Here is a 57,671-nt window from a genome sequence, read left to right on the forward strand (position 1 = left end):
CATCAATAACACCCGCAATCAGTCCCAAGTGGTCCAAGTTCTCGATCTGCAAGGGGGCGATCCTAACTCGTCTCCCTCAGCTTATCCCCACTCCCTTTAATTCCCAGAGCAACCTGCGGAATGTCGGTTTTAACGATGTCGAGGTACTTGGTGATATAGCAAACATCAGCAAGCTAATCTGTTTGCGGTTTTGATGCGAGCCAAAACAATAAACAAGGAGCCTAGAAAATTTAAATTTCTAGACTCCCTATTTTATCTACTTGTTAACTTTGAAATCTTGCTGATAGCAAGTTACATGAGCAAGTTACATGTCTGTATTGCGCTCTAGCTCGCGAGCACTACGCTTTGCCACATTGGGATACAGCTTGCCAAACTCTTCAACTGCCTTAGCGGATTCTTCCCCAATATTTTTGACGCGATCGCCAAAATCACCCTCAACTTCTCTGGCTTCTTTCTGCCACTCACGCGTTGTTTTAGGCCGAACAGAATCGGTTTGATGTGCATCTTGCTGCACTTCTTTTGCCAAAGCTTTTGCACTGGCGCTTGGCAAATTACTGTTGGTAGTTAGGATAAGAAACCCAACTGCAATCATGCTAAACAATTGCTTAACTTGGCGTCCATAGACGAAGGTGCTGATACGAGCGATCGCGCCAGAGATAATATTTTTCATGGTGTTTCTCCTAGATAAACTAAATGAACAAACTGAACCTAACTTAACGAAAAAGCTGAAATAAACCCTCTTACGTGGGGCATAAATCCTTTAGCAATGTATTAACGAACAGAGGCAGATTCTCGACGGCTGCTCGTACCAATAACAGCAACCTTATGTCGATAAACCAGCTCCGCACCATACCATCCTGTAATTCCTAACGCGGCTGCGACAAGAGTCGAGATGGATAGTCCATAGGGAACAACAATTCCATCAATATTTCCCAATCGAATTAACCAATTTACGGTTGTTAAAACCAGAGCAATCGCATTGCCTACCGCATGAACCCAGCCAGCCGTATGTTTGCGAACCCTGTCAATCTTAAGGAAGTCCATCAACCCAGTTAGTGCTGCAACCAAGCCCGTAACCAAGCCACCAACAATGAGCCAGAACGAGGCTCGTGCCCAGAATACATCGCTCGTGATCCAGTACACAACATCTGTCAAAAACACTCCAACCAAAAATGCAATTGGAAATGTGACAATGAGGGGATGTAGGGGGTGGGCTGCGATCGCAACGGTACTAGGAATACCACTATCTCGATATTCACGCTCATCACTTTCAATGAACGGTGGAATGTTCGGTGTATCAGTCATAAAGATGTTCTCCTAAGGTGAACGTTGTATTTTGAAAAAACTGGGTTCTTGCTCGTCGAACCTCTAAACCTGACGTGAATTATTAGGCAGAATAGGCTGTAAAGTTAGCTATTGCTCTGCATTGGGCAGCTGAGTAATTTCGGTCTGGGCATGAAGGGTTAACTTTCCCTTGGTGACCTCAAATTTTCGAAGCTGAAAGGACATTCCAGGAACTTGAAAGTTGCGAAGATCAAGCAACATTGCGATCGCATCGATAACCGCAGCGATGAACTCAGTCGTGAGCCCCTCACCCTCTGCAGACAGCACTTCCATGCCGATTTTATGCTCATCTTCAATGAGCTTTGGCACAACAGTTACTGTTAGCTTCTTCTCTTCGTTGGTCTCTTGAATCAAGCATTTTGCATCGATGAATACAGTACCGTCTTCCAACAAATGAATCGAAGCTCGGTTGACAACAACTGTGTAGACCTGATCCGCAGTTTTCAGCTTGAGATCTTTGAGCTTTTCCTGCAAAAAATCGGACGCAATCGCCCGGTTTAAATCTCCTTCTGTAAGAACAACCTGAGCATCTGCATTTGTAGGATGGGTAAGCTGAATGTCTCCCAGTACAGCTCGAAGAGGATTGATAGCAACGGCGTCAGTTTTTAGATCCAAAGACTCCATGCGAAGCTGCTGCTTCATGACCATGCCTTTTCCAGCGATCGCGACAGACTCAACTTCACCTTGCACCAGCTTGCTTGGATTCGCACGAATATCAACGTCGAGTTCTTCAACCTTATCTAATTGGTTGGTGATACCCATTTCTGCTGCCTTACTTAATGCTTTTTCTCCCAAGTCAGCATTATCCGAAGTCATTAAAATTCTCCACTGTGGATGAAATACAGCGCAATTCAACCGCTACAGGTTAGCTATGCATTCCTTCCTTTCATCACACCAAAGAAGCACCAAATGTTAATCCATCTGGAGTAAGAGCATCATGCTGAATTATCCCTAAGGAATAGACGAGGTAGATTTAAGCAATAGACCTCCTGCATAAATCGTTGCACAGCGAAATTGTGCAACGTTCGTACTTCAAAAAAACACTTGTGCAACAGGCCAATTACAGAGTTTGGAGAATTGCTGGAATCGTTTCACCTTGTACTCTTGCCTTGTGCTCTTGCAAAGTATGCAAAAGAGTGACGGTTTATTTTTGTTCAAACGCAGCAATCAGCGGGCGATTCGCTTCAAATAGTTGCTGAAGAGTCTTGGTTGCTGTCGTTTTAGCACAGGCATGAGTTTCAATAAATAAAGCGATCGCTTCTGCCATTAGGTGCCGCAGTTCTGCACTTGAATGAGTTGCTGGAAAGTCCAAAAAAGGTCTTCCTGTTGTCATATCCATGGGGTCTGTCATAGAAAAGTGATTTGCGCCCTTTAAAAGGAATAAATAACTGTCATTTCTTCCACCAACGATCGCTTCGTGAAACGTTCGTTGAATCGGTGTTATTGGCTGCTCCCACTCAACTCCATAGCGATCGCTACTATTGGCAATCACCCCATCACAGGTGCCTCCCATTAGCAACAAAGGTAACGAGTCAGGCAACGGTAAGATTGTGTTTGCGGCATAGCCTAACTGCATAATCGCGGCAGTATGCGCTCCATAGGCAAACGCCGCTGCAACTTGCGGAAAGAACCCGGAATTGGCGCTTTCAATTGCGACCCTACCACCAGCAGAATGCCCCCCTAAAATCACATGATCCAAGTCAAGCAACCCTGCCAATATTCCCTCCGCTTGTAAGTGCTCAAGCTCAGCGAGCAGCGTCGGCAAAGCAGAAGCAGTTGGGCCATTTCCGTATGCATTGGGCATTAACATGCTTAAATCAACACCTGGGGTCAGCGCTATGATACCCGGCAAATTTTCTGCAATCCAAGAAAAAACGACAACGACAAGACCTCGCTCTACGAGGTTTATCGCTAACCATTGATACTGCTCTGGCCCACAATTCATTCCGTTGAAGAAGAGCACGACCGGAAAAGGAGCCTGTTGCACGTTGGCAGGAATTATTCCAAGATTCTGCTCTTGCTCACTCCCCGACATACAAGCTGGATAAAACACTTTGAGATGAACTGTATTGTAGGGGGGAGAAGCTCCCTCAACTGTTGCAGCTCGAAACATCGCTCGTACATTCATGCTAGGAATCTCCATTCATGACACTGCAATGGGCTGGTGTTTCCTCGCTGTTCCTGCTTCACGCAGAAGCATTCAGTAAACAACAAGAATCAACGTATTTTCTATCGGCAACTTCGCGCTGAGATGGATAGTCAAATCAAAGGAAACAAGCTCATCTTTACAACTTTTTGACAACTATGTCAAAAGAGTGATGGAGCGATGGGCAGGTCTTTACAAGATGTAATAGGCACAGAATGAATTGATTCCAAACCAACGAATTAATTCAGAACTTTACTATTCTTTCTGAGGAACGATATGACGACCCGATTACAGCAACAATCATTTCTTAACAAAGTATTAGAAAGAAGCGATCTACAGAGTATTAACGATGCTCAGCGGGCAACGCACATCGTATTTCGCATCATGCGAGACATGATGTTGAACAGAACTAGTGAACAAATTGAGCAGGATTTACAAGGGCAGACTTCTGAATCTGAGCAGGAAATTTTAGACCTGTGGCAAGACCCAAATGTAATGGTTGCTTTCTTTAGCCGAATTAGCCCTGCTCAAAATTTACATATTAAGCCCAAGACATTTATGCTGCGGCTTAAGCAAGAAGGCGCATTGCCAGAGGGTGTTTCGCCAGAGAATGTGACTGGAGCAGTTTTCTCGGCATTGAAAGAGATTTTACCTTCAGAGCGAAATCAAGAGATTGCTTCTCTACTTCCCGGTGAACTCCGCCAAATTTGGGAGCAAGCTTAGCATCCGCCCGGAAGAAGGATTTCTTCTTCCGGCGATCGCATCATCTATCCTTTTGGGCTTGAGAAAATCTCCTCGAATGGTAGAAGGATATGAGTACAGTCTTCTTACAATCTCCTAACAATAGTTTTAGAAGGTGTTCGAAACGAATCAAATGTCCTGTATTCGCCCCCCAATCTCCCAATTTTGGGAAACGTCCGACCCAGGTTTCAGTTATAGTTCCCCAATTTTTGGGGTGCAGGGAGCGGTCCGGGTCGCAACTGGCGCCGTTCAAACAGCCTCTAAATCTCGTAGTTATTTCCCCTAAAAATTAGGATGACCAGAGTGCTGAGTTTTTCGTTTCTTCAGGCAGACGACAATAGGGGCGATCGCCCACACAATAAGAGATCCCTGTCTGCAAATTGGGCTAAGAACATATGGGGATGAACCTGACATTTTGGCGTAGTCGCAAGTTTTGGCTCTTGGTCTTGGGAGGAGTTATTCTTGCGTTGGTTGGTAGCCAACTACCCTTACAAGATTGGTTTACTGGTACAAGGAATTGGTTAATAGCGCTGGGGCCAGGAGCGGTTCCAGCGTTTGTTGTGATGTATCTGCTGGCAACCGTTTTTGGATTGCCCAACGTTTTACTCATTTTTGTGGCTGGGGCTGTCTTTGGCTTGTGGATAGGAATTGCGGCTGTTTCCCTAGCAGATACATTGGGGGCGATGGCCTGTTTTGGCGTAGGGCGTACACTGGCACGCGATCGCATCAAGCGTTGGCTTCGCAAGCATCCTAGTTTTGCCCAACTCGATCGGGCTGTGGGCGAAAAAGGCTGGAAGATCTTGCTGCTTTCGCGTCTCTCTCCGCTGGTGCCATCCAATGTCCTCAACTATGGATTTAGCTGTACCAAAGTCAACTTTTGGCAGTATTGCTTCTGCTCGTGGTTGGGCATGTTGCCTGTGATTACGCTCTATGTCTACTTAGGTTCGTTTGGCTCGGCGATGTTTCAGGAAGGGCTAACCCCCGAAAAAATCATGCTGCAAGGTGGTGGAGCGGTGCTGGCGATCGCAGCAGCCTGGTACACTGCTAATCTGACTCGTCGCTATTTGCGCCCCGAGTGTCCAGATGAGCCGCCAACACAGAAGATGTTGTAAGCAGGGGACGAGCCAATAACTGGCTTAAGCGGGTTGGGGAAAGTGACCATCAAGTTGGCGATCGCCAAGGGTTCTCTCATGATGTGAGGAGCCAGGAAGCAGTCTGAGCAATATCGGGAACTTCCTAGGCAGACTCTGAGGCTTGTGCGATCGCCAACAAAGAAAAGGCTTGGCCAAAACTCCAATTGAGACTAGCTCTTACTCATCAAACTCTTCTTCCTCTTCAGCGTCCTCGTCGTATTCCTCCTCGTATTCATCTTCACCAGATTCCTCGTTATATTCCTCATCAGATTCTTCGTCCTCCTCGTATTCCTCATCTCCTTCGTCATCCGTCTCTTCTTCATCGTCGCTGTAGTCTTCATCATCCTCAGCTTCGTCGTCGTATTCGTCTTCGTCCTCAGATACGTCTTCGGTTGCTTCTGCAGTTGCATCGGAATCGATGAAGTAGCTATAGTCTTCATCTACTGCATAGTTTTCACACAGGGCATCCAGTTCTTCAAGAAATTCCTGCGGGTCGTCGATCGTTAAGTCAAAGTTGCTAATGTGAACAACGTACTCGTCTCCGCTTTCTTCCTCTTCGTAGTCAAAATAATAGTCTTCTTCGCTTTCAACATAGTTTTGGCAAAGGGCATCCAGTTCTTCCACAAATCCCTCTGCATCGCCAGTGCGCACATAAAAGTCGTACAGCAGCAGTGAGTTGTCATCGGCAAAGACAGAGTCGCCTTCTTCCCACACTCCAGAGCTAAAATCCAAATCGCTCACGGCTCTAATAATCCAAGAATCATGCCCGTTATAGTCTGGATGCATGACATAGTCATAGGGAATGTAGCAATATCCCTGATCGCCCCAGGCTGCGCCCCAAGAGTTGCGAACAATAAACATCCGGTCTTTGTCGGAATAGCCAACGCACAGCATCGCGTGCCATCCATGGGTTTCGCGCACGTTATCCGATCGCTTCGGGAGAGGGACGCGCCCCCGGTTCCGCGTTGCATCATCAAATGATTCAAACGTATTTAATGCAAACGCGATGGGATACCCTTCGGCTAAGGTATGTCGCCACAGGTTCAGATCGGTTTCAATGTATTCTGCTTCGGTAATTTTAAAGTTTGCAGCATGTTCGTAGGCATCGGTATGAGGTTCTTCAAAAATGAGAGACTCATCGTTGGCCCAAATGTCCTCACAGCACGCCCCGTATTCAATCAAACTATCGATCGCACAATACATTTGTGAGCCGCTGTCTTCGTGTGCATAGCCTGCCCGCGCACGCGCATTGTAATAAACAAACAAACGGCTAACATTACCCGAATCGCCTAAGTCTCGCTTGGCCAAGTATTCATACGCGCCAACAAAAGCATTGGCAACACAGCTATTGCCCACTTGCTCTTCTACGTCGGTCATGTGCTTCCGCAAATCAACCTTGGGGGGTAGCTGACTCGCATTGAAGCGATCGCTGTGGTGATATTTTGTGTTTTCTGGCTTTTGGCCAGGGCGGTAGCCCCCGATGCGGTATTTTCGATTCTGCGGTGTACTCAGCACCATTCGTTCAACTCCTTCAGCATGCGTTGTGGGTGATTCCACTAAAGCTAAAGTGCCCAGTTTGTATCATTTTCTACGATGCTCTACAAAAAATTTAAATGCAGATACAAGCATTGATAAAGGCAGTTCAGTACCCATATCCAATGCTTGTGGTTCACATATCTAGAACACAATCCACAGCTGAAATAGAGAAAGGTGGATCAAGTCAGTCCCAGTTTCGTAAATACAAGCTAGAGCTAATATGTGAACGAAAAAACGAACTCATGCAAGGATAGATTTGTGGAATCTAACGTTCGACATAGGTGCTGCTTTGTTGAACTCCATTACAGTAACAGTTAATTGTTTTGTGATTCAGCCCATGTCATCCCAATTAAACCCCGATCTGCACCAATCAAGCACGCAAAAGCCTACATTGTTCGATCACATCTTTCGAGATCAAAACGGCAGAATTGTGATCGCACAACCACCCAACTTACCAGTTTTGGTCAGTTCAACGGCAACGATTCTTCAGTTTGTGCTTCCTGTTGGCAAGCTTCAAACCGCCTGTACGCTCATTGCCTTTGGCGGTTGGTTTACCTGGTCATGGTTAGAGATCTTTGACGGAGTCAACTATTTTAGGCGGGGATTGGGACTGCTGGTGCTGTCGGGCATCCTTGCCTTAGGCATCAGCCTCGTCAACGGTTAAACTACCACTCGATATATGGCTCAATCGCGCCAATGTGAGACGAGTAGGATTGGGAACAGCTTGTCTAGAAAAACCAGTGCAGGTTGATGACGCAAGTGCGAAGCGCTTGTCAACCATCAGCTTTAGGCAAGCGCTTTAGTTTGAGCTTTCATTTTTGGCTGTTGTCTCTTTGGCTGTTGTCTCAGGCCAATTGATTCTCAAGCCAATTGATATAGCAGAGTCGAGATCAGCCTGCTGGCATCGTTGATTATTGAGCCCCCTGTGCAGCAACCTTTGTGTTGTCTAGCTTCGGGTTGTCTAACAATGTGGATGTGGATTGCACCGGAAGCGTAATCACAAACTCGGCACCCTGGTTGAGGCTCGAGTTTACTTCAAGGGTGCCCGCGTGTTTCTCCACAACAATGGAACGGGCGATCGCCAATCCCAATCCGGTTCCCTGACCTACAGCCTTAGTGGTAAACAAATGGTCAAAAATTCGCTGTTGTATTTCTTGAGGAATTCCAGGGCCGTTGTCTTGAATGTGGATTTTGACACTGCGTTGATCGGCCGATAGACGAGTTTGAATGGTGATGCGGTTTGGAGGTTGATTGCGGTCACCCAGTACCGGATTGAACTCATCCAATGCATCGATTGCATTCGCCAATAAATTCATAAACACTTGGTTGATTTGTCCTGCAAAACATTCCACCAAGGGAATATCCCCATAGTCGGTGACAACTTCAATGGCAGGCCGCACATCGTTCGCTTTCAGCCGATGTTTGAGAATTAAAATAGTACTATCCAACCCGGCATGCAGGCTAAAGGGTACAGGGCGATCGCTATCGGCGCGAGAAAAAGTTCGCAAGCTCGTGCTGATGTTGCGAATGCGATCGACCCCTGCCTCCATCGAATCAACAAGATTGGGCAAATCTTTGCGAATGAACGCCAAATCGATCGCCTCAATTTCCTGCTGAATGTCTGGCGTTGGGTTTGGATACTGTTTTTGATACAAATCGAGCAGTCCAAACACATCCTGAATGTAATCCAGCGCTGGTTTAATATTGCCTTTTAGGAAACTTAAAGGGTTGTTGATTTCGTGAGCAACCCCCGAAACCAAATTGCCCAAAGCCGACATCTTTTCGCTTTGCACAATTTGGGTTTGGGCCTGCTGGAGATCTTGAAATGCAGCTTCTAGCTGTTGAGCCTGATCGCGCAGTACCGCTTCCGACTGCTGAAGTTCCGACACACTCTCTGCCAAATCGCGGTTTGCCCGTTCCAACGCCATTTCCGATTGGGCACGCTCTGCCAAGGTGGCCCCAAGGACTAAATTGGTCAGCGCCACTGATCCCATAAACGTTTGCAGCAGAATGAGCGATTCACCCAGTGCAGGCCGCACAAACGATCCGTTGCCTTGCACCGTACCCAGCAGTGCGGCGGTTGTCACCACCACCACTCCGGTAATGCCGCCAATTTGTCCATAGCGAAAGGTAGCCCATGCCAAGCACGGAATCAACAAGTATTCGATGGGGTATCCCCGACCAAAGGCTAGATGCACAACCACGAGCAACGCCGCTAGCAGCACCGAAGATTCCAACACGCGCATGCCGTTGAATCGCTCGCGAAAGCCCTGTCTCCACAAAATAAACGCAGGCAGGAAGATGAGAACTGCGATCGCATTTCCAATCCACCAGGCAGACCATAGGGAAACAAAGTTGGCCCAACTCGCACTACCGCTCAAACAGATGATTGACACGCTGATAAAAGCGTTGAGCGCCGGAGAGAGAAAGACAATCAGAACAAACTTAAACACTCCAGACGCGCGATCAAAGAACTGGGTTTTGCTAATCCACTGGTGAATCAGAAAAACACCAAGGGTTGCTTCGAGCGCTGCTGATCCACCAATCAGGCTGGTTGTCACAACGGTCTTAACTAGGTTCTCGCTGCCATTCAGCAATCCAGGCAGGTTGGCCGCCAAATTGGCTAACCAAATTACAGGAAAGATCCGATACCCCAGCCACATGACCGCAATCCAAGCGACAGCCGATGGAGGCCAAACCGCCGTAATGTTTCCAGGAGGTATAGGTAACGCCAGCAACATTCCTACCTTGGCCGAACCCCAATACAGTGCGCCAACCACCAAACCGATCATCAACCAACGCAGAGCTGTAGATGGTTGAAGAGTCTGTACTGGAATAAGCCTAGAGCGAAGCGAGGGATTGTTCATAAAGTACCTGGGTGTCTGCTGAGACAGGGTTTGCAGTTGTGATGCAAGTTCAGCACTGTAGGTAGAAGTGAATAGTCCAGTATTCCCCTTGGCTTGGTTGAGCTATCACGCGCATGGATTACTTTCGCTGGCAAAGTAAAAACCTTGTGGTTTAAGCAAATTGGAACATTACTGCGATCGCCCAGAACCATCTCCAAGCTTACGCAAATCAAACGTACGGCATGGCGTTGCTGATTAGCAGGCCAAAGAGCCATATCTATTTCATGAACCGTCTCGGCACAGTCCAAACCTAAAGTTGATCGGAGAAGAGTAGCATCCAGCCTAAAGACAACGCTTAATACTTATTAGCTGAAATCCAGATGGACGGACTCAAGCTAATATTTTACTACAGTATAAAATTGTGTTTCATCTTGGTAATAACATTATTTCTCGTACCATAATAGCGTTGTGATAAAAAGCTGTAGCGCCTCAATCTGCGTCGCAAAACAATCGTCCAATTTCTCTTCAGCGTTCGTATCACCTAATAGACGAAATCTTGCTACGCAAAGGTTTTACAGCAAAATTTAGTTTCGCTTAATTTACAAAGCAAGGTGCGCACCTCTAGTACGTATTGTCAGAATATGGCAGTACATATTTTCTGTGTTCACAATCAATCCTTTTTGTATGTTTTGAATGTGCAAGGAGAACATGCAATGGTTAGCAAAGTTTACAAATGCCGCAATCATAAAGATCATAAATTCCACAAGAGTTATAAGTTCCGTAAGTCTCGTAAAAATTCAAGATTTCAAGATAAGTCTACCGAGTGCAATCCTGTAGAAATTAGTGCACCAACTCCTAAATTAACCAACGAGTTTCTAAGCACATTTCTTGAAGTTCCCAAGTCGCAAAATCCGCTGGCCGAGGAGAACGAAGGCGTAATTGATGACATACCCCAAACTGGCAAAGTTCATTTTTTGGGAGGCGTGTTTGACGACATTACGACTCCGGGCAGCCCAGGTCTTATCCAGCGTAGCGTTACGGTAGGCAGCCATCAGTCGCTGGTCATGCCCATCATTCAGCAATCGGTTGACAATGTTGGATGGAACTTTACGGGGTTTCCAGGATATGAAGCTCCTGCACCCCATGTGCTTACCACTGAAGAACAAAAGTTTATCAACGAAAAAGTTATCGATACAGTTACAGGGCTCAACTTCTCCCTGGATGGCAAGAGTTTGATTCGTGATTGTGATTGGGAAAAATACCGCGTCGCATCTTCTTCGCCCTATACCTGGGATGTCCCAGAAACGGATGACATTACTAACTATCGAGGAGGACCCTATCCAGACAGTTGGATTGAGCAGCCCTATACACAAGGGGTGCAAGACGGATATTGGGTGCAGCTTGACAATTTATCAATTGGTTCACACACAATTCACTTTACGGGAACGGTCAACTATCAAAAGATTGATGCAACAGTTGACTACAACAACAGTGGTTCTATTGGAGACCATCCAGTCGAAGCATTGTTGCAATATTTGTCTACGCTTGGATCTGCAACGCAGCAAATTAAGTACCAAGTGAATGTCGTGTCTGCTTGCCAATACAACAATATGTTTCTTTGATTTGATTCTCAGAATGACAACTCAAATGAAATGGTAGCTTGCCGATTCTTGAGTGCATGCTTGCATTCATGATGGCGATACGGTAGAAGCTGTTCTGAGGGGGCGATCGCCCCTCAGAACAAGAATCCCTGAGTTCATTCAAGTGGGAATCATTCCAGATTCACCCAAACAGCTGCTGGTGGCCAAGGCCGAAAAGATTTTCGAGCCTGGTCAACAGCAGCTTGTTTGTATTGGACAAACTTTACCCAACTGGTCTTGTCCGGTTACGCTATCATCCTGAATCATTAACTGTAACTGTTTTGCACTGCCATTCATGAATCGCCCCAATTCGGTTTTGATTCTGTTTGCTCATCCCGCTTTGGAAAAGTCGCGTGTGAATCGGCAGCTGATTCGTGCTGTCAGCGATTTGGCCTCTGTCACTATCCACGATCTGTACGAAGCCTATCCCAACTTTCACATCAACGTGGCCTACGAGCAGGATTTGCTGCGATCGCACGACATTATCGTGTTCCACCACCCGTTTTATTGGTACAGCAGCCCCGCCCTGCTCAAGGAATGGCAAGACTTAGTGCTAGAGCACGGCTTTGCCTATGGGCACAATGGCATCGCGCTCCAGGGCAAAAAGCTACTGTCGGCCATTACGACCGGCGGCAGCAAAGAAACCTACTGCCGCCAGGGTCACAACTACTTCACAATTGGTGAACTGCTAGCCCCCTTTCAGCAAACTGCCAACCTGTGTGGCATGCAATACCTGCCGCCGTTTGTCGTGAATGGCACCCATCAGTTTCGTGACCCGCACCACATCGCCACGCACGCCAAAGACTATCGCACCATCATTACTGCGCTACGCGACAACCAGCTCCCGTGGAACGATCTTCAGCCTTCACTACCCTTGAACCAGCAACTGCATGTGATTTCGTCCTCTTTTGCCCCTCAGGAAGCATCTCCCCATGTCTGACACGAGCTTTTTCTATCAGGCGTTTGTGTATTTGGTGGCGGCGGTGCTATCGGTACCCATTGCCAAGCGGCTGGGGTTGGGGTCGGTGTTGGGCTATCTCATTGCAGGGGTGATCATTGGGCCGTTTGGACTACGGTTTGTCGGCCAAGAAGGGCAGGACGTGATGAACTTCGCCGAGTTTGGCGTGGTGATGATGCTGTTTCTGGTGGGGTTGCAGCTTCAACCCGATCTGCTGTGGCGCATGCGCATGCCCATTCTGGGGTTGGGTGGGTTGCAGCTGACAGTGACGACAGCGCTAATGACAGGCTTGGGGCTGGTGGTGGGGCTTTCTTGGCAAATGGCCGTAGCGATCGCCCTCATTCTTCCCCTATCCTCCACGGCAATCGGCGTGCAAACGTTGACCGAACGTGGGCTAATGCGCACTCCTGGCGGACAGTCGGCCTTTTCGGTGCTGTTGTTTCAGGCAGTGGCGGTCATTCCCATTTTGGCGCTGTTGCCGTTGCTGGCCACACAACCCACCGCAGTAGACACCGATGCAGCGGGCTTGGCGGGATGGCAGCAAACCTTGCTGGTAATCGTTACGGTCGCGGGCATGGTGTTGGGTGGGCGGTTTCTTATGCGTCCAGTGTTTCGCTTTATTGCCGCCACTCGCCTACGCGAAAGCTTTACCGCAGCGGCGCTACTGTTGGTTGTGGGGATTACCCTGGCCATGGAAGCGGTGGGCTTATCTCCGGCGTTGGGCACCTTTTTGGGTGGGGTGGTGCTGGCCGAAAGCGAGTACCGCCATGAGCTGATGAGCACCATTGAACCATTTCAGAGCTTGCTGCTGGGACTGTTTTTTATTGCCGTGGGAGCCAGCATCGACTTTAACTTGATCGTGGCGCAGCCCCTGCTGATTTTGGGTTTGGTGGTGGGTGTGGCGCTACTCAAGTGTGGCGTGATGATGGGCCTGGGGCACCTGTTCAAGCTGGCGCTGAGCCAAAGTATTCTGTTTGCCTTTGCGCTGGTGCAGGGAGACGAATTTTCCTTTGTGCTGTTTTCGTTTGCGGCGCAGAGCAATGTACTGACCGAAGATTTGGCGGGGGTGCTGATTGCGGTGGTAGCGCTGTCGATGCTGTTGTCGCCGCTGTTTATGATTGCTTATGAAAAAGGAATTGAGCCGTTGTTTGCCACCTCCACTCCGCCGCGCGATGCCGATGTGATTGATGACAATGAAAATGCGGTGATTGTGGTGGGGTTTGGTCGCTTTGGGCAGGTGGTGGGGCGATTGCTCATTGCCAATGGCTACCGCATTACCGTGCTGGAGCATAATCCTGAACAAATTGATTTGCTGCGGCGGTTTGGCTGGAAGGTGTTTTATGGCGATGCGTCGCGGTTGGATTTGCTGGCGGCGGCGGGGGCAGCCCAGGCCAAGCTGCTGGTACTCACAATCGATGATACAGACAAGATGATGCAAATCGTGAAGCTGGTGCACAAGCATTATCCCCATCTCAAGGTGCTGGCCCGGGCGCGCGATCGCCGCCATGCCTACGAACTGATTCAGGTTGGGGTAGATGCCATGCAGCGCGAGACGTTTAGCTCTGCGTTGGATTTGGGAGTCGATGCGCTGAAGTTACTGGGGGTGCGCTCCTACAAAGCGCTGCGGGCGGCCCATACGTTTCGCCAACATGATGAGGAAGCTGTGCTGGAACAAGCGGCCATGGTGGATAACGAAAAGGCCCTACTCGCGCGATCGCGCCAGCTCTCCCAGGATTTGGAGAACATCTTGCAAACCGATGCAGAAGATTTTCGCGAAGAGAGCGATCGCGCCTGGGATATCGATCGCCTCCGCAGCGAAGCCCAGGATGCGACCCAAACCTAACCTTGCATCAGCACACCACTCGAAACTCGCTCAAAGTTTTTAACAATACTCGGTAGCATGACTGGATCAAAAGGGAATCCAAACTCCAGAAGATGGTTGCACCTAAGGTCATGCCCCAAGGGTGACACCTGTGATAATCGTCCAATCACGGCCATTTGTCCAAGACGGTTTGTTGAGAAAATTTTTAACCAAAACTGATCGGGTGACATTGATGACACTTCTGCTGAACCCTGTCGTTGGGGTTCTAACTCATGCAGTTGGGCAACAAAACTGCTCAGGCTTACGGCATCAATCCAGGTCCAACCTTGACCCAAAAATCCGAATGATTGCACTCGAATTTCAAACCGTGTGTCTCCTGGAGCCGGCAAATGTTCAGGAATTCGTTCTGTGGCAATCATCTCCAGAAAATTGCTGCCTTCCCGAAGTAGCATTGCATTACCTCACATTTGTACCCATCATTCTGCCCGCAATTTCCAAAATTATGAATATGTGGCGATCGCTTCCGGTTGCATCCTCACGAAGCGATTCGACATTTTTTAACAGTCTAGCCAAATCGCGTTAGTTTACCTTTGCTGTCCTACGCATCCAGCTTTGTCGAATGCTGCACACAACTGCTGTTGCTTCTTACTATTTGTTTCCATGGTTGCTCACAACCTCAGAATTGAATACACCAACGCCGAATCTGCAAGAGACCCAGCAAGTCGTCGAGCTGGCGACCACGGTCACCATTTTGCTGCTGGTGGCCACTGTTGTTGCCCTGATTTCGCGGCGGTTTCGGTTGCCCTATGTGACCGGGTTGGTGCTGGCGGGATTGGCCATTACCGAGTTCTTGCCTCGGCGGGTGGGACTCGATTCGGCCCTGCTGCTCAACCTGTTGCTGCCCATTCTGCTGTTTCAGGCGGCAATCAATACCGATATTCGCCGATTGCGTAGCACCATCAAGCCCATTGGCTTGCTGGCGGGGCCAGGAGTCATTATTGCATCGGGCATTACGGCCGTAGTGCTGAAACTGCTGCTGGGGCTGGGGTGGATTTCGGCGCTGCTGCTGGGCACCATTCTTGCGATTACCGATACCGTTTCGGTGATTGCTGTATTTAAAGAAGTGACCGTGCCTTCTCGCCTGTCTACGATTGTTGAGGGCGAAAGCTTATTCAACGATGGCGTAGCGCTAGTGCTGTTTAGCCTGCTGGCGCAAGTGCATCTCGCAGGCTCGATCACGGTACTGGGTGGGGCGCAGCAGTTTGTATTGGTCATTGCGGGCGGTAGCTTGCTGGGGTTGGCAATCGGCGCTCTGTGCACTGAGTTGTTTGTAAAACAAGCGGATGATCCCTTTAGCGGCATTTTGCTGACGGTCGCCGTGGCCTTTGGTAGCTACCAGGCGGGACAAGCGTTGCAGGTATCGGGTGTGGTGGCGGTGGTCGTGGCCGGATTGGTGGTGGGCAATCGTGGCCTCAACAATAACGTATCGGCCTCTAGCAAAATCACACTGCTCAACTTTTGGGAATATGCCGATTTTTGCGTCAACACCTTCGTTTTTTTGCTAATTGGGCTAGAGGTGAATCCCCAAATTCTGTGGCGCACGGCTCCGGCAATTTTGCTGGCGATCGTGGCGTATCAGGTGGGGCGCGTGCTGTCGGTATATCCGATGCTGGCGATCGCCAACCGATTCGATATGCCCATTCCCATGCGTTGGCAGCATGTGCTGTTTTTGGGCAATATCAAGGGTTCGCTGTCGATGGTGCTGGCCCTGAGCTTGCCCGCCACCCTACCCGAACGCGGAGACTTAGTAGCGATCGTGTACGGCGCAGTGCTGGTGTCGCTGGTGGGACAGGGGCTCAGTCTGCCCTGGCTCGTCAAGCGGCTCAACATCATGGTGGTCTCGGAATCACGCCAGCAAATTGAGGAACTGCAATCCAAACTCATCGCTGCCAAAGCGGCCCAGGCCGAACTTGCAACCCTACATAACTCTGGCGTACTGCCCAAAGCAGTGTATGAGGAAATGCGAGCCACCTATCAGGTACAAGTGGCCGGAGCCGAAACCCAACTGCGCGACCTGTACAACCGCCGCCCCACCGCACAAACTGCATTTGGTGGCCGAACTGCCAAACTCAACGCCATCCGCCGCCGATTATTATTGGTGGAAAAAGGTGCCCTGAACGATGCCGTTCGCAAGCAAATCATTTCGGCAGAAGTGGTGAGCGATCGCCTCCGTGCCATTGACCAGCAGTTAGTCAATTTTGAGGAAGACTGAGACCATTTGGAATTTGCGATTTTAGATTTTCGATTACGGTAAGAACGACCCCTGCTGGTACGCTACGCTATCCTAACAGCACCCTATGCTGCGTCTTTCCCGACTCCCAACTCCCGACTCCCCCTCTCTCTCCTAACCCCTAACTCCTAACCTCTTCCCCATGCCCCTAGAACTTATCTTCAACATTGCCAACATCTTCGTTCTCCCCTTCTGGGCACTGATGATTCTGCTGCCCAAGTGGAAGGTCACCCGCACGGTCATGGGTTCTATGTTGCCGTTTGTCGCGCTGGCGGGGGCTTACATTTACGGCTTTGCCAGCAGCCTCGATCCCGATACGGCAGAAGCATTTACCAATACCGATTTGGCGACGATCGCCAGCCTATTCTCCAATCCATCCATTGCCGCTACCGGGTGGATTCACTTTTTGGTGATGGATTTATTTGTGGGTCGCTGGATTTATCTAGAGGGGCAGCGAACCGGGGTGTGGACAGTTCATTCCTTGGCGCTGTGCTTGTTTGCTGGGCCAATGGGGCTGCTGTCTCACATCATCACAACCTGGGTTAGTCAGCGCTTTTTCCCTCAGCAAACAGATGAGCAAAACACCGAGGTTTCAGCCACCCCTGCTCAACCAACAGATGCATAAACCGATGGAGGACTTACGCAAGTCCTCCAAGTCTCGTGGGTTTGTGTTGTGGGTGAGGTGCTAAGCATCCCACCCACAACACGAATGCATAAGTCCTAAGATGGATCGATCCCAGAGGCTAAGACGATAATTTTGGCGAATCTTTCGTGAAACGGCTCATTTTCCATCACAATAACTAGAAAGCTGAATGCACACGGACTGACGCAGTTTTATCCGATCAGCCTGGGGTACCACTAGGGGGGATATTCGGCCATCATCCCGGAAAGCTGCACGACATGCGTGAGTTCTGTACTAAAGCATGAATGATGGACATCGTGGGTGTAGCCGCTATGGATGAACAACTCAAAGCGCTCGTCGAAGAGGCCTGTAGCCATCCACCCGGTAGTGCCAAACGGCAGCGATCGCTCACCCAAATTATTCGCCTTGCCACGCCCAAGCTGTGGCGCGAAAGCACTCCCCATTACCAGGATGCGCTGCAACAAACCTGGATCTTTTTCTGCCAAAACATTTGCGAAGCCAAAACGGGCCAGCAATACGATCCTGAGCGGGGCTCAGTCACCACCTGGCTAAATGCGTATTTGCGGCGGCGACTGCAAGACTTTTTTATCGATACCCAAAAGCAGCAAGCCACAACCGTAAGCAGCCAAACGCGCATTTCGCGATCAGGCGAAGCGGGCGAAGTGATTGATCCCATCGACAATTTGCCAGCCAATCCCGATGTGCCACCCATTTTGGAAGGGGTGTTGCGCTGGGCCACCGAAGATACCTCAGAGGAGCTGCGTCAGGTGTTTGTTGAGGGTCATCCCCAGGTCAATTGCCAAACGCTAATTCTGCGACGGCTACCGCCAGAATCGAGCTGGAAAGACCTTTCGGCTGAGTTTGGTTTACCCATTTCCACCCTCAGCAGTTTTTATCAGCGACAATGTTTGCCTCGGTTGCGTAAATTTGGCGAATCGGAGGGATATCTATGAAGGAGGTTTGGCCCTATGGTTTACAACACAGATTTCTCTCTTCCGCTGCCAATTACCCAGTCTGCTCATCACCTTGCCACCCAGTTTGCCCAACGACAATCTACCCCGCATAAAGCAACCCAAGTTCTACATAACACCCTGGCCGTGTGCGTGGTAAATGACTATTTGCACATGATGGGGATCGAGACCGATCTCACCGCGAGCGATAGCTGGAATCCGGTTTTGCAAACCATGGCCGATGTGGCCGATTTGCACATTCCGGGTGTGGGTCGGTTGGAGTGCCGTCCCATGGTGGCGCAGCGCTCTCGTCCCACCATGTGCCCAGTGCCCCCAGAAGTGTGGGGCGATCGCATCGGTTACGTTGTTGTGGAAATTGATGAGGCGACGCGTCAGGCCGAAATTTTGGGATTTGTTCCCACGGTCGAAGACGAGTTTTTGCCGCTCCATCACCTACAAGCGCCCGAAGACTTAATGGATCATTTGGCTAGCCTGCGAGTTCCCGCTGTGGTTCGTCAGGCTGGCGCTGCATTCAATTCTGTCAGCCAGTGGCTTCAGGGCAGCATTGATGCTGGCTGGCAAACGCTGGAGTCGTTGCTGAATCCCCCCCAGGCTGAATATGCCTTTCGTGGAGCGATCGCGCCCTTGCAAGACCAGGTGCCCGGAGTGCGCCAAGCCAAGCTCGTCGAGCTAGACGTGCCGCTAGTGCTGGTGGTAGCCGCCACATCCAATGCGCAAGGCGAGGTGGATATCTTGCTGCAAGTGCATCCCATGAATGGTGTCACGTTACCCGCCGGAGTTGGCTTACAGGTGTTGGATGAGTTGGGGGCGGTGTTTCAGTCGGTTCAGTCGCGCACAGCAGATGACTACATTCAGCTGCAAATTGGTGGCGCACCGGGTGAGGTGTTTCAGGTGCAGGTCTTGCTGGGCGATCGCCAAGTGACTGAATCTTTCGTGATCTAATCCCTTGCCGACCGATACGCTAAACCTGGGATAGACCTCATGATCAAACCTCCGGATGGAAGAAGCGGTTTGGTTTCTTCCTCATAGCCTTTCACCCCTGTGACCAATCGTGAGCAAGTTCGTCGTCCTAAAAATTGGGGAAGGCAGCTTCGACGCTGGGTTTCCGGTGATGCTGCAAATCGCCGAAGAATCGGAAGGTGCCCATGCAAGTTTGGCCCTGCAGCCTTTTGCCGAGATGATGGGCAAACTGCCGCCCGACCCAACGCTGCCTCAACTCTTTGACCATTGGCAATCTAGCTATCGACGGCTGGGAATGCGATCGCGCCTTTCTGCACCAACTGTGCAAGAAACCAACGTATCCCTAACGGGCGATTGCCGTACCGCCGCCCAACACCTGGGCGATCGCCTCAATCAATGGTTGCTCAGCGAAACGTTTCGGCCTTTGCGAGAACTCTGGCTCGAAAAGCTGCACCCCACCGAGACCATTCGAGTGCTGGTGCAAACAAATGATGTGCAGCTCCAGCGCTTGCCGTGGCACCTGTGGGATGTGATGGAGCGCTATCCCCAGGCTGAGTTGGCTCTCAGCACATCTGTTTACGAGCGCATTGTTCAGCCGCCGAGCCAAACCCAGCGCGTGCGGGTTTTGGCCATTTTGGGCAACAGCGAAGGAATCGATACCCAGGCCGATCGCCGCTTGTTGGAAGCGTTGCCCCAGGCCGAAGTGCAGTTTTTGGTCGAGCCACAGCGCCAATCGCTCACCGATCACCTGTGGGAGCAACCATGGGATATTCTCTTTTTTGCCGGCCACAGCACCACCACAGCCGATGGCGACACCGGCCATATTGCCATTAATCCGAGCGATCGCCTAAGTATGAGCGAGCTGCGCTATGGCCTGCGCAAAGCTCTACACCAGGGCCTCAAGCTGGCAATCTTCAACTCTTGCGACGGGTTGGGGCTGGCGCGAGAACTGGCCGATCTCAACATTCCTCAACTGATTGTGATGCGCGAACCTGTGCCCGATCGCGTGGCTCAGGTATTTCTCAACTATTTTTTGACTCGATTTTCGACAGGCGAATCGTTGTACCTATCGGTTCGTGAAGCGCGAGAACGGTTGCAAGCCCTGGAAGATGAGTACCTCTGCGCCACCTGGCTACCCGTCATTTACCAAAATCCTTCGGTCAAGCCGCCGACGTGGTACAGCTTGGCAGGCATTTCTATCCCTGTACCTCAGCCAACTGCCGATGCGGTTGTTTCCCCACCCAAGCGCGATCGCGCTTCCCTATGGAAGGTTGCACTCAGCAGTTTGTTGGCGGCAGGGCTCATGATTGGCGTGCGGGCTGTAGGCGGGTTCCAAGCGGCAGAGCTGGCCACTCTGAACTATTTGATGAAGTTGCGACCGAGCGATCGCCCCGATTATCGGTTTCTGTTAATCACGATTGACGAAGCCGAGCGCCAAACCTACGGAACCGTCCATCAAGGATTCACCCTATCCATTTCCGATGGGTACCTCAAGCAGTTGCTAGATACCTTGCAAGCAGCCCAACCCAGGGTAATCGGGCTGGATTTGTACCGCGACCTGCCCGTAGAACCCGGCCAAACGGCGCTGCTTCAGCATTATCAAAACACCGATCAGTTAATTGGAGTGTGCAAAGCTGCTGATGAGGGGGTGGATAGTATTGCTCCACCACCCACCATGCCAACCAACCGAGTTGGCTTTAGTGACTTTGTGGTGGATCAGGACGGAGTCCTGCGGCGGCAACTCGTATCTATGCGGGTGACTCGGCAGGATCCAAACGCGCCCTGCGTGGTGCCCTATGCTTTTGCGGCACAGGTGGCCTTTCGCTACCTGGCAAACGAGGGCATTCGGCCACAGCTCACCGAGTTAACGGTGAACGCCAAAGCCACCGATGCGATCGCCTTTAACGAGGTGGTATTGCCCCCTGTGCTGTCGTGGATGGGGCCATATCAGCAATTCGACGATCGCGGCTATCAGCTTTTGCTCAACTACCGCAACCATCGCGAGCCATTTAGCCAAGCCTCCCTGACCGATGTACTTACAGGAGCCGTCAATCCCGATGTCATTCGCGACAGAATCGTGCTGATCGGCGTGACAGCCAACAGTTCTAATGACTATTGGCAAACGCCAGTTTCGCACGCGCCCATGCCCGGAGTGGTGGTGCAAGCCCACATGACTAGTCAGCTCATTAGTGCCACGCTCGATCAGCGTCCGCTGCTGTGGATGTGGCCGTTTGGCATAGATGCCCTGTGGATTACGGGTTGGTCGCTGGTGGGCGGCGGCCTGGTATGGTGGCTGGCGGTAGACCATCGGGCCAATGTGCGCTGGCGTGTGGTGGCGATCGCCATAGGTGCCGGTGTTGCCGTATTCGCCTGTGGTGTGTTGTTCCACAAGGGAGGATGGGTTCCCGTACTGCCAACCCTGGCTGGGCTGACTCTTGCAGGCACACTCGTTGCCGTTCACCAAACATTACACACAAGCGTTAAGCCTTGACGGGCTTTGCATTCACCGATTTTATATACTCAATAAGTGGGCTCGATTCATCCATTCTTGCGGAAAGCGTTCACTTGCACTTGAAAACTATAACAGCGATAAATGCAACAACGCTTTGTACTTTTATCACCTCAAGTATGGATTTTTCAAATCTAGGACAATCGCCAGATGACTTAAGATAAGTGGTTTTTTAAGGACTCTTGCGCAGCAGGAGTTCTCAAAAAATACCATCCCCAGTTAGCACATCTAGCGCTTAAATTCAGCGACCAAATGATTGTGTAGCACTTTAGCCCGGTTATCTGACTCATTGATTTTGCTCTGTTGATTGTGATTCGTTCACGATGACTCACACATGGTGAATGGATTTGCCAACCCTTACGCCCCCATAAGGAAGTAGCCATGAAAATACAACGATCGGTTCAGGTCGCGATCGCAGTCATGATATCGGTCATGGCTGCAACCTCTGCCAGAGCAGAGGTCTTTTACCCGGCACCTCCCAACCGAGGAGCCCCCGAAGTGCGCGGCGGTGGTGCTAGCCGCTATCGCGAACCATGCCACGTCAGCGACCAGATCGGCATGACGTGGCCATATATCAACCGATTGATTCAATTAATTTTTCACACGTTTCACACCGTTTTAAGTGCCTCAACACCACTAAAGACATACCCTAAAACCCTGTGCCGCCCACACATCGGGCGGCACAGGGTTTTAGGATTTTAGATTTAGTGATGGCTGGTTACTTATCGTAAATTCCTGAGCATATTGCGGAAATGTTGTTCGAAACGCTGAAAGATCAATAGCAGCCTTGTGGATGATAAGATCTTGCCGTCATGATCTCGGTAGGTCTAGTAAGCCGCACTCATGTGAGATCAAAAGTAGCGCTACTCTATCCATGGTTAACCGCATTTGCGAACCTTAAACCCCCGAGGAAATAGCCATGAAATTTCAGAAGTCCTTCCCTGTTGCGATCGCCGTTTCATTGTCCCTGGTTGCCACCCCTGGCATGGCCCAAAGGTATAGCCCACCCAATGAACCTCCAATTGTTGCAGGAGGGTCTCCAACGGGCCGAAGCGGCGGCGGCGCCAGCCGTGGCACCTGCCCACTCGTTGATACGGACTTAACCGCACTGGTACCGTCGGGTCAGCATGCCACCCCAACCGCGAGTTCTGCCAATATTGTGTGGGCACGCTCAACCCAATCCCATCCCACCCTGTGGTTTTATTCGCCCTACACGCTGTCGAGCGACATGCCAGCAGAGCTGGTTTTAATCGATAAACATAACAACATCATCTATCAAACGATGATGGATCACAGCGCCGCTCCTGGCATTTTGGAAGTGCCAATTCCAGCATCGGTGCCACCATTACAGCTCAATCAGGGATACGAGTGGATCTTTTCAGTCTATTGCGGCCCCGAAAATCCTGTGGTGGCTTCGGGCTGGATTGAAGGCAGCGTCTTAAACCCAGAGCTGAGTGCCCAAATTGCGGAGGCTCTATCGCCCGTGGCCAAGGCAACTCTGTATGCAGAGAACGGGTATTGGCACGATGCATTGGCCGAACTCGCAGCAGCTCGTCGCGCAAATCCAACCAACGAGGCGATCGCCACTGCCTGGAGAAATCTGCTGCAATCGGTTGGGCTCGATAACCTATCCACAGCCCAAATTTTGCAGCTATCCAGCACCAGCACCACCGCTCACCAATCTCAGTAAGCTTGGATGTTGATCACGTCAGTTTCGGTTAAGGGCCTTTCTGAGGTTTTCGCGGCGCGAAAACCTCAGAAAGGCCCATTTTTGCGTGCGCGTTGCGCACGCAAAAATGGGCACTTCAGCTAATCCATAACCCACGTTTGAGGCAGTCAGGCCAACGCAACTTCAATGCCATGAAAAACCAGATCTTAAAACCCTGTGCCACCCGCAGTGTGGGCGGCACAGGGTTTTAGGTTTTTTAATATTTAAGATGGCTGCTTACTGATTCGCACTCACCATCACGCTCACTATTGATGAATGTGAGCCGCTTTCAGCATGTGATAGGTAATCAATAACTGAGTAATCGCCAACGGGTAACTTTGCAGCGTTTCTCCGGTGGTACCCACCACCTTGCCAATCGACGTATTACCCTCCAGGCTGCAAAACTTGCCTAAGTACGGCACCTCATTGCACAACATTCGCTCCAGTTCCAACACCTGATCGGCTGTGGCATGTCCATCAATTTCCAAGACATCCACGGGTTTGCCCATGTCGCGGTCGAGTTCCAACCGCACTGCCGAGCCCAAGTGTCCATCGGTTTTATCTCCCAGCAATGCACTGAACTCAGGATGGGGAATCGTAGGCCGAAGCACCAGGCTGACATTCAGCAGCAAATCATCGTGCTCGGAGCCGTTATTCGCTGGGTAGAATGTGACCACCACATCGGCCCATTGGCGCTGCGGTCGAATAAACTTTTCGGAATCGGATTCGCGCTGGCGGAGTTGCTCAATCACCTGTTCTTCGGTGTAGCCTCGCTTGCGCGTATCGCGTTTAATTTTCCAGGTGCTGCGCAGGTCTTCGGGGGGTGCAAGGTAAACCTTCACATCGTAGCTATCGCGCATGCCCCGAGTTGAGTACCCCAACAATCCTTCGACAATGACAAACTTACTGGGATGAATGTATTCCGGCGGGTCAAACGTACCAGAGTGGTGATTGTAAATGGGTTTGAGAATCGGTTGGCCAGTGCGTAACAACGACAAATGTTGCTGAATAATGTCGAGGTAGTTGCAATCGGGATGGAGGGCTGAAATTTTCTTTTCGGCACGCTGCTGGCGATCGTACCGATGATAGTCGTCGGTGCAAATAATGGTTACATCGTCCTCGCCCAACACCTGAGCAATACCACGGGTCAGGGTGGTTTTTCCAGCGGCGCTGTCGCCAACAATGCCGAGAATGATGGGGCGATGGGTCATGGAGCCTCCTAAGCCAATGAGCACGGTAACAAATGGATAACCTGCATCATTACAGGTCTATGGGTTGCAATGTAACATTTCAGCGAGCCGAGCTTGGTTTCTGCAATGTTTAGCAATGAAGCAAAAAAGGGGGCACCAAACCAACCACATACCAACCTGCATGTGATGACGATGCACCCTTCAATCAAGGTGATGAATATCTAGATGAACATCTGTGAACACAGCCTATGCCGACAACCCTATGGGAGCGATCGCCGACCAAATTTGAACCCAACTTAAGTTGCCTTTTTGCGACCGCGAGTACTGACAGGAGCAGCGCTTGCTTTGCGGGTACGAGAGGTCGTGCGGGGCTCTTTGGTAGCCGTTTTAGCAGGCGTTACAGCCGTGGTAGCCGCTTTGGGGCGAGGTCCTCGCTTTTTCGGAGTGGGGGTGGGTTCACTGGCAGCAGTTTCTGGAGCAGGCGCGATCGCCGATCCATTGGTACTGGCCTTGGTCTCAGCAGTTGATTGCCGAGTGCGTTTTGTCTTGGAGAGTTTGGTGCCAGCTGGAGCTGTGCGACGGGTGGCGGCCAAGTATCGCTTGAGTGACGACACGCTAATTCGAATGCCTTTGTCTGCAAGCATGTCTGCAACTTCGTCATGCGAGTAGCCCCGATCCAAAGCAACATGAATGGGCTCTCGCAGCATGTCAATGGCTTCTCGCAACGACCATTGATCCTTTGGTTTGTCGGGCAACTGTTCTAGCAAAGATGTGGCCTGGTGAATGGCAGACTTTCCCACCAGAACCGAACCGGGCAGCCGTTTTTTGGTTGATGTTGGAGGCATAGGACGTGTAGGATCACCTAAACAAAATGACTGAATCTTGATCAGGCTGACCTCAAGAGAAGTTGAGGCCACTGAGAATAATTAAGTGTATCGAACATGAACAAAAATGAATCAAGATTTGAAGAAAAATTGAAGAACTCGTGAATACAGATGAGATGAAATGCAGAGTGCCAATCGTGACGAACCAGACAACCGATTCTACTGACCCAACTTGGGCCTGATACGCAGATCAGGCATGGAAAACTCGTGATTCATCAACGCAGTGTGCGATCGCGCTTCAAGCGCATTCATTAAAATCGTGAGTGACGAATCGTGATTGGTGATGAGTAATAGAACCAAGATTACCGAAGCGTGCAGGTATAGCCCAGCTTGAGCACAACTGCTTTGGGCTTCTTTTTAGCGCGAGAACTAGTTTGTGACTGTTTCGTAGAAGACTTGACCTCTTTTTTGTGGCTTTTGGTTTTGGATTGCGCACCAGATTTGGGAGTAGGCTGAGTCGGCAGCGATTGTTGAGCCTCCAAACTCGATGCAGAATCCCGATCGACCTCCTCAATATCAAGATCATCCAATAGGAAGGAAATGACCTGATCAACATGGCGCTGCTTAGAAGCGCGAGTATGCGATGGAGCAAACAAAGCAGATTTTAGGATGTGAGCCGCTTCCGATGATGTAGAGAGAGTGCGTTTGGAAACTCGGGCTTTACGCACTTTGGGAGCCTTAGCGATCGCTTTGAGATAGTACTGAAGTGATGTTGCCGTTATGGAAATGCCAGCCTGTTCCAAAATTTCGGCAATATCGGCACGAGTATAGCCACGCTGCATCGCCGCCAAAATAGCCGGCTGCAACTGGGCGATCGCATCTCGCATGGACACCGCATCCGACATTTTTTCCGGTGGCGAAAGGAATTGCTGATTCACAGTTCGAATGATGGGAGGACGAATAACCGCCGAAATAGATTGGGGTTTGGATTTAGCCATGCTTCAACGAATGAATTCGTGGATCAACGTATCACGGAGCTTGGCAGTGACAACCCAAGTTACTATCCCAAGATACGCTTGGCGTTCCTTCTGGCAACGGAGCTTTGGATGCTTGAATTTTAAGAATACCTCTGTCACCAAAGAAATTGCGTATCGCGACAGAATTAATTTGCAAAACTATACGTTTCATCCTCCTCTGATATTCGTGAATGTTTGAGCAGAACGTGAAGCCAAAAATGGACATTTTGAGTCATCCTCAAAATCATGATCTCAGCACCATGACCCAATTTTGAACGGCAGCTCAATGCACACTGCACTCGACTAATTAGCCAAGCGATGCTGACCATACAAAAAGCCATCAAAACCCAGGGTCAAGACAGGCAATCAAGCAAATTCGCAGAACCAAATTCACTACAGCGAACAATTAATTCATGATGGCGAGGGTGCGGTGGCCGTAAACCAGGTGTGATGGCATTACTTACGATAGTATGCAGGGAAAGTCCAACAGCAATGCCTATCCCCAGCAGATAAAAACCATCCAAAAAAATGGACAGGAGAGATAACACGCAGATGGAGAAACAAACGTCGTCATCTCCGCATCTGATGGATACATCTCTGCATTCTTGTATACATCTGTCTGCAAGAAAGATGAGCCCGAGCCCTAATCCTCTACTATCTTGCTGATAGAGGTGTTTGGCTGATATCCCACATTCAATTGGTGCAAATGGGAATAGAGTCGTGGTTGGTTGGGATACTGACCGTTTATGTTGCATGGAATTTGGGTGCCAACGATATTGCCAATTCGATGGGAACGTCAGTTGGTTCGAAGGCGCTATCGCTGCGGCAGGCATTGGCGATCGCAGCGGTTCTTGAATTTTTAGGCGCGGTACTGTTGGGGTCGCGGGTAGCCTCTACTCTGGCAACCGATGTCGTAGATCCAATGCGTTTTGCCCACGATCCGGGAGTGTATGCATTGGGCATGGTGTCTGCGTTGGTAGCCTGTGGCCTGTGGGTGCAGGTTGCCACCTGGCTAGCTTTGCCCGTATCCACCTCTCATGCCATTGTGGGGGCGATCGCGGGTTTTGCTTGGCTGGCGGTTGATCGCACTGCTATTCAGTGGTCAACGATTGGTCTCATTTCCTTCGTGTGGATCATAACCCCTGTGTTCAGCGGTGCATTCGCGGCGGCGTTCTACAGTGTGATCCGCCGATGGGTGTTGCATCGTCCTCAACCTATCGTTGCGTTGTACGAGTGGATTCCCTGGCTGAGTGTCGGGCTCATTTCTGTCTTTGGTGGGTTGGTATTGCCTGCGGTGATTCAGCAAGGGGCGAATTTTGCCGAATGGTTGAGTCATCCCCTGGTGCCCTGGAGCGTCGGTGCGATCGCGACTGTGGGATTATCTTTTGCTGCTTTTCGGCACATTCAAACCCCAGAAGCCGTATTTGCCAAATTTCAAATTGTGAGTGCGTGCTTTGTCGCATTTGCCCATGGGTCGAACGATATTGGCAATGCGATCGCCCCCTTGGCCGTGTTGCAGCTCATTCGCACCACACAACACATTCCCACCGATGCGATTGCCATTCCCATTGGGGTGCTGTTGCTGGGGGCAGTGGGCATGGTCGCTGGGTTAGCGGTATTGGGCAAACGCGTGATTCAAACGGTTGGCGAAGGCATTGCGTCACTACAGCCCAGCCAGGGATTTTGTGCAGAGTTGGCAACGGCTACCACGGTATTACTGGCCAGTCTTGCAGGACTTCCAGTTTCCACGTCTCACGCGTTGGTCGGCGCGGTGGTGGGCACCAGTTTGTTGCCGCGATCGTCCACCACCACAGCAATCGATGCTGAGTCGCCGCCTTTAAACCGTCGCAAAACCCTGATAAAAATTGGCCTCGCCTGGTTCGCCACGGTGCCCATTTCTGCACTTTTGTCTGCCCTAGTTTTTGCTGGCCTACACCGCATCTTGCCTAGGTAGACTCAACCAAAACCACAGCCCAAGTCCAAATTGGTTATGGGGAGCCCCGTTGCAGATAACGAGCCACTCATTTATAGCTCTTCAATACCCCGATCGAGCCACCACAGCGGTTCGGTCGGTTCTTGGCGGGTATATTCGCTAGGAGGTCGATCAGAACTCCACGCCCACCACGCCGTACCGCACTGGCATTGATAAAACTCTTGCCACTTGCGCTGATGACTTTCGGTAAACACGGGCGATCGCCGATTAATCCAAACATGATAAGCCTCAGTCGATGCAGCCCGACATTGGGGACAACAAAATTCCAGCGCATGAGCCGCTGCACTTGTCCACTCTGGTGGAATTGGAGCAAACGCATCCATGGAGTACTGTCCAACCGACACATCGTTACCCCCTATCCTACTCCCTGTTGACGGAATTAGCGGGAAGATCTAAGGGCGATCGCCCAGCTCGCCCCATCGCGTTGGTCCCTGACGTTGGCTCATCTTTGGTCGAGTCTTTGGCAATTCTTGTAGCTCTAGGGCTGCCATTTGGCCATTAGCTCATGTTTTCAGCGGTCTTCATCGGTCACATTTGCGCCAGCCAACACCCAAGCTGACCCAAATTTCTCAAATCCCATCGCAACTCAACAACGTCATACAAATTAAATTTCCCCATTTCGTTGTTCTATTCCTAAAGTTTTAGGCTACTGTTTGAGTCGATAGATCGAAATTCGGCGGATTACGTCGCATTCGTGGAGGCGTTGCGCATGAGCTTTCTCAACATCATGTCCTTTTTGGGCATCATTGGCCTGTGCCTGGTGGCCTGGGCATTTTCCGAAAATCGCAATCCCAAGTATTTTCCCTGGCGGGTTGTGATTGCTGGCGTTGTGCTCCAGCTCATTTTGGGATTATTAGTCTTTCGCTTTCCCCCAACACGCGCATTCATTCAATGGTTTGGCAATTTGTTGAATGTCGTGTTTGATGCGGCAGACTTTGGCGCTCGGTTTGTGTTTGGTCGCAACCTGGTGCCCGTGGTGGGTCAAGAACCTTTGGTGTTGGCGCCCTTGGGTGGGGCGGCTTGTGTACCCGCACAACCCGGCGAAGTGCTACCTGGCCTGTGTGCACTCCAGTTGGGCTATGTGTTTGCATTTCGCGCCTTGCCAGCGGTTATCTTCTTCTCAGGGTTGGTGGCGCTGCTGTACAACCTGGGTGTGATGCAGGCCGTTACCAACTTCTTTGCCAAAATTTTCTATGGAACAATGCGCCTGAGCGGAGCCGAATCGCTGAGCGGAGCCGCCAATATCTTTGTGGGCATTGAAGCCGCGATCGCCGTCAAACCATTTCTTCCCCGCATGACCCGCAGCGAGCTGTTGGCAATTTTGGCCTGCTGCTTTGGTACCGCTGCCTCCTCCACCTTGGCTATTTACACCAGCTTCCTCAAAGATGTGTTCCCCAACATCTTGAGCCACCTGGTATCGGCTTCTATCATGGCGATTCCCGCCTGCTTCGTCATTGCCAAAATTTTGATTCCCGAAACAGGAGTGCCCGTCACTGCAAAGGGCATTCCCGTAGAAAAGAAACTCGATAGCCCCAATGAGCTGCTGGCCGAAGAAGCCCACGACCTACACGATCGCGATGCCCATACCCATACCCCCGTCGAAACCGTTGCAGGAGAACCGATTCAGCGGGTTAGCCCCATGGATGCGGCAATCGTCGGTGCCTTGGATGGGGTCAAAATGGCCGTCTCCATTGCCGCCGTGCTGATCTTGATTTTGGGATTGGTCTATCTCATCAACCAATTGTTCGCAGCCGCGACCCTACTCCCCTTTGGTATTGGCGAAGTTTTCAAAGTCGTCACGCTCCAAAACATTTTGGGAGCACTGTTCTTGCCGCTAACCGTCCTCACCGGTGTATCGCTGGAATGGGATGAACTATGGCGCTCCTCGGTGCTCATTGGCCGACGCCTGTTTGAAACAGCGATTCCACCTTATCAGGGCTTGGGCGCTGCTGCTGCTGCTGGCGAATTGAGTAATCGGGCCATGGTCATCGTGAGCTACGCCCTGTCAGGATTTGCCCACTTGGCCTCGGTTGGCATTTTTGTGGGGGGTGTGAGTGCGCTCATTCCCTCTCGTCGGCGCGATGTTTCGGAACTGGGCTGGAAGGCCCTGTTTGTTGGCACCCTTGCCACCATGATGATTGCGGCAGTGGCTGGCGTGTTCTACCTCGAAGGAGACCAAAGCATTTTGGGGACACCGGATGCAGCTACTCCTCCCGCTCAGGTCGCTCCATCGCCTGCTGCACCTGCGCCTGCCGCGCCTGCACCTGCATCTCCCGATCCGGTAGTTCCCTCTCCCGATGCGGTGCTACCAACACCTGCACCCGAAGTTGTGCCGCCCAGCCCAGAAGAAGTGCCACCCGTAGGCACCACTCCCGAAAATACAACTCCCGCCGAGCTTGGTCAGGAGGCCTCCCCCAGCCCTTTTGGCGAGGCTCCACCCGAAGCGCCTCCTAGTCCTTAACATTCTGGCTCTTGAAGAGCCTAGCCCTCCGTAGCAGGGTTTGCATGGCGAAGAGTTTGTGCGCTAAGTTTCAGCGAGTGATACAGTCTACACCTGATTTTTTGGGAACCTTTGCCATGCAAAGGTTCCCAAAAAATTATCCAGCAGCGTTTTGAACGCTATGTTGACGGTTTTCGTGGGTATCGCGATGAGTGATGTAACTGCGATTTTGGCAGCGAATGCAGCCTTTTATCGAGCCTTTGAAAAGCGCGATATCGGGGCGATGGACAGCGTATGGTCACAGGGAACAGCCAGTGTGTGCGTGCATCCAGGACGCGGCATCCTGATGGGATGGGATGATATCCGTGAATCTTGGGAGCTCATTTTTCGCAATACGAACTACTTGGAAGTAGATATCCAAGTTAAAAGCACCGAGACCTCGGGGAATTTGGCCTATGTGATTGTGGTGGAGTCTGTGATGCAAGTGGTTCGAGGCCGCCGGATGGAAGCCAAATCGATCGCCACCAATGTGTTTGAGCGCATGGGAACTGGATGGTTTTTGATTCACCATCATGGAAGTCCGTTGATGCAGTAGGGAATGGGGGAGTTGGGAATCGGGACTCGGGTGGGGCTAAAAGCCCAAATCGGCTTTGGCGGCTTGAGCCGCGAGTAGGACTTCGTCATCGGGGGTATGGCTCCAGTCGCGATCGCCAATTTCGGCATAGAACTGAGCATTGTAAGGGCGAGTACGCACCACCACGGGCATGGGCACCGCATGGCCCAACACCAGTGCTTGCTGCTTCGAGTCCAACTTAGCGAGTACCGAGCGCAACGCTTGCCCACCCGATACCCCTGTAAAGATTGCCTCAATATCCTTTTCATCGTTGAGCAAAGCCGTAATGCGGGTTCCCACCTGCGACATCACTTCGTTGTCAATTCCCGAGGGGCGCTGATCCACCACCAGCAGCGTGACAAAGTACTTGCGCATCTCCCGTGCGATCGTCCCAAAGATCGTTTGGCGTACGGTAGCCGAATCTAGAAACCGATGGGCTTCTTCAATCGTAATCACCAACGGATGAGGGCGATCGCTTGGATTTTTGCTTTGTAAAAATCGCTCAGCTTTGTGCACATAGCTGGCATGAATGCGCCTTGCGATAATATTAGTCGCCAGCATATACGACAGCATGTTGGACTGAGAGCCAAACTCCACCACCACATGCTGACCAGCTTCTAGCGCCTCCAAAACCTGATTCACATAGTTGTGGGGGCACGTTTGCCGCAAATACTTGAGATCATCCAGCCGAGTCAGCTTGCGTTGCAGCGCCATGATGGAAGACTTGCTGCCCATCTTCACTTCGCAAAATTCCTGAATTTCCTCATTGGTCATTGCCATCAGTCGGCTAATCCAATGCTTGCCAAACTCATTGCGCAAAATGATGGCATTTTCCAAACTCGCTTCGGAAAGGTTGAGTTCGCCCCGCACCAGCATGAGATCCTCAACCTCGATCTGGTCGTAGCTAATGAATAAATCTTGCGCATCTCGCACACCGCGCCGCTGAGTAGAAGCTGGGTCTAGCGTAAAAATTTGCACCTGCCCCGGAAACAGTTGCCGCAGCCCCTTAACCGTGCTGAACTGCTTGCCTTCACAGGTCGCCTCCCAGCCATATTCTGAGTGCATATCAAAGATGAGATTAACGGCAGCGCGCTTGCGAATAATGCCCGACAGCAGCAGCCGCGTCAAAAACGATTTGCCGGTGCCCGATTTGCCAAAGACGCCATTGCTGCGCTCCACAAATCGATCTAAGTCAATACAAATGGGCACATCCATGTCGATGGGTTGACCAATGGAAAAATTGCGCCGATGGGGGTCATCCTCCCAGCCAAACACCGCTCGAAAGTCGTGTTCGCTTGCGTCGTAGGCTTGGCTAAAGTGACTGGGAATGGTTTTGACAGGCAACAGCTCGACAGCATTCGTATTGGCGACGGGCTGGTTTTTTCCTTTAGTTTTGGCCGATTTTCGATTCTCAGCAGCATCTTCAGTTGGCGTAAACATCAGCATGGGCGATAGGCTGATGGTGCCATAGGTGCCGCTGCCAGCTAGCACATCTTGCAAGAAGGTGTTGCTTGGATCGGGTGGATTCGCCAAAATGCGTGGGCTGGCGGTTCCCAGCACCACATCCGTCAACATACAAAAGAAGCGCGATCGCCGTCCTTGTACCACCAAAAACTTTCCCACCCGCATATCTTCAACCAGCACATTTGGGTGAAGGCGAACCTCCAAGCCCTGGCTTAAGGAACCCTGAATCACAGAACCGAGCGGTGTTTCTGACTGCATAATGGAGGCCACAAAAGTGGATTTTTTGGCTATTCAAGACAAGAGCTTATAAATTATTAAATAATACATCTGTTCGAAAATACAAACGTTCTTTCTGCTCAGTTTTGCTCAAAATATTTCGCGATCGCGAAATATTTAGGTATTTCGACTTGCCAATCATTTGCTGTTACGAACCCATATCGGTCAAATCAGTCAAACGTTGGTTGTGTTTCGCCTGTCTAGAACATCTCCCAAAACCGCGCAATCAACAGTAGTAGGTTTTCCACAATTTGGAAATTCAAGCTGCTAGCCACACTCAAAATTTCGATACTGAAGACCGTTGCTTTAATACACGATTGTCTGTTCTAGATCAGTCAAAGCACGCATTTTTACCCACTCCAAAAATGTTTTTTTGCGGGATACCCAACGCGTACCCGTCAGAAAAAAACTCACCAAAACTAACATTTCATTAATTTGCCAAGAGCTTTTTTCTGAAAGAAGCGAGCGAGCAGAGAAAGCAAGCGCTACCGCAACCAGTTTTTTGATTGAGATTGGCCCACGACTGGTGTGACTCGTGTGAATAGAGAGATGATTTTTGGGGTCATCATTGGGTCACCCATAGGCATTCATTTTGAGGAATAGCTGAAGCCACAAACTGTGACCCAAATGGCTTCTTAGCCTGACGATTTCGTGGCATTTGGTGTGGGCCAGAGAATTTCTTACGCTTGTGCTTTGTTGGGGCTGTGATTTGGGGAACGCTAAGTCTAGTACAGACGTCGTGCCTTGCTCAGGTCTGAGTAGGATATTCTCGTGCGTTTGGGGGATGTGTTTTGAGAAAATGTGAGATACGTTGAGAATTTATCCGATATCACCCTGATAAATTTCTTTTTTGAAATGTATGACGTTTGAAGTTTATAAGGTTTGAATTTTTAATTTATTGCGATCGCACTGACAATTCTAAAACCGGGTGAGATGGAGCATGAGTCACCTAGCTGGCGAATTAATATGGATGTTAATGGGGCATCGTAAACGGGTCAGTAAGTCATCTGTGAGCTTGGGGTTTGCGTGTGTGATTAAGTCGATTCAAACCTTGGTTCTCATCGACTTAGCCTAACCTGTTGCGCAGTCCTTTCTAGTTGTCCCAGATTGATCCAATTTCATTACAAGTTTTATTTGAATTTGGTTTAAGTTCGGTTTTCAATTCCTGATAATGGTGATTCCGCTTGAAGTTTGTGATTCTGCTGTTGTTAAACCAGCAGCACCTAGCTCTTGTGAACAATGCCTCGGGAGTAACACGATTCACCAATGTTTGCCTTAATGCCTCATGGCTCCTGTTTTCTGTGGAATCCTTCACTCACGTCGCTGCATGTTGTAGCCGATGGGCTAATTGCGATCGCATACCTTTCGATTCCGGTGCTGCTGTTTCGCTACCGCGACCGGGCTGCGGTGCAGGCTCGTCCCTTACTCATCCTCTTTGCAGCATTTATTCTTAGCTGCGGGTTCGGCCATTTGTTGCAAGTTTGGAATATTTGGCATTCCAATTATTGGCTAGAAGGATCTGAAAAATTGGTGACGGCATCGGTGAGCTGTGTCACGGCTGTGTTGCTGAGCCAAAAAATGCCGCAATTATTAGAAACGCAAAAAGCTCTAGAAGTCTCGCGAGAGTTGGCAAAAACGGACCCCCTCACCGGGCTGAACAACCGCCGCGCCTTGAATGAGGCGATCGCTAATGGGTTGCACTTAGTGCAAACTCACGACATTCCCCATACCTTGGTGCTGTTAGACTTGGACGACTTTAAGGCCGTGAATGACACCTTTGGCCATGCCTTAGGCGATCATGTGCTGGTCGAAGTTGGACAGCAATTGCTGCATAATGTGCGAGCGCTCGATACAGTTGCCCGTATGGGTGGCGACGAATTTGCCGTATTTTTGCCAGGATGCGCTCTCTCCGAGGCCTTGGCCATTACCCACAAACTTAAAGAAGCGATCGCCAACATTCATATTTGTCATCCCGAAAAGGCACTCTATATTCCCAACATTCACGTCAGCATTGGGGTCACCAGCGCCGAACACAACATGACCGCCGAAGCTCTATACACCACCGCAGACAAAGCCTTGTACCATTCCAAAAAGTCTGGCAAAGATCAAATCGCCTGGATTGAAGAGGGAAGCTGCTTCCTTTCCCCCACCTAGTCATCCGCCAAGGTTTGACAGCGCGATCGCTGGCTGATCTCCCCAAATTTACACGTATCCATCCTGCCCTGCTCAAGTCTGCATCCTTAAAGAAATGGACTTACGCAAATCCACTAAATCTGGTGTGTTTATGTTGTGGGTGGAGCGCTTCGCACCCCACCCACAACATAAATGCGTAAGTCCTGAAGCAAAAGAAATCGGCCCATCTCTTCTCAATCAGGCGAGATGGACCGACAAAATGAACATCCTTCTTAGGGAAAAGAAGACTTAGAAAAATCGGCTTGCTTACGGATGAACCGAAACGGCCGATTCGTAAACGTTGAAAGCAGACGGTGCAGACTCAGATTCAACCCGAGTTTCAACAACAAGCTCAGGCGGAAAGTAAAACCCAGTCGATTCGTAATATTGCTCTGCTAGCTCTGCCCGAGCCGCCATTTGATCCATGTAGCCAACAAAGTGGCCCATCAAAAAATACACAGCTACCAAACCTGCCGCAGCAACCGATACCAAAAAACCTGCCAGCATCAGCGAGAATTCCTTACGATTCATCGCCTGCTCCATCAGATGAAGCGCCCAGGCCACTAGGACGATGACGATGAACAAGATAAAGAACATTCTTAAATACGACGTAATGAATTGTAATATTTCACATTGTAACAGTTCCTCAGAAGAGTGGGATGAGAATCCGCAACTTGTGCAAAATCTTCAGTCGGTTGGCTTTTGGCCTGTGGATGAGCCGATTTAGGGATCCAATTGTTTACGGATTCTCTGTACAGAACTTCATATCGAAGCCTGCACTGGGTTCTAGAGTGATTAAGCTCGGGAGTTACTAAGATCAGGGCTAAAGAGCGGGGCTAACAAGTCCTGGAGTTATCGCCGCACCAAAACCTGATGCTCGGTCAAATAATCTTTAATCGTTGAAACGGTGAGGTGGCCATAGTGCAACAAAGAGGCCAACAGGGCAGCTTCGGCTTTGCCTTCGGTCAAAGCTTCATGAATGTGCTGGCAGTTTCCTGCTCCACCTGAGGCAATCACGGGAATTTGCACTCGCTCAGCGATCGCCCGGGTTAGTTCCAGGTCGTACCCCGCCTGAGTTCCGTCAGCATCCATACTGGTAAGCAACAGTTCACCCGCGCCGCGCTCTGCAACTTCAGTCGCCCAGGCGATCGCATCCAGCCCAGTATTTTCTCTTCCACCCCGCACAAACACATCCCAACCGGGATTGGTGGGGTCGGTGCGGCGCCGCGCATCAATCGCCACCACAATGCACTGCGCCCCAAAGCGATCGCTCGCCCGGTTAATGAAATCTGGCTCTCGCACCGCCGACGAGTTAATGCTGACCTTATCGGCTCCAGCCCGTAACAATTTCTTAATCGTTTCTAAGGAACTGATCCCCCCACCCACCGTAAGAGGAATAAACACCTGCTCTGCTGTGCGATACACCACGTCATAGATAATGTCGCGGTCTTCGTGAGTGGCGGTAATGTCCAAAAACACCAACTCATCTGCCCCGGCTTCATTGTAAATTTGCGCCATCTCCACTGGGTCGCCAGCATCTTTGAGATCAACGAAGTTGACTCCTTTGACAACGCGGCCCGCTTTAACATCGAGACAGGGCAAAATTCGTTTGGCAAGCATAAAAAAATCGACAACAGTTTAGGAGGTCAGTGACTTGAAGAGAAGGGAGGGATTGGGCAATTGGCTAAGGCACACAAACCTGGCGATACCCAACCGCTACAACCCGTTAGGGTAGCAAAATGCCCACATCTCTGTAAAACGTTGCACCCTGCGATTGGTCAACTCACCCAATTTGGGGTTCTCCTATCTCACCTCGTTGTTTTTGTGGCTGGCACACGGTCTACCTGCCGCTTCGTTGAGCAAAACCATCTCGTACAGAAATAGGGTTGTGCTTCACAGTTGTGGATGTGTGTGGTAGAAGGACGGCTCCACCGCCCTTCTACCACACACATCCACATGTCTAGAACATTACCCAGAAATAGCAAAAAACAGGGTCAATACGCTGATACACTGGCATATTGTTTGTCTGATCCTGGGAGGGGAGATGGATATCGGTCAAAAGGTTCGGGTTCGTCGGCTAAGAGATCGTGCACCAGCCGAGGTGGTAAAGCAGCTTGGTAAGACGGGCGTGATTAAAGGCTTCAAAATGACGGACGGCAGCGGCGTTGGAGCGGTTGTTCAGTTTGATGACAAATTTACAACTTGGTTTTTTGAAGACGAGTTGGAAGCGATCGCTTAAATCTATTCTTTCTAAGAACCTTGTGGGGCGGTAGACAAGAACGGTTTCAGTAGTTTTGTCTACCGCCTTTGCTTTAGCAAGGTGGTCATAGCACCGCTCTGCGATAGACGACAAGAATGTCAAGGCAATCGATCAAAAGGAGCCGCAGAAGCAAAATCCCATGGGCAAGCCCTTTGGGCGATCGCGTCCTCCATGAAAGGTTCGTAAAATAGAGGCAGCGAATAGAACTAGATATGAGCCTGATACTAACGTTTCTTGGAAAAGGTGGCACCGGACGCACCACCATTGCGATCGCCGCTGCCAAAAAGCTCGCCGCTCAAGGCAAGCGGGTATTGCTAGCGGGGCAGGATGGCAGTCCCGCCTTTGGATTCATGGTTGGTGCAGCTCTCAGCGCCGATCCCCAACAAATTTCTCCCAATTTAGATGTGGTGCAGTTGCAGTCTACCGTGCTGCTGGAGCGCGCCTGGGAAGAGCTGAAAGCACAGGAAGCGAAGTACCTTCGCAGTCCTTTTCTAAAAGGGGTGTTTGGTCAAGAGTTGGGCATTTTGCCGGGAATGGATACCGCTTTGGCGCTGAATGCGTTGCGAGAATACGATGGCAGCGATCGCTACGATGTCATTGTGTACGATGGCGATGGCGATCAAACCACCCTGCGCATGTTGGGAATGCCCGAAATTGCTAGCTGGTATGCCCGCCGATTTCGTACCGTATTCACCGATTCCGATTTTTATCGAGCTGTGTCGCCGTTTATTCAACCCGTGGCGGCTGCCGTGCTGAATGTGAACTGGTCGGGTGATCTGTTTAGCCAACCCGCCGCCCAAGAAGCAACCGGACTGCTGGAACAGGGCAAAGCGGCTGTTGCCAATCCCCAACGGGTGATGGCCTACGTGGTCACCACAGAGGATGAACCGGCGATCGCCACTGCAAAATATTTGTGGGGTAGCGCTCAGCAAATCAACCTCACGGTAGGCGGTGTCATTGTCAACCAGGCTCACGAGGCCAGCGCCGTTTCCGCCGAGTTTGCGCCATTGCCCATTAGCACCGTGCCTCGCTACTCTGGGCAAGACTGGCAGCCCATTATCGATGCCCTGCCCAACTTTGCCCAACCCGAACCTGCGCCCCGTCCCATGGCCGTCAACGTGGCCGAGAAAAAGGTCGCTCTATTCCTCCCATGGTTCGACAAAAAAGAGGTGAAACTCACCCAATACGGCCCCGAAGTCACCGTCGAAGTGGGCGATCAGCGGCACAATATCCCCTTACCGCCCGAACTTAAAGGCAAGCAAGTCACCGGAGCTAAATTTCAAGATGGCTACCTGATCATTTCGTTTTAAGCGTTGGGGTTCCCTAGCCACGTCAATCTCGTGATTCACAGGATGTTTGAGAAGTTGAAAAATAGCCCTCATCCCCCAGCCCCTGCTCCCAAGTTTGGGGGAGCTGCAAATCCTTTCCCCTCGTCCAAATTTGGGAGAGTGGAAGACAAGGGAAGAGGGCAATACATGGGCTTTAGGTGCTTTTCAGACATTCTCTCAGCTCAATTCGGTAGCGCTAACTCAGGAGATTGACGCGAAGCCGATCGAGACCAAGGGGAACGAATTTTTCGTGGTGCGCTTTGGAATTGGGGCCAGTTCGCCTCACAATAGAACAGGGTTTGTTGAACGGGAAAATAAATAGTTTGTGCCATGACAGAGTCAACCACACCATCGTCCGAGTCGAATCTCAGTTCAGAGTTAGAAATTCAATCAGACGTGAAAACGGAAGTCGCTGTGGCTGACAATCGCAGCGCCAAAACCCGGCAAATGCTGGGCATGAAAGGCGCACAGTCCGGTGAAACCAATATTTGGAAAATTCGCCTACAGCTGATGAAGCCCATCACCTGGATTCCCCTCATTTGGGGCGTGGTATGTGGGGCTGCATCGGGAGGCGGTTACCGTTGGTCGCTGGAGCATGTGCTGATTGCCGCTGCCTGTATGTTGATGTCGGGGCCGCTGCTGGCAGGCTACACGCAAACCATTAACGACTTTTACGATCGCGAAATTGATGCGATTAACGAACCCTACCGTCCTATTCCATCGGGGGCCATTTCCATTCCCCAAGTAGTGACGCAAATTTTGGTGCTGCTGTTGGCGGGGATTGCCGTGGCCTATGGCCTGGATCGGTGGGCTGGCCATGAGTTCCCCACGCTGACGGTGTTGGCGATCGGCGGCTCTTTCCTATCCTATATTTACTCTGCACCACCGCTCAAGCTCAAGAAAAACGGCTGGTTGGGCAACTATGCGCTGGGTGCAAGCTATATTGCGCTGCCGTGGTGGGCTGGTCATGCACTGTTTGGTGACTTAAATGCCACGATTGTGCTGCTCACTCTGTTCTACAGCCTGTCGGGGTTGGGCATTGCCATTGTCAACGACTTTAAGAGCGTCGAGGGCGATCGCCAGTTGGGGCTGAATTCGCTGCCCGTCATGTTTGGTGTCACCACTGCTGCTTGGATTTGCGTGTTGATGATTGATGTGTTCCAAGCAGGGGTTGCAGCTTATTTGATGGGCATTCACCAAAATCTGTATGCCATCATTTTGATCCTGCTCATCATTCCCCAAATCACCTTCCAGGACATGTACTTCCTGCGAGACCCACTGAAGAATGATGTGAAATATCAGGCCAGCGCTCAGCCCTTTTTGGTATTGGGCATGTTGGTCACGGCCCTAGCGCTAGGCCACGCTGGCGTCTAATTGTCCACAACATCTGGATGAAGAGGTTGAGAGTGTCGCACTTTCAGCCTCTTTTGTTTGAGCGACTGTAGAGCGATCGCCATGGAATCCCGCAACATATCGACAGCCCGAGAGAAAATGATGGCGAGAAATTAAGTGGGAGAAATGTTGGGTAGCGGCGAGCAGTTGTAGGGCAAGCTTTGGGCGATCGCTGCCGTATCGGGTCGCCAGAGTGTCCGGAAAAGTTCCCCAACGCTGCGTAACTATAGCTGATCCGGCTGAAAAATCGATAGCGTCGTTTTGGCAGAGCCTACCCAAGTGGGCGTTTACTCCCTGCCTAAAGCCGAAACTTCTGATTATGATTTCAATTTTTCGCAGGGGCAACCCGCGATGATGAATGGCGATCGGGCTCACGGCATCGGCATGCATATTTGTATCAAGCCTGTAATTTTTGTAATCATTTTCTGCATTCTCGTACGGAAAATCCATAATTTAGGGTGGATACGTATTGGCTTGGGGTGTGTTAAACACAATTAACCTTTCAAAATGAATAGCAGTTGCTCGCCTAGGCTGGGCAGACTGAACGGGTGTACTCAACATTGAACGGAGCGAAATGGCAGTAGTGTTGCAGATTGGGAATCGGCAAGTTGACTCGGATGAGCTGATGAACCTCATCTCGGGGTATCAAATGCTGCCTCAACTGTTGCGAGAATTGGTCATTGACGAGGCGATCGCTCAATGGGAAGCAAGCTTGGGGAAATCTCCCCTATCGGAAGAAGATGAAGCCTCGGCCCGTGAGCAGTTTTTTGTGCAGCATCAAATCAACTCTGATGCCACCTTGCAAGCTTGGCTGCGGCGTTACGGCATTGCCCCTCAGCGCCTTAATGCGTTGGCAACGCGTACAGCCCGCATCGAAGTATTTAAGGAAGCAACGTGGGGGCCAAAGCTAGAATCCTACTTCCTCAGCCGTAAAGGCCAGTTGGATAAGGTGATTTACTCCCTGATTCGCACTCAAGACATGGGCATTGCCCAAGAGCTGTACTTTCGAGCGCTAGAAACCGAGCAATCGTTTGCAGAGCTAGCCCGCACCTACTCTCAAGGTCCAGAAGCCCAAACCGATGGACTGATTGGCCCAGTCGAGCTGAGCGTGCCCCATCCAACCCTGGCGCAAATGCTGTCTGTCAGCCAGCCCAAGCAACTGTGGCCACCCACCCGCATTGGCGAGTGGGTGGTGATTGTGCGGTTGGAGCGGTTTATTCCCGCCCAAATGGATGACCCCATGCGGCGGCGCTTGCTCAACGAATTGTTCAACACATGGATTGAAGAACAAGTTGGCAGCATTAACCTTCAGCCCACCAGTGCCACTCTGCCCAGTGAACCCGACATGCCCAGCGAGACGGCACCTGACCCATCCGACGACGCGATCGCAGTTTCAGCCCCCTCAACGACAGAGCCATGACCTACACTCGCGATGTAATTCAAGAATTTTTGGCAACGGTCTCTCCGTTTGACCAACTCTCGCCCGAGGCCATGAACAAATGGTCAGAGCGGTTTAAGCTGCTGCGCTACCGCATGGGGCAGGCCATTGTGGTGCGCGATCGCATTCCTGGACAAATTGCCGTGGTGTATCAGGGTCAGGGCCGCCAGCTAGGGTACGATCCCCGCACCAAGCGCCCGGTCACGCTCGAACTAATGCGGCCCGGTGCGGTGATTGGCTGGGTCAGCCTGCTGCGTGGCATTCCCTGCGAAACGGTGATGGCCTCGGTCGAAACCGTGTGTTTGGTGATTGAAGCCGACGACTTTTTGGCAATGTTGCAGCAGGAGCCCGTCATCCGCGATGCCTTTTCTCATCGCTGTGGCTTGGTCGAAGCGTTTGACCTACTGGGCGAAGAGCTGAATCGCCAGGCCGATGGCAACGCCGATCTCAAAGAGTTGACGCTGCAATCCTACCCCCGAGCCGAAGTCCGCCCGCTGCGCACAGGTTTTGCCGATTTGTCTCGCCTGTCAACCGAGTACATGTGGCTGGTCAGCAGTGGCAATATTCCCGGCTTTGCCGTCGGCAGCCGCCTCTACCCCAGCACGGCACTGATGGAAGTTGAGGTGCTAGGAGATGAGCCCGCTCGGCTGATTGGCTTGCCCCTGGTAACAGCCCATACCACCGAGCTGGTCAGCAGCATGGTGCCTACGATGGATGGCGAGGCTCCGGCAGAAATTGAGATTCCCACAGCACCAGAGCGCCCACCCGAGTGGATACGCCCTATCGAAGGGGGCAGCACTCAGCGCTATCCTTTTGTGCGCGGTCGCAATGAGCTAGAAGGGGCGATCGCCTGTTTTCAAATGCTGTGTCAGCATTTCAACATTCCCTTCCGGCGAGATATTGTGCGGCGCGTCCTGGTGAGCCAAATGGAGCGCACCGGGGGCCTGGGCATGGATTTGTGCGGTGCTGTCGCAGAGCTGATTGGCTTGACGGCTCAACTCGTGGCCATTCCATCCCACGCGATCGCCCGACTGGAAGTTCCAGCGCTGGTCAAATGGCAAAACAAACTCGCCGTAGTCTACCGCGCCAGCGAAAAAGAAATGGTGATGGCGGTTCCCGACGAGGGCATCGTCACCCTAACGGCTGAGCAGTTTGCCAACAGTTGGGGCGAACAGGGCGAAGTGCTGCTGCTGCGGGCCAACAAACAAACCCCGCAAAAGCGTTTTGGCCTGTCCTGGTTTTGGCCCGCCATTCAAAAACACAAGCGCGTCTTGATTGAGGTTTTCGTTGCCTCATTCTTTGTGCAGCTGTTTGCCCTGGCCAACCCGTTGATGATTCAGGTGATCATCGACAAGGTGATTGTGCAAAACAGCATTGAAACGCTGCAAGTGCTGGGCGTCTTTCTGCTGGTGATTGCCGTCTTTGAAGCGGTACTGGGAGCCCTGCGAACGTACTTGTTTGTAGACACCACCAACCGCATCGATATGGCCCTTGGGTCAGAAATTATCGACCACCTGCTACGGTTGCCCCTGCGCTACTTTGAAAAGCGGCCCGTGGGTGAACTGGCTACCCGCATTAACGAGCTGGAAAATATTCGCAGTTTCCTCACGGGTACAGCGCTAACGGTGGTGCTGGATGCGGTATTTTCTGTGATTTACATCATTGTGATGTTCATCTACAGCTGGCAGCTCACGCTGGTTGCATTGGCAACGATTCCGCTGTTTGTTGTTCTGGCCGTGGTAGCATCGCCCATCATCCGTAACCAGCTACGTGCCAAGGCCGAGCGCAATGCCGAAACCCAGTCCTATCTGGTGGAAGTGGTGGGTGGCATTCAAACTGTCAAGGCGCAAAACCTGGAGCTGCGATCGCGCTGGCAATGGCAAGATCGCTATGCCCGCTACGTCAGCGCTGGCTTCAAAACCGTACTGACTTCCACCACCGCCGGGTCGGCCAGTACCTTCCTCAACCAGCTTTCGGGCTTATTGGTACTGTGGGTTGGGGCGTATCTCGTCCTCCAGCAAGAACTCACCTTGGGTCAGCTCATCGCCTTTCGCATCATTGCGGGCTACGTCACCAGCCCGCTGCTGCGCCTCGCCCAGCTCTGGCAAAACTTCCAGGAAGTGGGCCTATCCATTGAGCGACTGAGCGACATTGTGGACTCTGCTCCCGAGGCAGATGAGCAAGATCGCCTCAACATTCCCATGCCTGCGGTCAAAGGCTCCGTCAAGTACGAGAACGTCTCTTTCCGGTTCAACCCCAGCGGTCCACTCCAGCTCAACAACGTGAGCATCGAGTTTGAGCCCGGTTCCTTTATCGGCATTGTGGGCCAGAGCGGTTCTGGTAAGAGTACCTTAATGAAGCTATTGCCCCGTCTATATGACGTAGAAATGGGCCGTATCCTCATCGATGGGTACGATATTTCCAAGGTGGAACTGTACTCGCTGCGTCAGCAAATCGGCATCGTGCCTCAGGATACGCTCCTGTTTGACGGCACCATTCAGGAGAACATTGCCCTGAATGCGCCCGATGCCTCAGGTGAGGAAATCATCGAAGCGGCCAAAGTTGCGGCGGCTCACGACTTTATCATGGGCTTACCCAACGGCTACAACACGCGCGTGGGTGAGCGAGGGGCCTCCCTCTCTGGCGGACAACGGCAACGAATTGCGATCGCCCGTACCGTCATGCAAAATCCCCGCCTGCTGATTTTGGACGAAGCCACCAGCGCCCTCGACTACGACTCCGAGCGCCGCGTTTGCCTCAACCTGGCCGAAGCCTTCCGAGGTCGCACCGTCTTCTTCATCACCCACCGTCTCAGCACCATCCGCAACGCCGACCTAATTCTTATGATGGATCAAGGCTCGGTTGTAGAAATGGGCAAACACGACGAACTCATGTCGCTCAAAGGCCGATACTACTGTTTGTATCAGCAGCAAGAATCGCAGATGTAGAGAATGGGGAGTCAGGAGTGGGGAAGGAGCTAGGGGTTAGGATTTAGGGGCTAGGTTTGAACCAAAGAACTTCCGCCTGCGGTGGAAAGCAAGCCCAAACCTTGATAAAGAACCGCAAAGCTCTATTTCCAACTCTTCCCCTATTTCCCACTCCCCACTCCCTCCCTAATCCCTAGCTCCTAGCCCCTTCCCCAACTGTTACCTAATGGTAAGACCTATGAAATCCAGCATTACCCATAACGGTCATAACGGTGCATCGAATGGCAACGGTAACGGTAAGACTCCGGCGATCGTGCCTATGCCTGCGACCCAACCGTCACCTGCCCAGCCTCCTCAAGCTGCTCCCATTGGCTACGACCAATCGGTGATCATGCAGCAGTCGCCGACCTGGTCGCGGGCGATTGTGTGGGGCATTGTGGGAGTAACCTCGTTTGTGGTGTTGTGGGCATCGTTTGCCCGCATTGAGGAAGCGGTGCCCGCTCAGGGCAAGCTAGAGCCTGTGGAGTCAGTGCAGGCGGTACAGGCTCCGGTGAATGGCGTGGTGCGCGAAATTTTGGTGGAAGATGGGCAACGGGTAAAAGAGGGCGACGTGCTGATGCGGTTTGACCCGACAGCAGCAGCAGCGCAGAAAAAGTCGCTGGAAGAAATTCGCACTTCGTTGCAGCAAGAGAATGCGTTTTATCGCAGCCAGCTGACAGGGGCCGATGCCTCCGTTAATCCGACGGTGATTCCGCCTCAGATTTTGGCCCTTACAACGAACCGGGCGGCTTTACTGCGGGAGAATCAGCTCTATCGTGCGCGGTTGGGGTTGGCACCGGGGGCTGGCCTGTCGGCAGATGAGACGGCACGCTTTCAGATTGGTCAGCTAGAGGCCGATTCGCGGGCTTCGGCGGCGCGGCTAGAGGTAGCGCAGCTTCAGCAGCAGCTTGTGCAAAACAACGATCAGCTGGCGGTGGCGCGTGAGTCTCTGGCGATTGACCAGGAAATTCTGGACAAGATTACACCGCTGGCGAATGAGGGCGGTATTGCCCAAATTCAGGTGATGCGTCAGGAGCAAGAGGCCATTCGCAAACGGGGCGATGTAACGCGGCTTGAGCAAGAGCAGGGACGGCTGGAACTGGCGATCGCCCAGGCTCAACAGCGCTTGACCAACACCAACGCCGTTACCAATAACGATTTGCTGACGTTGCTATCGGCCAATGAAGAAAAAATTGCCGACATTGATAGCCAGCTCAACAAATCGATTGTGGAAAATGAGAAGCGCATCTCCGAAATTGACAACCAGCTCAGCCAAACGAACCTGACGCTGGATTATCAAGAGCTGCGATCGCCCATTGATGGCATTGTGTTTGATCTAAAAGCCAAGGGAATCGGGTTTGTTGCCAATACCAGCGAACCGATCGTTCAGATCGTACCAACCGATGGTTTGGAGGCTCAGGTCTACATCACCAACAAGGACATCGGGTTTGTGGAAGAGGGAATGCCCGTGGACGTGCGCATTGACTCGTTCCCGTTTAGCCAGTTTGGCGATATCAAAGGCCGCGTCACTCGCATTGGGTCCGACGCGTTGCCACCCGACCAGGTGTACCAGTTTTACCGCTTCCCTGCCACAGTGGAATTAGATCAGCAAACAATTTTTGTGAATGGGAAAGAGATTCCACTGCAATCGGGGATGTCGGTTTCGACCAACATCATCACGCGCGATCGCTCAGTGCTGAGCATCTTTACCGAAATGTTTGCTCGTGGCGTCGATAGCTTGAAGCAGGTGCGGTAGGGTAAGCACAACACCACCTCTGCTGCGAGCGATATCTATCACTGCTGACATCTGACATCGCTGAAATCAAAAGGGCATTGGTGGTACTGCCACCAATGCCCTTTTGATGCGCTGCACAGACTGCCCAACAGCGCTCCGCGCAGGACTTTTGGTTTGACTAGTCCCTGGAATTGGGGTTTACGGCATCCAGCGGTGCCGCATTCAGCTGTAGCGCACCTCGGTAAAAGAAAGCCAGCGCCACCATTTGAATCAGGTGATACACCCCATCCCCAGAAATAGGCGATCGCAGCAAATTCAGCACTAGCAGCGCGATCGCGGCCACGCCAGAAACCAAGATGCCTATGAGCAAATCGCGGCGGGCCGCCCGAACGGTGGGAGAAGGCGCAACGATGAGCCACAGCATGATCACGCCCATGCTGCTGCCATAGGTGGCGATCGCCCCGGTAAAGCTCCATCGGGGCACAACCCACAGGCTATAAACCCACAGCAGCGCCGTCATCAGGCCCAGGCCAATCACATGCCAGGGCGATCGCAGAGCAGAACCGACCGTGCCAACCAGCATCAGCCCGCTGGCAAGGCCAATCGCAATCAGCGTACTGCGCCACAGAACCCAAACGATGCTAGAAGACAGCACATGCTGAAACCCATGGCTGGTGCCGCCGAGGGCAGCAGCGATCGCCGTCATGGCAAAGGCCGCTGCCCACCACCCTTGCCCCGCTCCGCGCGATCGCCCATAGGCCCTCAGCAACAGACCTGCAAACGCCCCGCTTTCCAGAGCGATCGCATAGTCCGTCAGCGCAATAAACGGTTCCGTCAGCACGCTCACTGGCCAGCCAACTACAGCAGCGCGATCGCTCGTTCAGCAATGGCCTCAGCAGTAATGCCATTTAGCCCCATCAGCTCGCCAGCGGTGGCCGTGGTTTCGCCCCGTTTCCAGGCAAAGGTGTCGCGCTTGCTGGTTGAGCGCAGCATCACGGGTTCCAGCATGGCGCTCGCCCCGCCCGTCACACCCAGCAGCACATCGCCACCAAACATCGCCTCAAAAGCATCATCTTCCAGGAAGGTGCCATCTGGCTTCGAGCAAATTTCCCACGCTACATCGGTTGGACGATAGAGACGACGGGGATTCACCACCGACACTATCTTGTAGCCAATGCCCTGCTGCGCCAGCTGCTGTGCAGCCGCATACACCGGAGCCAAAACCATGTCGCCAATCACCGCAAACACAACGGTTTTGCTGCCACTGGCCTGATCCAGCACGATCGCCCCATCGTGTAACGCTTGCCGTGCTTGATCAAACGTAGTGCGAATGGGTAAGGCAGACTTGCTGGCCGTGATGACCACGCCCTTATTCTGGGCAGAGAGCGCCCACTCGTAGCACACCTGAATGCTGTTGGCATCGGATGGGAACAAGGGGAACACATTGCCGTTGCGCATCATGGCGGCAAAGTAGGCCTCAATCTCGGGTCGCTGGTGGGTCCAGCCGTTGCGGCCCTGCTCTAGCGCACCAGCGGTAAACAGCGTGACCGTGGCAGGCGTAGCTCGACGCAGTTCGGCCATAGCCTGGGTAACCGTTTGCCAAATAGGTAGCCCATTAATGGCAAAGGATTCGTAGGAACACCAAAGGGTCCGGCATCCCATCAGGGCCAAGCCGGCGGCCAGTCCAGCACAGGCATCTTCGCTCAAGGGTTCGTACACTTGGCCATTGGGTGATTGGTTGTAGGTGTCGTCTGGAGTGGGGTGAATAATTTTGAGCGCCTGGTTAATATTGCCAATGCCTGAGGCTTCGTTGCCATCGGCATTGGTCACCAAAAAGTCGCGATCGCGCTGTCCCACATAGCCCACCAGCGCACCCATTGCCGTGGTCGAAACTTTGGGATCGCCACCAACGGCGTACTCCTCCAATGGCAATGTGCCTAAATCGGGGAGCGATCGCTCAAATTCAGTCACGGCAATCTGAGCAGCAGGGCCACCTGCAGCCCGCTCACAGTTGGCCCGCACCACTTCCCATGCCTGGGGCGACAGTGCACGCGTTTGCAACGCCGAAATAATGTGAGGCGCATCCAAGGTGTCTTTGGGATACAGGTTGTGGGACTTGGCTCCCAGCGCATGCACCCCCGATCCCTTGAGCTGCTTAATGATAAACACTGTGAGCTGACCACTCATGGCCGATTGTGCCGCATCGCTCACTCCTGCCAGCACCGCTTGGGTAAAGGCTAGCCGCTGCTGGAACGAAAAGGCCGTGCTATCTACATAGTCACCCTCTTGAGCTTGGTCATCAAATGCCTTAGCATCCACCAGCACCACATGCTCAAACCCGTTGCCTTTCCAGTAGTCCACCATCTGCTCATTGGTTTTGAGCGACACCATGCTGTGGTGCTCCTGAGAGTAGCCATTCCACACCAGCACCGGCAGAAAGTTGGTCACACTAGGGTAAGCCGTATGGAAGTGGGAAAAAGCACTCATGATGTAAGGTTCGCCCAGTCCCCCATCGCCAATGGTGAAGGGGAATAGCGTGTCGCGGTGGAGCAGTGCGGCCGCCATGCCAAAGTGCTGACCCTGACCCAATGGCCCCGCCGGAGCCAACAATCCCGGAATTTGTCCCGACAGGTGCCCCAACAACCCATGCCGCTCGCGAAAGCGATCGCGCAGTTGCTGCACCGTCGAAATATCCATTGCCTCCAGCGACCGATCGAGGAACATGGCGCTGTAGAAGCCAGGAGCGTGGTGGCCCACCTCCGTCACAATATTTTTGTGGCCTAGCATTACCAACGAAGCATAGGCTTCGGCCTGACTGGCAAACCCGCCGGGGTGCCCAGATCCCTTGCTGCCGCAGATTTGAACAGTTAAATAACGCAGCGCATCGGCATAGAGCAGAGTTTGGTATACGGCAGCAGAATCATCCACTGAGGCGATCGCTTTTTGTCCCAAAGCAATCGCAGGCTCCTTGCCATGGGCGTCAAACTCGGGCAGCGGTTCACCAAAATATTGAATACCCTCACAAAAAGCTGGGATCTTCTCAGTTACAGCCGTCATCTGCTCTACCTCTTCGCTAGCACACACAAAAAAATCTTAACAATTCATCCTATCGCCTTGAGGCAGGCGATCGTACACCTGAATCCCGATGCCATCTATAAAACTCTACGGTTTTTTGTATACAGCATACACATGCCGTGCTCGTTTATAGGCGATCGCGTCCCTTGTCAGCGGTGGATTCGTCCATCATGGCTGGGCTTGTAATCATGCTTATAGTAATGCTTTCAGTTATGGCAAGCGATGCTGGAGTGCGGAATGACCTCGCTCAAATTTACGAGCCATCAGCGAATGGCGATTCATGAGTCAATGGCGATCGCATGCTTCTGTACTCCCCAACACTTTCACAAGCAGGCACGAACCATTTCCCATTCCAAGACGAAGTATGAAAAAGCTACAGCATGAAGCCTCTCACATGAACTGTTGCGCGGCGGCACCGTACAGCAACTCATGCTTTTTAGGCTTTGTCACGCCATTCACAGAGCCATTTGTGCAGGAGGTCTGTTGAATGAAACCGTAGACCAAACCCATCACCCAAACTCTTGAACGTCAGTTTCGGTTAAGGGCTTTTCTGAGGTTTTCGCGGCGCGAAAACCTCAGAAAAGCCCATTTTTGCGTGCGCAACGCGCACGCAAAAATGGGCACTTCAGCTTATCCATAACTCACGTTCTTGAGAGCCTACACAAAATGCTCAAGCTCTTATCAGCTCTCAATGAATAGATTGAAACCTTGATTCATACACGTTACATCGATGAACCAAACCAATAAATGAGTCCTGCGTCATCGGTTTGGCAAACGTGAAGAAAGTCTACTCAAAGAAGATTTATTTTTCAAACGAAAGTATCTTTAGAAGTAAGCTCAATGCCATGCTGCATCCGCAAGTTCAAGCTATTCCTAAAGATATCCGCTGTTATTTCCTCTGGTAGATAAATCTTTCGAGTGCAGCTGATAAATTTTGAACAGTGATGATGAGTTTGAGGATTTGAACGTAATGACTAATATTATTGCTTGGATTATTTTGGGTCTGTTAGCTGGTGCGATCGCCAAAGCAATCATTCCTGGACGTCAGGGCGGCGGTATTTTTGGCACCATCATATTAGGTATCATCGGTGCATTTGTGGGAGGTAGCCTAGTCACTCTCTTGACCACAGGGTCCTTGCAGCTAACTGCTGCCGGACTTAGCATTCCTGGCGTTATCGTTGCCGTGCTAGGTGCAATTATTGCTGTGTGGATCTGGAGCTTGTTGACCCGTCGTACCGTGTAGGTTCACGGGTAGGTCTACAAACTATTTAGCTCTTTTGACTTTTAGATCACGCTTTGCAGATTAGGAAAGTCGCTTTAATAGCGGTGGATTTAACAACGCTGTTTTAAGAGCGTGGCTAGATACCTAAATCTATAGCGAACCTCTTGAGGATTTTGTAAGCATGAAAAGTTTACAGGATCCTCAAATTTATGTTTAAATCTCCTTATTTTATAGTTGCCAAAAGATAACGAAAACAACAAAAACTGCGGAGTGGTTGGAGAACGTAGAGCGATCGCCCTCAATTTTATTTATTCTCTCCAATCGTTGGCTATAGCCATCCATCAACTCATTCAGCCAAAAATAAAGCTGTTGCGTAGAAGGTTGTAGGCAAAACCCAAACCCATCATTCAAAACCCCTTGAAACTCTAAACAACAGGCACAAGTTTCACCAAAAATCAGTCAGGACTCTTTAGCTAGCCAAGCGCGCAAAAGAGCAAAACGTCAACCCCTCTTCTTTCACCCCACCCTGCTCAAAACACCTTTCTATCGCTCAGCCCAACATTCCGGCTCAACAACAAAACGAGAAAGTGTATCGCTGAACTCATGTAACGTTAAATAACCTCACCGAACTCGCGCATCTGGTGTATAAGAAAAAAGGCATTCCACAGCCTTTGTTCCATCACACCGCCTTGCATCGACCCATCGTAGAAAAAGAGTAGAGTTCATGGTCCAGCGCATCTTACGAATCAACCGCGACACTATCTTTAAACTGCGTGCCGAGCCAGCTACCCAACTCCAACCAAACGAACGGTTCAGCGTCAAGGCTGGAGCAACCTACGAGATTCAGTCCTATGCCTATGCCAATGCAGATGGCGACTTCAACGGACACATTAAATTTGCGCTGGCCAAACAAAGCATTCAAGGGTTCAACACTTGGTTCATCCACAGTGCCGATGCTCAGGTCGAATTTGATGGTGTCGTCGTTTACCCCCACGAAGATCAAGAGTCTCGTCCAGTTCTTAACATCGCCGTTGGCACCCTACTCAAGCGACGGCCCCTCCAGTCTTCTGCCCTACCACCGAGCGAAGTTGCCCCCGTTTCTAAAGGACAACGCTTTACACTTCAGTCTTACGCTTACTCCGACGCAGCAGGAGACTTCAGCGATCACATCAAGTTCGCCATCCTCAACGAAAGTGACTTTGTACAAGGCTTAAGCACATGGTTCGTTTACAAATACCATGCCTTCGTTGAGTTCGATGGCGATGTCGTGTATCCCAAAATTGAACCGAGTGACTTTGTAGTGCGCATCACCCAAAACACCCTGTTCAAACGACGACCCGTACAATCGTCGCAGCTCGCCCCCAACGAAAGATTCGCTGTCGAACGAGGCTCAAGCTGGATCATTCAAGGATATGCTTACGCCGATGCCTCTGGCCCCTTCAACGGTCACATTCGTTTCGCATTGAAATATCCGAAAGACGAAATCAACGGCTTCAACACTTGGTACGTGTATGACCAACATGCCCAAGTCGAGGTCAATAGCCGGGTTGTGTATCCTACCAATTCGCCCCCTCCGCCACCCCCCCCGCCAACGTTTCCTGGCAATCGATTTACGGTACCAGGGGTGGGAACCGTAGCCAGCGGGCAACCCATTATTTCGGGTGGCAACTTTACCTGGGGTGAAGCAACCAAAGACGGATCTCGTATTCCCGCCAATGCAACGATCGCCCGCGACATTATTACCCTAGCCCGCGAGCTGCAAAAAGCCCGCAACCAAATTGGCCGGCCATTTCGGATCAATTCTTGGTATCGTCCGCCCGATGTGAATGCATCTGTTGGGGGCGCATCGCGTAGCCAGCACCTGTACGGCAAAGCCGCAGACATACAAGTATCGGGTCTAAGCGGACGAGCCGTAGCCAACGCCGTCTTTCCCTGGTGGAATGGGGGCATTGGTATCTATAGCAACATGCCCAATGTGGTGCATTTAGACATTGGCCCTCGACGCTATTGGGGCTTCTAAACTGACCCAATTTGGTCATCCTTAACTCGCTGTGAGATGGCACACGCTTCGTTCGTGCGACCCAACAGTAGCAGCATCGAAATACCTCTCTCCAACAGGTTTCAAGCACTCTCATTCATACTTGAAACATCGGTGGGGTGTGGATTTGCTCGCACTCTATCGGCGTTTTTTCACCGATTTCTCATCCCTATTAGGCTTGCTATGGAGATTGAAGTATCTGCAAACCCTCAGGGGCTGATGACAATTGAAGCCGTGCAAAAAGTGCTCAATCGGTCTCGGGCCTCTGTCTATCGATATTCCAACACCGATCCTGACTTGCTGAACCCTCCCTACGACCCCAAACTGCTGAACCCAGAATTGCGCCAGGGCAAAGACGATCCGCTGATGTTCCATCCCAACGAAGTGGCTCGATTTGCCCGCGAGGTATTGGGCATTAAGCAAGTCAAGATTGAGGTACGGGAAGCGGCTGAAACAGCCACTCAGGAGGTGTTGCGCGCCATTTTGGGCGAGCTTCAAGCCATCCGCAGCTTGTTGGAGCAGCATGTGGACTCTCACCCTAAAGAATAGGCTTGCAACTCATACTCATTATGAGTACACTTTAAGAAGTTCTGAAAGACGTTCTTACAAGTGGTGAAGCTTCTATGCGCGAAATTGATATTCCCTTGGATCAAATCAAACGCCCGTTGTTTCGGCAGAATGATCAGCAAAAAGTTGCTTATCTCATGGAGTCGATTCAAGAGATTGGTCAGCAAGAGCCCATTGATGTGCTAGAGGTTAATGGCCAGTATTATGGGTTTTCGGGGTGTCATCGATATGAGGCGATGACCAAGCTCGGCGCGGAAACGATTCGCTGTCGTGTGCGCCGTGCTCCAAGTTCCGTTTTGAAGATGCACCTAGCATGAAAATTGGCTTAATTGGAACAGGGTTGATGGGACTGCCGATGGCGGAGCGGCTGTTGGCAGCAAATATACCGCTGGTGCTGTACAACCGCACCGTCGAGAAGCTACAGCCTCTGCAAGCAGTAGGGGCTGAGCTAGCAGACTCGGTGGAGGAGCTATTGCTGCGATGTCAGGTCGTCATTTTGATGCTGAGCGATGCCCCTACCATCCACGAGGTGGTGGTGTCAGAAACGGCCCAGCGTCACTTGTGCGATCGCACCATCATTCAAATGGGAACCATTGCTCCCAGTGAAAGCCGAACCCTAGCAGCGGCGATCGCCCAGGCAGGCGGCGACTTTTTGGAAGCCCCCGTCTTGGGCAGCATTCCCGAGGTCAAATCTGGGACGCGGCAAATTATGGTAGGCAGCACACCAGATCAATACGAACAGTGGGCACCCTTACTCAAGCACTTGGGCCAGCCCATGCATATTGGGGCTGTCGGCAGTGCGGCTGGTCTCAAGCTAGCGCTGAACCAACTGATCGCCTCCCTCACAACCGCCTTTGCAACAAGTCTGCATTTTGTCCAGCAGCAGGAAGTGCCGACCGAACAATTTATGCAAGTCCTGCGGCAGAGTGCCCTCTATGCTCCAACGTTTGATAAAAAGCTGGCTCGCATGGTGGAGCAAAATTTTGCCAATCCCAATTTCCCCACCAAGCATTTGCTGAAGGATACTCGGCTGTTTTTGCGAGAAGCACATGACCTTGGGCTGCACACTGAAAGTTTGGAAGGGGTGCAACATTTGCTAGAGCTAGCTTGCGCCCAGGGATTGGCCGAAGAAGATTACTCAGCTCTATCGGCGGCAATTCCAGCCCAAGAAGACCAGAAAAACTAGTGCCCAGAAACGGCAGCCTCATCTGAGCTGGGGCTGCCCATGTTGCTGAGTTGAATAAGCTAAAGCGTCCATTGTTGCGTGCGCGACGCGTACATAACAATGGTTTTCTGAGGTTTGTGCATTGCGCAAACCTCAGAAAGAACCTTAACCGAACTGACGTTAAACACAAGTCGCTGAGCTGGCGATCGCTAGACCAGACCTCCTGCACGAATTATTGCGCGGCAGTGCACGCAATAATTCATCCTTCAAAAAGCCATTCGTGCAGGAGGTCTACGATGAGGGAATGTCCAAGAGTTGCTGTAATTGGCGACAAGCTTGCTCGATCGCCTCAATGCTGCCTGGATTCACCAACCCATAGTAGTTCAACGTGTGTACCTGGTCATTTTGAACAGCTTTGAGCTGATTCCAAAAGGGTTGTGCCTTGAGTTGCTCCAGGTTGGAGTCTTCGGGATCAACCAGAATCAGCCGATCGGGGTTCGCCTCTAGCACTTTTTCGGGTGATAGAGTGACATAGCCGCTAAATGGACCAGATCCCTGTAGCTCTGAAGCCAGGTTGTTGGCGTTAAACCGTTGCAACAAGTCGCCTGCCCAACTCGTTTGATTGGGCGACAGAATCGGTTGTTGGCTCACCAGCACAAGCGTAGAACCCTGTTGGTGTGAGGCTGGAGGAAGGAGGCTGGCATAGTATTCAAGCAGGGAAGACGGATCAGCCGCGATCGCACGTGCCAGGGTCTCGGTTAACTCAATCAGTCCGTCCCAGCTATTCACATTGGTAGTTAGGGTATCGATTCCCATGTCTTCGAGGGCTTGCAGAGCCTGGTCATGAAAGCCGCTCACCCCAACCACCAAATCAGGTTCTAATGCAACGATCGCCTCCAAATTGGGAGGGGTGCGGCCTGATGAGACCGTCGGCAACTCAGCAAAGCGAGCATCGTTGGCAAACAGGCTGCTACCGGAAATCCCCACCAGCACAGAACTATCTAGTCGGTGCAGAATATCTGCCGACAGGGAAGACAGCGCCACAACCCGCGTTACCGCCTCCCGAGACTCCACTGGAGAAGAGACCGGAGATTGCACCGTTGGAGATTGCACCATTGCAGAATCAGTTTGAGATAGGGCAGATGATGAATCGGAGGAAGGTTGTACACAGGCATTGAGGGCGATCGCAACACAGCCCAGGCTCACCACGAGGGATGCGAAAGAAGATAGGTTCGTCATAGGAATGGGAAATGCAAAGGATATACGTGGATGAAACGAAAGCACCTTAAAAACGCCAGCTCAGCCCCCCGCGAAACGTGGTGCCCGGTTGAGAAAACCGACCAATATCGGGCCGATCCACAAATCCGCGCACATCGGCATATTCGTAGTACTCGGTGTTAAACAAGTTGAAAACACCCAGATTGAGCGACACATTCGGAGACAAGCTCACATATCCCAGCACATCCACCACAGTGTAGCTGTTGGGAATAAAGGGTTGCTGTCCGGCAGTGTTGGCGGCGCGTTCAACTCGCGGGTTGCCGACAAAGCGAGCAACAAGTTCGGTCCCCCACCGATCTTGCGGAGCGCGGTAGCCTAACCCAGCCACCAGCTGAAACGGACTAACCGACTCCAACGGCACATCATCCGTCAAGTTATCTCCTCGCGTCCAGGCTAGGGCCGAGCGCAAGCGAAATCCATCTGGGCCGGGGCTAAAGCGGTACTCGCCACCAAATTCCAGCCCGTAGATTTGGGCGCTGGCTACGTTTTGGGTCTGAAATACGTTGACAATGGGTGTGCCAAACGGCGGGGCAGGATTCAGAAATTGGGTGCCTGCATCCACAAACTGCTCAATAAAGTTGTTGTAGCGGCTGTAGAAGCCTGTAAGACCAAAACTCAACCGATCAAAGTTTCCCCGCATGCCCAACTCAAACGTGTTGCTGGTTTCGGCTTCCAGGTCAGGATTGGAAATTGTGCGGTATTTGAAAAAGGGGCTGCTGGTATTGCTAAAACCACTGTTGATCTCGCTGTAGAGCGGTGCCCGAAATCCTCGTGCATAGCGGCCCACAAACGTAATTTCCGAGGTGGGGCGGTACAGCAGCGCAAGGCTCGGAGAGAGCGCCGAACTGTTATAGTTCGCGGCCTCGGCACCGTTGCGGGTAAAGATGTCGCTGGCCTCGGTTGAAAGATCGTATACATCAAACCGCAGTCCGGGAATGAGGCTGAACTGGCCACCCGATAGTTCGATTTCGTTTTGAACATACAGCCCAAGCCGAAAGGTATCGGAAGGTGGAAAGTCTTCGATGGGGAAGGTATCCGTAGACGAAATTTGGGTGCGATCGCCCGTGAGCAGGTTGGTTTCAGTGCGATCGCGTGGTCGTTCGTTGCGTGTGGTGGAAATATCCACGCCGTAAGTGAGGCGGTTGTCTAGATTGCCTAAGGCAAAGTCGCTGCGAAGCTGAAGGTTAGCACCAAAGACGCGATCGGTAAAGTCGTAATCATCATCCCGGCGGGTGGGAGTTCCAATGGGAAACTGCCGACCACTGGTTACCCCATAGGAAAACTCGCGACGGCGCAACTCTTCCTGCTGAGAATTTTGATAATAAAGCTGCAATCGGCCAAATTGTAAGAAAGAAGGATTAAGCTCGTTGTCGTAGGTATAGGACAGGCTGAGGCGATCGCGACGAGTATTCAGGTCAACATCCTCGAAAAAGACATCGGGAGCCAAGTTCGCACGAGCCGTGCTGATATCCTGGCGATCGCGGAAGACCTCTCCGGTAAAGCCCAGCGTACTAAACTCATCAAACTCGTATGTCAGCCCACCGATAAAATTATCGCGACGGCCATCTTCCTCATCCACAAACGTATCATCGCCTGCCACACGCCCTTCGCTGCTGCCCCGTCGGGTATAGCCCAACAGTAGGCTCAAATTACCAAATCGATTGGCAAACAAACCCGTCCCAAACAAGCCCTGGTTTGCAGAATCAAAATTGAGAGCCGCACTGCGAAAACTGTCTTGACCCACCGCATTCAATAAAACATTGGGTTGTAGGCTAAAGTAGCTCACCACTCCACCCAGAGCATCACTGCCATAAAGCGCCGAAGCTGGCCCTCGAATAATCTCAAGACTGTTGAGAATTTCGGTATCGACATAATCGCGCCCTAAGGCAAAGGGGCCAAACTCAAACCGAGTTGGCAGTCGAATTCCATCCACTTGCAGCAAAACCCGATTGCCATCCAACCCGCGAATGTT

The 57,671-nt window shown here is 51.5% G+C and carries 48 protein-coding genes (1 of these 48 running past the window's edge); 29 read left to right on the plus strand and 19 right to left on the minus strand.

Annotated features, from left to right (window positions below):
- Positions 1 to 304: 304 nt before the first annotated feature.
- The 4 genes from ACQ4M4_RS06100 to ACQ4M4_RS06115 form a co-directional block, all read right to left on the minus strand.
- Positions 305 to 670, minus strand: coding sequence for a hypothetical protein (locus tag ACQ4M4_RS06100; protein WP_430683585.1), 366 nt, complete (start codon positions 668 to 670; stop codon positions 305 to 307).
- A gap of 101 nt (positions 671 to 771) precedes the next feature.
- On the minus strand, positions 772 to 1,305 hold the full coding sequence (locus ACQ4M4_RS06105; protein ID WP_430683586.1) for a DUF2231 domain-containing protein: 534 nt from the start codon (positions 1,303 to 1,305) through the stop codon (positions 772 to 774).
- 108 nt (positions 1,306 to 1,413) lie between these two features.
- A complete protein-coding gene (locus ACQ4M4_RS06110) occupies positions 1,414 to 2,160 on the minus strand; it encodes an LmeA family phospholipid-binding protein (RefSeq protein ID WP_430683587.1) in 747 nt (248 codons plus the stop codon).
- A 328-nt stretch (positions 2,161 to 2,488) separates the two neighbouring features.
- Positions 2,489 to 3,307: a hypothetical protein gene (locus ACQ4M4_RS06115; RefSeq protein WP_430683588.1), complete on the minus strand. Its 819-nt coding sequence runs from the start codon at positions 3,305 to 3,307 to the stop codon at positions 2,489 to 2,491.
- A 459-nt stretch (positions 3,308 to 3,766) separates the two neighbouring features.
- Between ACQ4M4_RS06115 and ACQ4M4_RS06120 the strand changes: the two genes are divergently transcribed.
- Complete coding sequence (locus ACQ4M4_RS06120; protein ID WP_430683589.1) at positions 3,767 to 4,213, plus strand: DUF2267 domain-containing protein; 447 nt, start codon at positions 3,767 to 3,769, stop codon at positions 4,211 to 4,213.
- Positions 4,214 to 4,632: 419 nt separating this feature from the next.
- Positions 4,633 to 5,343, plus strand: coding sequence for a TVP38/TMEM64 family protein (locus tag ACQ4M4_RS06125; protein WP_430683590.1), 711 nt, complete (start codon positions 4,633 to 4,635; stop codon positions 5,341 to 5,343).
- Positions 5,344 to 5,541: 198 nt separating this feature from the next.
- On the opposite strand, the gene ACQ4M4_RS06130 is transcribed toward ACQ4M4_RS06125, so the two are convergent.
- Positions 5,542 to 6,882, minus strand: a complete 1,341-nt coding sequence (locus ACQ4M4_RS06130) for a C1 family peptidase (protein WP_430683591.1) — start codon at positions 6,880 to 6,882, stop codon at positions 5,542 to 5,544.
- Between the two features lie 355 nt (positions 6,883 to 7,237).
- On the opposite strand from ACQ4M4_RS06130, the gene ACQ4M4_RS06135 reads away from it, so the two are divergent.
- Positions 7,238 to 7,564, plus strand: a complete 327-nt coding sequence (locus ACQ4M4_RS06135) for a hypothetical protein (RefSeq protein WP_430683592.1) — start codon at positions 7,238 to 7,240, stop codon at positions 7,562 to 7,564.
- 247 nt (positions 7,565 to 7,811) lie between these two features.
- Here ACQ4M4_RS06135 and ACQ4M4_RS06140 read toward each other — a convergent pair whose 3' ends face one another.
- Complete coding sequence (locus tag ACQ4M4_RS06140) at positions 7,812 to 9,692, minus strand: MASE1 domain-containing protein (protein WP_430683593.1); 1,881 nt, start codon at positions 9,690 to 9,692, stop codon at positions 7,812 to 7,814.
- A gap of 767 nt (positions 9,693 to 10,459) precedes the next feature.
- On the opposite strand from ACQ4M4_RS06140, the gene ACQ4M4_RS06145 reads away from it, so the two are divergent.
- Genes ACQ4M4_RS06145 through ACQ4M4_RS06160 form a run of 4 tightly spaced genes read left to right on the plus strand, consistent with a single transcriptional unit; the run spans position 10,460 to position 14,187 of the window.
- A complete protein-coding gene (locus ACQ4M4_RS06145; protein WP_430683594.1) occupies positions 10,460 to 11,368 on the plus strand; it encodes a hypothetical protein in 909 nt (302 codons plus the stop codon).
- Between the two features lie 52 nt (positions 11,369 to 11,420).
- Complete coding sequence (locus tag ACQ4M4_RS06150) at positions 11,421 to 11,648, plus strand: hypothetical protein (RefSeq protein ID WP_430683595.1); 228 nt, start codon at positions 11,421 to 11,423, stop codon at positions 11,646 to 11,648.
- Positions 11,649 to 11,681: 33 nt separating this feature from the next.
- The gene (locus ACQ4M4_RS06155; protein WP_430683596.1) at positions 11,682 to 12,326 is read left to right on the plus strand and encodes an NAD(P)H-dependent oxidoreductase; all 645 of its coding nucleotides are present in this window, start codon (positions 11,682 to 11,684) and stop codon (positions 12,324 to 12,326) included.
- Positions 12,319 to 14,187 carry a monovalent cation:proton antiporter-2 (CPA2) family protein gene (locus ACQ4M4_RS06160; RefSeq protein ID WP_430683597.1) on the plus strand — a complete coding sequence of 623 codons (1,869 nt, stop codon included), beginning with the start codon at positions 12,319 to 12,321 and terminating at the stop codon, positions 14,185 to 14,187. Before ACQ4M4_RS06155 ends, ACQ4M4_RS06160 begins: the two co-directional genes overlap by 8 nt.
- Here ACQ4M4_RS06160 and ACQ4M4_RS06165 read toward each other — a convergent pair.
- Positions 14,184 to 14,618 carry a hypothetical protein gene (locus ACQ4M4_RS06165; protein WP_430683598.1) on the minus strand — a complete coding sequence of 145 codons (435 nt, stop codon included), beginning with the start codon at positions 14,616 to 14,618 and terminating at the stop codon, positions 14,184 to 14,186. The two genes, ACQ4M4_RS06160 and ACQ4M4_RS06165, sit on opposite strands and share 4 nt — an antisense overlap.
- Before the next feature lie 167 nt (positions 14,619 to 14,785).
- Here ACQ4M4_RS06165 and ACQ4M4_RS06170 point away from each other — a divergent pair, with 167 nt between their 5' ends.
- The 7 genes from ACQ4M4_RS06170 to ACQ4M4_RS06200 all read left to right on the plus strand — a co-directional run bounded on the left by ACQ4M4_RS06170 (position 14,786) and on the right by ACQ4M4_RS06200 (position 23,229).
- Complete coding sequence (locus ACQ4M4_RS06170) at positions 14,786 to 16,438, plus strand: cation:proton antiporter (protein ID WP_430683599.1); 1,653 nt, start codon at positions 14,786 to 14,788, stop codon at positions 16,436 to 16,438.
- A gap of 160 nt (positions 16,439 to 16,598) precedes the next feature.
- Positions 16,599 to 17,081: an ABA4-like family protein gene (locus ACQ4M4_RS06175; protein ID WP_430683600.1), complete on the plus strand. Its 483-nt coding sequence runs from the start codon at positions 16,599 to 16,601 to the stop codon at positions 17,079 to 17,081.
- 302 nt (positions 17,082 to 17,383) lie between these two features.
- Positions 17,384 to 18,052, plus strand: coding sequence for a sigma-70 family RNA polymerase sigma factor (locus tag ACQ4M4_RS06180; RefSeq protein WP_430683601.1), 669 nt, complete (start codon positions 17,384 to 17,386; stop codon positions 18,050 to 18,052).
- 15 nt (positions 18,053 to 18,067) lie between these two features.
- A complete protein-coding gene (locus ACQ4M4_RS06185) occupies positions 18,068 to 19,012 on the plus strand; it encodes a DUF1822 family protein (RefSeq protein WP_430683602.1) in 945 nt (314 codons plus the stop codon).
- Positions 19,013 to 19,121: 109 nt separating this feature from the next.
- Positions 19,122 to 21,521 carry a CHASE2 domain-containing protein gene (locus ACQ4M4_RS06190; protein ID WP_430683603.1) on the plus strand — a complete coding sequence of 800 codons (2,400 nt, stop codon included), beginning with the start codon at positions 19,122 to 19,124 and terminating at the stop codon, positions 21,519 to 21,521.
- Positions 21,522 to 21,920: 399 nt separating this feature from the next.
- A complete protein-coding gene (locus tag ACQ4M4_RS06195; protein WP_430683604.1) occupies positions 21,921 to 22,241 on the plus strand; it encodes a hypothetical protein in 321 nt (106 codons plus the stop codon).
- A 217-nt stretch (positions 22,242 to 22,458) separates the two neighbouring features.
- On the plus strand, positions 22,459 to 23,229 hold the full coding sequence (locus ACQ4M4_RS06200; RefSeq protein WP_430683605.1) for a DUF928 domain-containing protein: 771 nt from the start codon (positions 22,459 to 22,461) through the stop codon (positions 23,227 to 23,229).
- Between the two features lie 284 nt (positions 23,230 to 23,513).
- On the opposite strand, the gene ACQ4M4_RS06205 is transcribed toward ACQ4M4_RS06200, so the two are convergent.
- The 3 genes from ACQ4M4_RS06205 to ACQ4M4_RS06215 form a co-directional block, all read right to left on the minus strand.
- Entirely contained in the window at positions 23,514 to 24,458 is a 945-nt protein-coding gene (locus ACQ4M4_RS06205; RefSeq protein ID WP_430683606.1) for a phosphoribulokinase, read from the minus strand.
- Positions 24,459 to 24,733: 275 nt separating this feature from the next.
- Positions 24,734 to 25,282 (minus strand): hypothetical protein, encoded by a 549-nt coding sequence (locus ACQ4M4_RS06210; protein WP_430683607.1) that lies wholly within the window; start codon positions 25,280 to 25,282, stop codon positions 24,734 to 24,736.
- A gap of 341 nt (positions 25,283 to 25,623) precedes the next feature.
- Positions 25,624 to 26,259 (minus strand): hypothetical protein, encoded by a 636-nt coding sequence (locus ACQ4M4_RS06215; RefSeq protein WP_430683608.1) that lies wholly within the window; start codon positions 26,257 to 26,259, stop codon positions 25,624 to 25,626.
- A gap of 724 nt (positions 26,260 to 26,983) precedes the next feature.
- Here ACQ4M4_RS06215 and ACQ4M4_RS06220 point away from each other — a divergent pair.
- On the plus strand, positions 26,984 to 28,231 hold the full coding sequence (locus ACQ4M4_RS06220; protein ID WP_430683609.1) for an inorganic phosphate transporter: 1,248 nt from the start codon (positions 26,984 to 26,986) through the stop codon (positions 28,229 to 28,231).
- Between the two features lie 71 nt (positions 28,232 to 28,302).
- On the opposite strand, the gene ACQ4M4_RS06225 is transcribed toward ACQ4M4_RS06220, so the two are convergent.
- On the minus strand, positions 28,303 to 28,593 hold the full coding sequence (locus tag ACQ4M4_RS06225) for a hypothetical protein (RefSeq protein ID WP_430683610.1): 291 nt from the start codon (positions 28,591 to 28,593) through the stop codon (positions 28,303 to 28,305).
- A 386-nt stretch (positions 28,594 to 28,979) separates the two neighbouring features.
- Here ACQ4M4_RS06225 and ACQ4M4_RS06230 point away from each other — a divergent pair, with 386 nt between their 5' ends.
- Together ACQ4M4_RS06230 and ACQ4M4_RS06235 are read left to right on the plus strand one after the other, a co-directional pair.
- Positions 28,980 to 30,731 (plus strand): NupC/NupG family nucleoside CNT transporter, encoded by a 1,752-nt coding sequence (locus tag ACQ4M4_RS06230; RefSeq protein WP_430683611.1) that lies wholly within the window; start codon positions 28,980 to 28,982, stop codon positions 30,729 to 30,731.
- Positions 30,732 to 30,918: 187 nt separating this feature from the next.
- Positions 30,919 to 31,305, plus strand: a complete 387-nt coding sequence (locus tag ACQ4M4_RS06235) for a nuclear transport factor 2 family protein (RefSeq protein WP_430683612.1) — start codon at positions 30,919 to 30,921, stop codon at positions 31,303 to 31,305.
- A gap of 36 nt (positions 31,306 to 31,341) precedes the next feature.
- On the opposite strand, the gene ACQ4M4_RS06240 is transcribed toward ACQ4M4_RS06235, so the two are convergent.
- A complete protein-coding gene (locus tag ACQ4M4_RS06240) occupies positions 31,342 to 33,045 on the minus strand; it encodes a helicase HerA domain-containing protein (protein WP_430683613.1) in 1,704 nt (567 codons plus the stop codon).
- A gap of 1,284 nt (positions 33,046 to 34,329) precedes the next feature.
- Here ACQ4M4_RS06240 and ACQ4M4_RS06245 point away from each other — a divergent pair.
- Complete coding sequence (locus tag ACQ4M4_RS06245; protein ID WP_430683614.1) at positions 34,330 to 35,217, plus strand: GGDEF domain-containing protein; 888 nt, start codon at positions 34,330 to 34,332, stop codon at positions 35,215 to 35,217.
- A 285-nt stretch (positions 35,218 to 35,502) separates the two neighbouring features.
- Here ACQ4M4_RS06245 and ACQ4M4_RS06250 read toward each other — a convergent pair whose 3' ends face one another.
- Entirely contained in the window at positions 35,503 to 35,832 is a 330-nt protein-coding gene (locus ACQ4M4_RS06250) for a hypothetical protein (protein ID WP_430683615.1), read from the minus strand.
- 255 nt (positions 35,833 to 36,087) lie between these two features.
- A complete protein-coding gene (gene hisF / locus ACQ4M4_RS06255) occupies positions 36,088 to 36,855 on the minus strand; it encodes an imidazole glycerol phosphate synthase subunit HisF (RefSeq protein WP_430683616.1) in 768 nt (255 codons plus the stop codon).
- A 424-nt stretch (positions 36,856 to 37,279) separates the two neighbouring features.
- Between hisF and petP the strand changes: the two genes are divergently transcribed.
- The 3 genes from petP to chlG all read left to right on the plus strand — a co-directional run bounded on the left by petP (position 37,280) and on the right by chlG (position 40,197).
- A complete protein-coding gene (petP, locus tag ACQ4M4_RS06260) occupies positions 37,280 to 37,474 on the plus strand; it encodes a cytochrome b6f subunit PetP (RefSeq protein WP_430683617.1) in 195 nt (64 codons plus the stop codon).
- Between the two features lie 233 nt (positions 37,475 to 37,707).
- Positions 37,708 to 38,805, plus strand: a complete 1,098-nt coding sequence (locus ACQ4M4_RS06265) for a Get3/ArsA fold putative tail anchor-mediating ATPase NosAFP (protein WP_430683618.1) — start codon at positions 37,708 to 37,710, stop codon at positions 38,803 to 38,805.
- A 348-nt stretch (positions 38,806 to 39,153) separates the two neighbouring features.
- Positions 39,154 to 40,197, plus strand: a complete 1,044-nt coding sequence (gene chlG / locus ACQ4M4_RS06270; RefSeq protein ID WP_430683619.1) for a chlorophyll synthase ChlG — start codon at positions 39,154 to 39,156, stop codon at positions 40,195 to 40,197.
- Here the strand turns inward: chlG and ACQ4M4_RS06275 are convergent.
- Positions 40,177 to 40,665: a hypothetical protein gene (locus ACQ4M4_RS06275; RefSeq protein ID WP_430683620.1), complete on the minus strand. Its 489-nt coding sequence runs from the start codon at positions 40,663 to 40,665 to the stop codon at positions 40,177 to 40,179. The two genes, chlG and ACQ4M4_RS06275, sit on opposite strands and share 21 nt — an antisense overlap.
- A gap of 124 nt (positions 40,666 to 40,789) precedes the next feature.
- Here ACQ4M4_RS06275 and ACQ4M4_RS06280 point away from each other — a divergent pair, with 124 nt between their 5' ends.
- From ACQ4M4_RS06280 to ACQ4M4_RS06290, 3 genes are all read left to right on the plus strand, one after another.
- Positions 40,790 to 41,635, plus strand: coding sequence for a peptidylprolyl isomerase (locus ACQ4M4_RS06280; protein WP_430683621.1), 846 nt, complete (start codon positions 40,790 to 40,792; stop codon positions 41,633 to 41,635).
- Entirely contained in the window at positions 41,632 to 44,601 is a 2,970-nt protein-coding gene (locus tag ACQ4M4_RS06285) for a peptidase domain-containing ABC transporter (protein WP_430683622.1), read from the plus strand. The genes ACQ4M4_RS06280 and ACQ4M4_RS06285 overlap by 4 nt, the downstream gene beginning before the upstream one ends.
- 217 nt (positions 44,602 to 44,818) lie before the next feature.
- Positions 44,819 to 46,375, plus strand: a complete 1,557-nt coding sequence (locus ACQ4M4_RS06290; protein WP_430683623.1) for an HlyD family efflux transporter periplasmic adaptor subunit — start codon at positions 44,819 to 44,821, stop codon at positions 46,373 to 46,375.
- A gap of 157 nt (positions 46,376 to 46,532) precedes the next feature.
- Here ACQ4M4_RS06290 and ACQ4M4_RS06295 read toward each other — a convergent pair whose 3' ends face one another.
- Together ACQ4M4_RS06295 and ACQ4M4_RS06300 are read right to left on the minus strand one after the other, a co-directional pair.
- Positions 46,533 to 47,195, minus strand: coding sequence for a DUF6962 family protein (locus ACQ4M4_RS06295; protein WP_430683624.1), 663 nt, complete (start codon positions 47,193 to 47,195; stop codon positions 46,533 to 46,535).
- 17 nt (positions 47,196 to 47,212) lie between these two features.
- Complete coding sequence (locus ACQ4M4_RS06300; protein ID WP_430683625.1) at positions 47,213 to 49,411, minus strand: phosphoketolase; 2,199 nt, start codon at positions 49,409 to 49,411, stop codon at positions 47,213 to 47,215.
- 988 nt (positions 49,412 to 50,399) lie between these two features.
- Here ACQ4M4_RS06300 and ACQ4M4_RS06305 point away from each other — a divergent pair.
- From ACQ4M4_RS06305 to ACQ4M4_RS06325, 5 genes are all read left to right on the plus strand, one after another.
- Positions 50,400 to 50,672 (plus strand): GlsB/YeaQ/YmgE family stress response membrane protein, encoded by a 273-nt coding sequence (locus ACQ4M4_RS06305; RefSeq protein ID WP_430683626.1) that lies wholly within the window; start codon positions 50,400 to 50,402, stop codon positions 50,670 to 50,672.
- A gap of 703 nt (positions 50,673 to 51,375) precedes the next feature.
- Positions 51,376 to 52,671, plus strand: a complete 1,296-nt coding sequence (locus tag ACQ4M4_RS06310) for a YcbK family protein (RefSeq protein ID WP_430683627.1) — start codon at positions 51,376 to 51,378, stop codon at positions 52,669 to 52,671.
- A 201-nt stretch (positions 52,672 to 52,872) separates the two neighbouring features.
- Positions 52,873 to 53,238, plus strand: coding sequence for a resolvase (locus tag ACQ4M4_RS06315; protein WP_430683628.1), 366 nt, complete (start codon positions 52,873 to 52,875; stop codon positions 53,236 to 53,238).
- Positions 53,239 to 53,312: 74 nt separating this feature from the next.
- Positions 53,313 to 53,573, plus strand: a complete 261-nt coding sequence (locus ACQ4M4_RS06320; protein WP_430683629.1) for a ParB N-terminal domain-containing protein — start codon at positions 53,313 to 53,315, stop codon at positions 53,571 to 53,573.
- The gene (locus ACQ4M4_RS06325; RefSeq protein WP_430683630.1) at positions 53,570 to 54,442 is read left to right on the plus strand and encodes an NAD(P)-dependent oxidoreductase; all 873 of its coding nucleotides are present in this window, start codon (positions 53,570 to 53,572) and stop codon (positions 54,440 to 54,442) included. The genes ACQ4M4_RS06320 and ACQ4M4_RS06325 overlap by 4 nt, the downstream gene beginning before the upstream one ends.
- 270 nt (positions 54,443 to 54,712) lie before the next feature.
- Here the strand turns inward: ACQ4M4_RS06325 and ACQ4M4_RS06330 are convergent, their stop codons facing one another.
- Positions 54,713 to 55,660 carry an ABC transporter substrate-binding protein gene (locus ACQ4M4_RS06330; protein WP_430683631.1) on the minus strand — a complete coding sequence of 316 codons (948 nt, stop codon included), beginning with the start codon at positions 55,658 to 55,660 and terminating at the stop codon, positions 54,713 to 54,715.
- Between the two features lie 46 nt (positions 55,661 to 55,706).
- Positions 55,707 to 57,671, minus strand: partial view of a TonB-dependent hemoglobin/transferrin/lactoferrin family receptor gene (locus tag ACQ4M4_RS06335; protein WP_430683632.1) — the 3' portion only. The gene runs 561 nt beyond the window's last position; 1,965 of the gene's 2,526 nt are visible here — the last part of the coding sequence; its start codon lies beyond the right edge, outside the window; the stop codon is at positions 55,707 to 55,709.

Source organism: Leptolyngbya sp. AN02str (assembly GCF_050565595.1).
Taxonomy (GTDB): domain Bacteria; phylum Cyanobacteriota; class Cyanobacteriia; order Elainellales; family Elainellaceae; genus Kaiparowitsia.

Excerpts from the sequence above, each read along its gene's own strand:
- chlG (WP_430683619.1), top strand. The coding sequence starts at position 39,154 with ATGACAGAGTCAACCACACCATCGTCCGAGTCGAATCTCAGTTCAGAG.
- ACQ4M4_RS06320 (WP_430683629.1), top strand. The coding sequence starts at position 53,313 with ATGCGCGAAATTGATATTCCCTTGGATCAAATCAAACGCCCGTTGTTT.
- ACQ4M4_RS06195 (WP_430683604.1), top strand. The coding sequence starts at position 21,921 with ATGAAAATACAACGATCGGTTCAGGTCGCGATCGCAGTCATGATATCG.
- ACQ4M4_RS06165 (WP_430683598.1), bottom strand. The coding sequence starts at position 14,618 with ATGCTACTTCGGGAAGGCAGCAATTTTCTGGAGATGATTGCCACAGAA.
- ACQ4M4_RS06185 (WP_430683602.1), top strand. The coding sequence starts at position 18,068 with ATGGTTTACAACACAGATTTCTCTCTTCCGCTGCCAATTACCCAGTCT.
- ACQ4M4_RS06130 (WP_430683591.1), bottom strand. The coding sequence starts at position 6,882 with ATGGTGCTGAGTACACCGCAGAATCGAAAATACCGCATCGGGGGCTAC.
- ACQ4M4_RS06305 (WP_430683626.1), top strand. The coding sequence starts at position 50,400 with ATGACTAATATTATTGCTTGGATTATTTTGGGTCTGTTAGCTGGTGCG.
- ACQ4M4_RS06330 (WP_430683631.1), bottom strand. The coding sequence starts at position 55,660 with ATGACGAACCTATCTTCTTTCGCATCCCTCGTGGTGAGCCTGGGCTGT.
- ACQ4M4_RS06285 (WP_430683622.1), top strand. The coding sequence starts at position 41,632 with ATGACCTACACTCGCGATGTAATTCAAGAATTTTTGGCAACGGTCTCT.
- ACQ4M4_RS06280 (WP_430683621.1), top strand. The coding sequence starts at position 40,790 with ATGGCAGTAGTGTTGCAGATTGGGAATCGGCAAGTTGACTCGGATGAG.
- hisF (WP_430683616.1), bottom strand. The coding sequence starts at position 36,855 with ATGCTTGCCAAACGAATTTTGCCCTGTCTCGATGTTAAAGCGGGCCGC.
- ACQ4M4_RS06310 (WP_430683627.1), top strand. The coding sequence starts at position 51,376 with ATGGTCCAGCGCATCTTACGAATCAACCGCGACACTATCTTTAAACTG.
- ACQ4M4_RS06235 (WP_430683612.1), top strand. The coding sequence starts at position 30,919 with ATGAGTGATGTAACTGCGATTTTGGCAGCGAATGCAGCCTTTTATCGA.
- ACQ4M4_RS06120 (WP_430683589.1), top strand. The coding sequence starts at position 3,767 with ATGACGACCCGATTACAGCAACAATCATTTCTTAACAAAGTATTAGAA.
- ACQ4M4_RS06125 (WP_430683590.1), top strand. The coding sequence starts at position 4,633 with ATGAACCTGACATTTTGGCGTAGTCGCAAGTTTTGGCTCTTGGTCTTG.
- ACQ4M4_RS06170 (WP_430683599.1), top strand. The coding sequence starts at position 14,786 with ATGCTGCACACAACTGCTGTTGCTTCTTACTATTTGTTTCCATGGTTG.
- ACQ4M4_RS06205 (WP_430683606.1), bottom strand. The coding sequence starts at position 24,458 with ATGACCCATCGCCCCATCATTCTCGGCATTGTTGGCGACAGCGCCGCT.
- ACQ4M4_RS06290 (WP_430683623.1), top strand. The coding sequence starts at position 44,819 with ATGAAATCCAGCATTACCCATAACGGTCATAACGGTGCATCGAATGGC.
- ACQ4M4_RS06225 (WP_430683610.1), bottom strand. The coding sequence starts at position 28,593 with ATGGATGCGTTTGCTCCAATTCCACCAGAGTGGACAAGTGCAGCGGCT.
- ACQ4M4_RS06300 (WP_430683625.1), bottom strand. The coding sequence starts at position 49,411 with ATGACGGCTGTAACTGAGAAGATCCCAGCTTTTTGTGAGGGTATTCAA.
- ACQ4M4_RS06315 (WP_430683628.1), top strand. The coding sequence starts at position 52,873 with ATGGAGATTGAAGTATCTGCAAACCCTCAGGGGCTGATGACAATTGAA.
- ACQ4M4_RS06210 (WP_430683607.1), bottom strand. The coding sequence starts at position 25,282 with ATGCCTCCAACATCAACCAAAAAACGGCTGCCCGGTTCGGTTCTGGTG.
- ACQ4M4_RS06215 (WP_430683608.1), bottom strand. The coding sequence starts at position 26,259 with ATGGCTAAATCCAAACCCCAATCTATTTCGGCGGTTATTCGTCCTCCC.
- ACQ4M4_RS06245 (WP_430683614.1), top strand. The coding sequence starts at position 34,330 with ATGTTTGCCTTAATGCCTCATGGCTCCTGTTTTCTGTGGAATCCTTCA.
- ACQ4M4_RS06230 (WP_430683611.1), top strand. The coding sequence starts at position 28,980 with ATGAGCTTTCTCAACATCATGTCCTTTTTGGGCATCATTGGCCTGTGC.
- ACQ4M4_RS06240 (WP_430683613.1), bottom strand. The coding sequence starts at position 33,045 with ATGCAGTCAGAAACACCGCTCGGTTCTGTGATTCAGGGTTCCTTAAGC.
- ACQ4M4_RS06160 (WP_430683597.1), top strand. The coding sequence starts at position 12,319 with ATGTCTGACACGAGCTTTTTCTATCAGGCGTTTGTGTATTTGGTGGCG.
- ACQ4M4_RS06155 (WP_430683596.1), top strand. The coding sequence starts at position 11,682 with ATGAATCGCCCCAATTCGGTTTTGATTCTGTTTGCTCATCCCGCTTTG.
- ACQ4M4_RS06110 (WP_430683587.1), bottom strand. The coding sequence starts at position 2,160 with ATGACTTCGGATAATGCTGACTTGGGAGAAAAAGCATTAAGTAAGGCA.
- ACQ4M4_RS06175 (WP_430683600.1), top strand. The coding sequence starts at position 16,599 with ATGCCCCTAGAACTTATCTTCAACATTGCCAACATCTTCGTTCTCCCC.
- ACQ4M4_RS06180 (WP_430683601.1), top strand. The coding sequence starts at position 17,384 with ATGATGGACATCGTGGGTGTAGCCGCTATGGATGAACAACTCAAAGCG.
- ACQ4M4_RS06135 (WP_430683592.1), top strand. The coding sequence starts at position 7,238 with ATGTCATCCCAATTAAACCCCGATCTGCACCAATCAAGCACGCAAAAG.
- ACQ4M4_RS06265 (WP_430683618.1), top strand. The coding sequence starts at position 37,708 with ATGAGCCTGATACTAACGTTTCTTGGAAAAGGTGGCACCGGACGCACC.
- ACQ4M4_RS06325 (WP_430683630.1), top strand. The coding sequence starts at position 53,570 with ATGAAAATTGGCTTAATTGGAACAGGGTTGATGGGACTGCCGATGGCG.
- ACQ4M4_RS06250 (WP_430683615.1), bottom strand. The coding sequence starts at position 35,832 with ATGTTCTTTATCTTGTTCATCGTCATCGTCCTAGTGGCCTGGGCGCTT.
- ACQ4M4_RS06105 (WP_430683586.1), bottom strand. The coding sequence starts at position 1,305 with ATGACTGATACACCGAACATTCCACCGTTCATTGAAAGTGATGAGCGT.
- ACQ4M4_RS06275 (WP_430683620.1), bottom strand. The coding sequence starts at position 40,665 with ATGGATTTTCCGTACGAGAATGCAGAAAATGATTACAAAAATTACAGG.
- ACQ4M4_RS06100 (WP_430683585.1), bottom strand. The coding sequence starts at position 670 with ATGAAAAATATTATCTCTGGCGCGATCGCTCGTATCAGCACCTTCGTC.
- ACQ4M4_RS06145 (WP_430683594.1), top strand. The coding sequence starts at position 10,460 with ATGGTTAGCAAAGTTTACAAATGCCGCAATCATAAAGATCATAAATTC.
- ACQ4M4_RS06220 (WP_430683609.1), top strand. The coding sequence starts at position 26,984 with ATGGGAATAGAGTCGTGGTTGGTTGGGATACTGACCGTTTATGTTGCA.
- ACQ4M4_RS06140 (WP_430683593.1), bottom strand. The coding sequence starts at position 9,692 with ATGATCGGTTTGGTGGTTGGCGCACTGTATTGGGGTTCGGCCAAGGTA.
- petP (WP_430683617.1), top strand. The coding sequence starts at position 37,280 with ATGGATATCGGTCAAAAGGTTCGGGTTCGTCGGCTAAGAGATCGTGCA.
- ACQ4M4_RS06200 (WP_430683605.1), top strand. The coding sequence starts at position 22,459 with ATGAAATTTCAGAAGTCCTTCCCTGTTGCGATCGCCGTTTCATTGTCC.